The sequence below is a fragment of the Gemmatirosa kalamazoonensis genome, assembly GCF_000522985.1.
Lineage (GTDB): Bacteria > Gemmatimonadota > Gemmatimonadetes > Gemmatimonadales > Gemmatimonadaceae > Gemmatirosa > Gemmatirosa kalamazoonensis.
Genome location: NZ_CP007128.1, coordinates 1,143,557 through 1,200,623, shown reverse-complemented (window position 1 = coordinate 1,200,623; position 57,067 = coordinate 1,143,557). Strand labels below are relative to the sequence as shown.

49 protein-coding genes and 2 pseudogenes (2 of these 51 cut by a window edge) are annotated in these 57,067 nt (G+C 73.9%); 20 read left to right on the top strand and 31 right to left on the bottom strand.

Features of this window, described 5'->3' with window-relative positions; translation table 11 throughout:
* The 3 genes from upp to J421_RS05290 all read right to left on the bottom strand — a co-directional run.
* Positions 1-370: the 5' portion of a uracil phosphoribosyltransferase gene (gene upp / locus J421_RS05295; protein ID WP_025410128.1), read on the bottom strand. 290 nt of this gene lie to the left of the window's left edge; the window shows 370 of its 660 coding nt (coding positions 1-370); it begins with the start codon at positions 368-370; its stop codon lies beyond the left edge, outside the window.
* 9 nt (positions 371-379) lie between these two features.
* Positions 380-523 carry a hypothetical protein gene (locus J421_RS32600; RefSeq protein WP_158508660.1) on the bottom strand — a complete coding sequence of 48 codons (144 nt, stop codon included), beginning with the start codon at positions 521-523 and terminating at the stop codon, positions 380-382.
* 128 nt (positions 524-651) lie between these two features.
* Complete coding sequence (locus tag J421_RS05290; RefSeq protein WP_025410127.1) at positions 652-897, bottom strand: hypothetical protein; 246 nt, start codon at positions 895-897, stop codon at positions 652-654.
* A 172-nt stretch (positions 898-1,069) separates the two neighbouring features.
* Between J421_RS05290 and J421_RS05285 the strand changes: the two genes are divergently transcribed.
* Positions 1,070-1,435 (top strand): hypothetical protein, encoded by a 366-nt coding sequence (locus J421_RS05285; RefSeq protein ID WP_158508659.1) that lies wholly within the window; start codon positions 1,070-1,072, stop codon positions 1,433-1,435.
* 12 nt (positions 1,436-1,447) lie between these two features.
* Here the strand turns inward: J421_RS05285 and J421_RS05280 are convergent, their stop codons facing one another.
* Positions 1,448-1,633 (bottom strand): hypothetical protein, encoded by a 186-nt coding sequence (locus tag J421_RS05280; protein ID WP_025410125.1) that lies wholly within the window; start codon positions 1,631-1,633, stop codon positions 1,448-1,450.
* Between the two features lie 365 nt (positions 1,634-1,998).
* Here J421_RS05280 and J421_RS32595 point away from each other — a divergent pair, with 365 nt between their 5' ends.
* The 3 genes from J421_RS32595 to J421_RS33840 all read left to right on the top strand — a co-directional run bounded on the left by J421_RS32595 (position 1,999) and on the right by J421_RS33840 (position 4,793).
* Positions 1,999-2,175, top strand: coding sequence for a hypothetical protein (locus J421_RS32595; protein WP_158508658.1), 177 nt, complete (start codon positions 1,999-2,001; stop codon positions 2,173-2,175).
* A gap of 108 nt (positions 2,176-2,283) precedes the next feature.
* Positions 2,284-4,227 (top strand): hypothetical protein, encoded by a 1,944-nt coding sequence (locus J421_RS33845; RefSeq protein ID WP_025410124.1) that lies wholly within the window; start codon positions 2,284-2,286, stop codon positions 4,225-4,227.
* A 26-nt stretch (positions 4,228-4,253) separates the two neighbouring features.
* A complete protein-coding gene (locus J421_RS33840; protein ID WP_312845238.1) occupies positions 4,254-4,793 on the top strand; it encodes a lytic transglycosylase domain-containing protein in 540 nt (179 codons plus the stop codon).
* A 16-nt stretch (positions 4,794-4,809) separates the two neighbouring features.
* On the opposite strand, the gene J421_RS05270 is transcribed toward J421_RS33840, so the two are convergent.
* A complete protein-coding gene (locus J421_RS05270) occupies positions 4,810-5,202 on the bottom strand; it encodes a RidA family protein (RefSeq protein WP_025410122.1) in 393 nt (130 codons plus the stop codon).
* Positions 5,203-5,344: 142 nt separating this feature from the next.
* On the opposite strand from J421_RS05270, the gene J421_RS05265 reads away from it, so the two are divergent.
* The 6 genes and pseudogenes from J421_RS05265 (at position 5,345) to J421_RS05235 (ending at position 11,451) form a co-directional block, all read left to right on the top strand.
* The gene (locus tag J421_RS05265) at positions 5,345-5,668 is read left to right on the top strand and encodes a hypothetical protein (RefSeq protein WP_025410121.1); all 324 of its coding nucleotides are present in this window, start codon (positions 5,345-5,347) and stop codon (positions 5,666-5,668) included.
* Between the two features lie 56 nt (positions 5,669-5,724).
* Complete coding sequence (locus tag J421_RS05260) at positions 5,725-6,543, top strand: AAA family ATPase (protein ID WP_104022279.1); 819 nt, start codon at positions 5,725-5,727, stop codon at positions 6,541-6,543.
* 56 nt (positions 6,544-6,599) lie between these two features.
* Entirely contained in the window at positions 6,600-7,127 is a 528-nt protein-coding gene (locus J421_RS05255; RefSeq protein ID WP_025410119.1) for a YbhB/YbcL family Raf kinase inhibitor-like protein, read from the top strand.
* Positions 7,128-7,134: 7 nt separating this feature from the next.
* Complete coding sequence (locus J421_RS05250; protein ID WP_025410118.1) at positions 7,135-7,920, top strand: SDR family NAD(P)-dependent oxidoreductase; 786 nt, start codon at positions 7,135-7,137, stop codon at positions 7,918-7,920.
* 228 nt (positions 7,921-8,148) lie between these two features.
* A pseudogene (locus J421_RS05245) lies at positions 8,149-10,971 on the top strand (DUF5916 domain-containing protein).
* A 93-nt stretch (positions 10,972-11,064) separates the two neighbouring features.
* Entirely contained in the window at positions 11,065-11,451 is a 387-nt protein-coding gene (locus tag J421_RS05235) for a DUF6496 domain-containing protein (RefSeq protein ID WP_025410115.1), read from the top strand.
* A 225-nt stretch (positions 11,452-11,676) separates the two neighbouring features.
* On the opposite strand, the gene J421_RS05230 is transcribed toward J421_RS05235, so the two are convergent.
* From J421_RS05230 to J421_RS05205, 6 genes are all read right to left on the bottom strand, one after another.
* Positions 11,677-11,889 carry a hypothetical protein gene (locus J421_RS05230; protein WP_025410114.1) on the bottom strand — a complete coding sequence of 71 codons (213 nt, stop codon included), beginning with the start codon at positions 11,887-11,889 and terminating at the stop codon, positions 11,677-11,679.
* Between the two features lie 108 nt (positions 11,890-11,997).
* Positions 11,998-13,662 (bottom strand): PAS domain-containing protein, encoded by a 1,665-nt coding sequence (locus tag J421_RS05225; RefSeq protein ID WP_025410113.1) that lies wholly within the window; start codon positions 13,660-13,662, stop codon positions 11,998-12,000.
* Positions 13,659-15,182, bottom strand: coding sequence for an ATPase domain-containing protein (locus J421_RS05220; RefSeq protein ID WP_025410112.1), 1,524 nt, complete (start codon positions 15,180-15,182; stop codon positions 13,659-13,661). Before J421_RS05220 ends, J421_RS05225 begins: the two co-directional genes overlap by 4 nt.
* A gap of 81 nt (positions 15,183-15,263) precedes the next feature.
* Positions 15,264-16,301 (bottom strand): NAD-dependent epimerase/dehydratase family protein, encoded by a 1,038-nt coding sequence (locus tag J421_RS05215; protein WP_025410111.1) that lies wholly within the window; start codon positions 16,299-16,301, stop codon positions 15,264-15,266.
* Between the two features lie 94 nt (positions 16,302-16,395).
* A complete protein-coding gene (locus J421_RS05210) occupies positions 16,396-16,857 on the bottom strand; it encodes a GNAT family N-acetyltransferase (RefSeq protein WP_025410110.1) in 462 nt (153 codons plus the stop codon).
* Complete coding sequence (locus J421_RS05205; protein WP_025410109.1) at positions 16,854-18,473, bottom strand: M20/M25/M40 family metallo-hydrolase; 1,620 nt, start codon at positions 18,471-18,473, stop codon at positions 16,854-16,856. The genes J421_RS05210 and J421_RS05205 overlap by 4 nt, the downstream gene beginning before the upstream one ends.
* Positions 18,474-18,796: 323 nt before the next feature.
* Between J421_RS05205 and J421_RS05200 the strand changes: the two genes are divergently transcribed.
* On the top strand, positions 18,797-19,045 hold the full coding sequence (locus J421_RS05200; protein WP_025410108.1) for a hypothetical protein: 249 nt from the start codon (positions 18,797-18,799) through the stop codon (positions 19,043-19,045).
* 88 nt (positions 19,046-19,133) lie between these two features.
* Here J421_RS05200 and J421_RS05195 read toward each other — a convergent pair whose 3' ends face one another.
* The 5 genes from J421_RS05195 to J421_RS05175 all read right to left on the bottom strand — a co-directional run bounded on the left by J421_RS05195 (position 19,134) and on the right by J421_RS05175 (position 28,372).
* Complete coding sequence (locus J421_RS05195; RefSeq protein WP_025410107.1) at positions 19,134-20,318, bottom strand: amidohydrolase family protein; 1,185 nt, start codon at positions 20,316-20,318, stop codon at positions 19,134-19,136.
* Positions 20,319-20,444: 126 nt separating this feature from the next.
* A complete protein-coding gene (locus tag J421_RS05190) occupies positions 20,445-21,722 on the bottom strand; it encodes a hypothetical protein (protein ID WP_025410106.1) in 1,278 nt (425 codons plus the stop codon).
* On the bottom strand, positions 21,722-24,718 hold the full coding sequence (locus J421_RS05185) for a TonB-dependent receptor domain-containing protein (protein WP_025410105.1): 2,997 nt from the start codon (positions 24,716-24,718) through the stop codon (positions 21,722-21,724). Before J421_RS05185 ends, J421_RS05190 begins: the two co-directional genes overlap by 1 nt.
* A gap of 71 nt (positions 24,719-24,789) precedes the next feature.
* Positions 24,790-27,789, bottom strand: coding sequence for a protein kinase domain-containing protein (locus tag J421_RS05180; protein WP_104022276.1), 3,000 nt, complete (start codon positions 27,787-27,789; stop codon positions 24,790-24,792).
* Positions 27,776-28,372: an ECF-type sigma factor gene (locus J421_RS05175; protein WP_025410103.1), complete on the bottom strand. Its 597-nt coding sequence runs from the start codon at positions 28,370-28,372 to the stop codon at positions 27,776-27,778. Before J421_RS05175 ends, J421_RS05180 begins: the two co-directional genes overlap by 14 nt.
* Before the next feature lie 180 nt (positions 28,373-28,552).
* Here J421_RS05175 and J421_RS05170 point away from each other — a divergent pair, with 180 nt between their 5' ends.
* The 4 genes from J421_RS05170 to J421_RS05155 all read left to right on the top strand — a co-directional run bounded on the left by J421_RS05170 (position 28,553) and on the right by J421_RS05155 (position 32,602).
* On the top strand, positions 28,553-29,728 hold the full coding sequence (locus tag J421_RS05170) for a vanadium-dependent haloperoxidase (protein ID WP_025410102.1): 1,176 nt from the start codon (positions 28,553-28,555) through the stop codon (positions 29,726-29,728).
* A gap of 86 nt (positions 29,729-29,814) precedes the next feature.
* Positions 29,815-30,567 carry a DUF5602 domain-containing protein gene (locus J421_RS05165; protein WP_025410101.1) on the top strand — a complete coding sequence of 251 codons (753 nt, stop codon included), beginning with the start codon at positions 29,815-29,817 and terminating at the stop codon, positions 30,565-30,567.
* An 8-nt stretch (positions 30,568-30,575) separates the two neighbouring features.
* A complete protein-coding gene (locus J421_RS05160; RefSeq protein ID WP_025410100.1) occupies positions 30,576-31,883 on the top strand; it encodes a hypothetical protein in 1,308 nt (435 codons plus the stop codon).
* Between the two features lie 47 nt (positions 31,884-31,930).
* Entirely contained in the window at positions 31,931-32,602 is a 672-nt protein-coding gene (locus tag J421_RS05155) for an IPT/TIG domain-containing protein (protein ID WP_025410099.1), read from the top strand.
* Between the two features lie 30 nt (positions 32,603-32,632).
* On the opposite strand, the gene J421_RS05150 is transcribed toward J421_RS05155, so the two are convergent.
* From J421_RS05150 to J421_RS05125, 6 genes are all read right to left on the bottom strand, one after another.
* Positions 32,633-33,754: a DmpA family aminopeptidase gene (locus J421_RS05150; protein ID WP_025410098.1), complete on the bottom strand. Its 1,122-nt coding sequence runs from the start codon at positions 33,752-33,754 to the stop codon at positions 32,633-32,635.
* Between the two features lie 63 nt (positions 33,755-33,817).
* A complete protein-coding gene (gene aptA / locus J421_RS05145; protein ID WP_104022275.1) occupies positions 33,818-35,167 on the bottom strand; it encodes an omega-aminotransferase AptA in 1,350 nt (449 codons plus the stop codon).
* Positions 35,168-35,242: 75 nt separating this feature from the next.
* Positions 35,243-35,992: a glycoside hydrolase domain-containing protein gene (locus J421_RS05140; protein ID WP_025410096.1), complete on the bottom strand. Its 750-nt coding sequence runs from the start codon at positions 35,990-35,992 to the stop codon at positions 35,243-35,245.
* 55 nt (positions 35,993-36,047) lie between these two features.
* Positions 36,048-37,007 (bottom strand): MBL fold metallo-hydrolase, encoded by a 960-nt coding sequence (locus tag J421_RS05135; RefSeq protein ID WP_025410095.1) that lies wholly within the window; start codon positions 37,005-37,007, stop codon positions 36,048-36,050.
* 30 nt (positions 37,008-37,037) lie between these two features.
* Positions 37,038-37,634 (bottom strand): cupin domain-containing protein, encoded by a 597-nt coding sequence (locus J421_RS05130; RefSeq protein ID WP_025410094.1) that lies wholly within the window; start codon positions 37,632-37,634, stop codon positions 37,038-37,040.
* A 23-nt stretch (positions 37,635-37,657) separates the two neighbouring features.
* A complete protein-coding gene (locus J421_RS05125; protein ID WP_104022274.1) occupies positions 37,658-39,592 on the bottom strand; it encodes a multicopper oxidase domain-containing protein in 1,935 nt (644 codons plus the stop codon).
* Between J421_RS05125 and J421_RS33835 the strand changes: the two are divergent.
* Positions 39,591-40,480, top strand: a pseudogene (locus J421_RS33835) (TetR/AcrR family transcriptional regulator). The gene J421_RS05125 and the pseudogene J421_RS33835 overlap by 2 nt on opposite strands.
* A gap of 51 nt (positions 40,481-40,531) precedes the next feature.
* Here the strand turns inward: J421_RS33835 and J421_RS05110 are convergent.
* Complete coding sequence (locus J421_RS05110; RefSeq protein ID WP_025410090.1) at positions 40,532-41,263, bottom strand: PEP-CTERM sorting domain-containing protein; 732 nt, start codon at positions 41,261-41,263, stop codon at positions 40,532-40,534.
* Entirely contained in the window at positions 41,256-41,882 is a 627-nt protein-coding gene (locus J421_RS05105) for a PEP-CTERM sorting domain-containing protein (protein WP_025410089.1), read from the bottom strand. The genes J421_RS05110 and J421_RS05105 overlap by 8 nt, the downstream gene beginning before the upstream one ends.
* 142 nt (positions 41,883-42,024) lie before the next feature.
* On the opposite strand from J421_RS05105, the gene J421_RS05100 reads away from it, so the two are divergent.
* A complete protein-coding gene (locus tag J421_RS05100; RefSeq protein WP_148306159.1) occupies positions 42,025-44,988 on the top strand; it encodes a BTAD domain-containing putative transcriptional regulator in 2,964 nt (987 codons plus the stop codon).
* On the opposite strand, the gene J421_RS05095 is transcribed toward J421_RS05100, so the two are convergent.
* The 5 genes from J421_RS05095 to J421_RS05070 form a co-directional block, all read right to left on the bottom strand.
* Positions 44,979-45,743, bottom strand: coding sequence for a creatininase family protein (locus J421_RS05095; protein WP_025410087.1), 765 nt, complete (start codon positions 45,741-45,743; stop codon positions 44,979-44,981). The two genes, J421_RS05100 and J421_RS05095, sit on opposite strands and share 10 nt — an antisense overlap.
* Positions 45,744-45,756: 13 nt before the next feature.
* Positions 45,757-46,572, bottom strand: coding sequence for a D-hexose-6-phosphate mutarotase (locus J421_RS05090; protein ID WP_025410086.1), 816 nt, complete (start codon positions 46,570-46,572; stop codon positions 45,757-45,759).
* Positions 46,573-47,003: 431 nt separating this feature from the next.
* Complete coding sequence (locus tag J421_RS05080) at positions 47,004-49,667, bottom strand: ABC transporter permease (protein WP_025410085.1); 2,664 nt, start codon at positions 49,665-49,667, stop codon at positions 47,004-47,006.
* A 10-nt stretch (positions 49,668-49,677) separates the two neighbouring features.
* The gene (locus J421_RS05075; RefSeq protein WP_025410084.1) at positions 49,678-50,010 is read right to left on the bottom strand and encodes a PadR family transcriptional regulator; all 333 of its coding nucleotides are present in this window, start codon (positions 50,008-50,010) and stop codon (positions 49,678-49,680) included.
* Between the two features lie 63 nt (positions 50,011-50,073).
* Positions 50,074-51,330, bottom strand: a complete 1,257-nt coding sequence (locus J421_RS05070) for a hypothetical protein (RefSeq protein ID WP_025410083.1) — start codon at positions 51,328-51,330, stop codon at positions 50,074-50,076.
* Between the two features lie 323 nt (positions 51,331-51,653).
* Here J421_RS05070 and J421_RS05065 point away from each other — a divergent pair, with 323 nt between their 5' ends.
* Positions 51,654-53,066: a histidine kinase gene (locus J421_RS05065; protein ID WP_148306158.1), complete on the top strand. Its 1,413-nt coding sequence runs from the start codon at positions 51,654-51,656 to the stop codon at positions 53,064-53,066.
* Complete coding sequence (locus J421_RS05060) at positions 53,063-53,812, top strand: LytR/AlgR family response regulator transcription factor (protein WP_025410081.1); 750 nt, start codon at positions 53,063-53,065, stop codon at positions 53,810-53,812. The genes J421_RS05065 and J421_RS05060 overlap by 4 nt, the downstream gene beginning before the upstream one ends.
* A 6-nt stretch (positions 53,813-53,818) precedes the next feature.
* Here J421_RS05060 and J421_RS05055 read toward each other — a convergent pair whose 3' ends face one another.
* Positions 53,819-54,640, bottom strand: a complete 822-nt coding sequence (locus tag J421_RS05055; protein WP_025410080.1) for an arginase family protein — start codon at positions 54,638-54,640, stop codon at positions 53,819-53,821.
* 114 nt (positions 54,641-54,754) lie between these two features.
* Positions 54,755-56,821, bottom strand: coding sequence for a M13 family metallopeptidase (locus tag J421_RS05050; RefSeq protein WP_025410079.1), 2,067 nt, complete (start codon positions 56,819-56,821; stop codon positions 54,755-54,757).
* A gap of 144 nt (positions 56,822-56,965) precedes the next feature.
* Between J421_RS05050 and J421_RS05045 the strand changes: the two genes are divergently transcribed.
* On the top strand, positions 56,966-57,067 hold the 5' portion of the coding sequence (locus tag J421_RS05045; protein WP_025410078.1) for a hypothetical protein. The gene runs 513 nt beyond the window's last position; the window shows 102 of its 615 coding nt (coding positions 1-102); it begins with the start codon at positions 56,966-56,968; the stop codon falls past the right edge of the window.

Here is a 57,067-nt window from a genome sequence, read left to right as displayed (position 1 = left end):
AGTCCACCGGCTCGAGCGTGTCGTGGTCGCGGTACAGCCCGATGTGCCCCACGCGCGCCGACGGGACGAGGCGTAGGATCCCCTCCACCATGCCGAGCCCCGCACGCAGGATCGGCACGAGCGTGAGCTTCTTGCCGCTCACCTGCTTCCCCATCGTCTGCTCGAGCGGCGTGTCGACCGCGAGGTTGTCGAGCGGCAGATCCGCCGTCGCCTCGTACGCCATCAGCATCGCGATCTCGTCGACGAGCTCCTTGAAGATCTTCGTCTGCGTCCGGCGGTCGCGCAGGATCGTGAGCTTGTGCTGCACGAGCGGGTGACGGATGACGACGAGCGACGGAAAGCGCTCGGCCGCGTCGGGGGGCGTGGTCATGGCGACAATCTATCCGCTCCTGACGTAGGCGGCGTAGGCGTGGGCGATCTCCGCGGCGCACCACAGCGCGGCGAGGACGAGCGCGACGAGATCGCGGGCAGTGACGGACCGACGGTCGCGCGGCGTGCGCGGCATGCGCGGCATGCGCGGCATGATGGGACTCCAACGACTCGGGCGACGGCGCCGCCTAACGGATCTGCGGGGCGCCTCATCGACGTGGCGCCGTCGTCGGACAGCGATCAGCGGCTCACCGCGCGTTTCACCGCGCGTTCACCGCGCGTTCACCGCTGCCAGGAGAGCTTCCAGAGGTCGGCGGGAGAGAGCCGGCGCCAATCGGTGGGAAAGCTGCGCACGCGGCGGAAGCCCGCCGAGGAGACGAACAGCAGCGCACGGCCCCCTGGCGTCACCGGATCGTGGACCTCGTGCACGGTCCAGTGGGTGTAGTCCGGCGCCTGGAAGTACACCGGATCGTGCGACGGCAGCCCGCCCGAGGGCGAGCCGCCGGAGTCGTCGTGGGCGGCGAGCATGAAGTCCGGTGAAGGGTCAGAGCGGCTGGCCTAGCGAGAGTCGGGCCGCGGTGACCCCCATCACGGGGAAAGCCGACCACCCGAAAGAGCGTGATCCGCGTCACAACGCGGCCTGATGCTTGCGAGCTTCGGTCGTGCGCCGAGTTCCCGGCGCGCGATGGGGCGAACCGACGTGCTACGCAGCATCAGCGACGACTACGGCGTCGTCTGGCAGGTCTGGGCGGTGCTCCCGGTGTGGCTCGAGCGCCATCGCCTCGTGGATCCTGCCACGGGGCGCGAGCGGCTCCCGCTGCCCCCGGATTTCGCGAGCGGATGGCTCGCGTTCGAGTCGGCCACCGGCGAACGCCGACGCTGGGGGCCCGTCCCGGACGGCTGGGAGGAGCTGGAGGACTCGGCGATCGCCGCCATCCTGCAGCGCGCCGTCGCGACGGCACCCCGCGCCGCCGGACCCCGCGCCTCCGCACCCCGCGCCGCCGCGCCCCTGCCGCCGATCCCGCCTAACGACACGCCCGGCGACCGCGCCACCGCGGCCCTCTGAGCGCCGCGGCGGTCAGCGACGCTCGGAGCGTCGGGGCTCGGCGGGTACGGCCTTGTGGTCGGTGGGGCTGGGCCGCGCGGGCCGCGCCGACTGGCAGAGCGTATCGAGCTCCTGCGGCGTCATGACGTGCCAGCGCTCCGGGTACTGCGCGAGCCGCCGGCGCTCCGTCGCCGACTCGAAGCAGAGCCAGCGCGGCATCGGGGCCCCGGCGCGCGATCGACCGGCTGGGGACGCGCACCGACCTCCCACACCTCCCACTCTATTCCGCGTGCATCCGTGAACCGAAGCAGTGACGTCATCTACCGAGGGTGAAGCCCATTCCCGCTATGGTGAATCGAGAGGCGGGGCATCTCATGAGTGCATGTTGAATACCCGCGCGCGTGACGACGCTCACGTTCTCGTCACAGCACGCGCGATACGCGCGCGACACGCGCGCGTATCGCGCTCACCTGCGCGCGCGCGTGCGATCGTGACATTGGCGGCCCCTTGTGTTGGCATGCATGGTGCTCTAAGCTCTTGTCGGACATAGGTCTATTGCGTCCCAAATTTCCGTCGGCACTCGCGTGAAAGAATACCAGGCCGTCGTGATACGCCTCTCGCGCCATCTGCGCGACGACGAAGATGCCCTGACCGATCTGCTGAACGAGCGGAGCCGGGGCGGATGGGAACCCGCAATGATGGCGCAGGACGGCCAGCGACTCACCGTCGTGTTCTCGCGCGAAGTGCTTCCCGAAGGCTGACGGAATCGTCACCCTCGATCGACACGGCGAGCCCGACGTTGCGTGGTGGCTCGCCGTTTCGCGTAACGTGCGCGCGGCTGGTCCCGCCCTTGAAACGTCGGACGGGCGATGACACACCGCTCGACCGACGCCCGCCGCGCCACGACCACACGCGCGCGCGTGGCGCCGCTCGCCCTGCTCGCGCTCGTCGCGCTGCTCGCGTGCGACGCCACGAACACCCACGCCGACGACGGCGACGTCGCGGCCACGCCGAACGCGCACGACACGCCGCCGCGCAGCGACGCGGAGGCGATCATCGCGACGCTCCCGGCCGATATCGACGCCGCGGCGCGGAGCGCGCGCGACGCGCTCGCGATGGACGCCGGATGGCGCGCGACCGCTGCCCTCGCGCCGGCGCTCGCCGACCCCGCGCGCCGCACGCCGACGATCCTCCTGCTCGCCGCGGCCGCGGCGGCGGAGCGCGAGGAGTGGACGACGACGGCGAAGCTCGCCGCGGAAGTTCCCGATTCGGCGCTGCGCGGGTTCGGGCCGCTGCTCGTCGCGCGCGCGGCACTCGCGCGCGGCGTCGGCGCGCCGGCGGCGTCGCGCGAGTCGCTCGCCCGCGATGCGCTCGACGCGGCACGGCGCGCGGCGGCCCGCGCGGGCGACGCGACGGAGCGCGGCGTGCGCCTCGCGCTCGTCGCCCGCGCGCTCGACCGACTCGCCGGCGTCGCCGAGGACGAGCGAGCCGGCCCGAACGCACCGGCCGACCGTTCCCGCGCGCTCGCCGACAGCGCGCGCGCCGCGTACGCCGCCGCCGCGTCGCTGCTGCCGCAGATCGCCGACTGGCTCGCGCTGCGCGGCGCCGAGCTGACGCGCGACTCCGCCGAGCGTGCGCGCGCCTACGCGCGGCTGTCGCTCGCTGCCGCGCGCGACCGCGCCCCCGCGTCGGAGGCCACGGCGCGCGAGCGCGCCGCCGACACGTTAGGCGCCGCGGCGGCGTGGGCCGCCGCGGGACGGCCGGCGAAGGCGCTGTCGCTCCGCCTCGCGGCGCTCGCGCCTAACGACCCGCGCCGCGCGCCGCTGCGCGACTCGCTCGTGCGGCTCGTCGCCGCGCGGAGCGGCACGACCGAGGCGCGCGACGCGGTGGAGCTGCTCGACGCGGCGTTCGGCCGCCTCACGCCGGCGGAGGAGCTCGCGGTGGCGCGCAGCGCGGCGGCGTCGGGGCCCGCGGCGCGCGCGGTGACGGGTTACGCGCGCGCGCTCGCGGCGGGGCAGGGCACGACGCGCGACCGCTACACGTACGCGACGCTGCTCGCCCGCGCGGGCCGCACGGCCGACGCGATGGCCGAGCTCGCGCGCGTGCGCGCCGCGGGCGGCCCGCTCGCCGGCGACGCGGCGTACCAGCGCGCGCGGCTGTCGCTGCGGGCCCGCGGGACCGGCGCGCGTGCCGCGCTCGAGGAGGTGGCGCGCACGTTCTCCGGCGACACCGAGGCGGCGGCGAGCGCGCTCTACCTGCTCGCCGACCTCGCGGTGGACGAGGGCCGCGACGCGGATGCGCGTGCCGTGCTCCTGCGGCTCGCGCGCGAGCACCCGGGGAGCGTGCGCGCACCGCGCGCGCGATTCGACGCGGCGATCATCGCGCTCGCCGGCGGCGACGCCGCGACCGCGCTGCGCGAGCTCGACGCACTGCGCGCGACGCGTGTCACGCCGCGCGCCGGCGCCGACACGACGCCGAGCGAGGAGACGCTCGCGGCGACGTACTGGGCCGGGCGCGCCGCCGCGGCGTCGGGGACTCGGCGGGTGCGCGCGCGCGGTGGCGCGAGGCGGCGGCGCGCGTTCCCGCGTCGTACTACGCGATGCTCGCCGCCCGCCGACTCGGCCGCCCGCCGTGGGCACCCGAGGGCAGCGACGCGGCCGGCGCGCCGCCCGAGGAGGTGGGCGCGACCGTCAGGCGGCTGGCGCTGCTCCAGCGCATCGGCTTCGACCCGGAGCTGGGGTGGGAGCGCGACGGCCTCGCGCGGTGGGCGGACACGTCGGCAGCGCGACTGCTCGCCGCCGCGCGCGCGCTGAGCGACGCGGGCGCGACATCGAGCGGGATGCGGCTCACGCGCCGCGCGATGGAGCGGGGCGCCCCGGCGTCGGCATCGGCCTATCGCGCGCTGTACCCGTGGCCGTGGCAGCCGCTCGTGCGCGAGTCGGCGCGCGCGCGCGACATGGACCCGGCGCTCGTCGCGGCGGTGATCCGTCAGGAGTCGAGCTTCACGCCGGGCGCGACGTCGGCCGTGGGCGCGGTGGGGCTCATGCAGATCATGCCGCCCGTCGGGCGATCGCTGTGGGATGCGTTAGGCACGGCGCGCGCCGGCGTGCCGTGGGCGCCGGCGCTGCTGCGGCAGCCCGACGTGAGCGTGGCCCTCGGCACGCGGCATCTCGCGTCGTCGCTCGCCGCGTACCCCGACGTCGCGTACGCGCTCGCCGCGTACAACGCCGGCGGCACGCCCGTCGCGCGGTGGCGCCGCCGCGCGGGGACCGCGGACCCGGAGCTGTTCGTGGAGCGGATCCCGTACGACGAGACGCGCGACTACGTGCGCATCGTGAGCCGCAACCGCGCGTTCTACTCGGCGCTGTACGCTCGTTAGGCCGCGTCGGGCGGCGTCAGGCGTCGTCGAGCAGCGCGTCGGCCTCGATCTCGAACAGCATCTCGGGGTCGATGAGCCGCCTGACCTCCACCATCGCCGTCGCCGGACGCACGTCGCCGAACGCCTCGCCGTGCGCGCGCGCGTACTCCTGCCAGCGCGAGATGTCGGTGACGAACATGCGCGTGCGCACGACGTCGGCGAGCGACGCGCCGGCCTTCGCGAGCGCGCGCTCGAGGTTCGCGATGGCCTGGCGGGCCTGCGCGTAGGCGTCGCCGCGGCCGACGATCGCGCCGTCGTCGCCGGTGGCGGTCGTGCCGGAGACGAACACGTGCCGGCCCGCGCGCACCGCGCGCGAGTAGCCCACGACGGGCTCCCAAGGTGTGCCGGAGGAGACGAGTTGACGTGGCATGATGGACGGATATCGCACGCCGTCGCGTCGCGCCAGCACCGGACCAGTCGCGGAGCGGACGCTTAACGCCGCCATGCGGGCCGCGTCCTCCCGAGTACGACGCAGGACGACCGACGCACGAGACGCAGACCAGGAGGCACACATGACGCGCAGCAGAACGGCCGCATGGATCGCGGCGACGACGATCGGCCTCACCGCGGCGGCGAGCGCGGCACACGCGCAGCCCGTCTCGCGCCACGAGATCCGCACCGACGCGCGCGACCTGCGGCGCGACCGCCGCGATCTGGTCGACGACCGGCGCGAGATCCGCACCGACCGCCGCGATCTGCGCGCGGACCGTCGCGCGGGTGACGTCGCCGAGGTGCACGCCGACCGCCGCGAGCTGCGCGGCGACGCGCGGGAGGTCGTGCGCGACCGCCGCGAGGTGCGGCGCGACCGGCGCGAGCTGCGGAGCGACCGGCACTGATCGCTCTCGGGAGCGCGGGCCGCAGCGCGGGTCGGAGCGTGGGATAGCTTTCGGGCATGATCCACCTCGCCGAGCTGCGGCTCCGCGTGCCCGCCGGGGCCGAGCGCGCATACCCGTTCACCGTGCCGGCGGTGCACGCGATGACGACGCTCGCGCTCGACGCGCCGGTGACGTGCTTCGTCGGCGACAACGGATCCGGGAAATCGACGCTGCTCGAGGGGATCGCGGTGGCGGCGGGGCTGCCCGCGATCGGGACCGATGATCTCGCGCGCGACCCGTCGCTCGAGGCGGCGGGCGCGCTCGCCGCGGCGCTCACGCTGTCGTGGACGCACCGCACGCCGCGCGGCTTCTTCCTACGGGCGGAGGACTTCTTCGGCTTCGCGAAGCGGCTCGCGCGCGAGCGCGCCGACATGCTGCGGCAGCTCGACGAGACGGCGCGCGAGTACGCCGCAGCCCGACGGGCGCCGGACGCGTTAGGCAGGGCGCAGGGGCCGCTGCGCGCCTCGCTCGCCGACATGGAGCGGCGCTACGGCGTGGATCTCGACGCCAACTCGCACGGGCAAGCGTTCCTCCGCGTGTTCGGCGACCGGCTCGTGCCGGAGGGCCTCTACCTGCTCGACGAGCCGGAGGCCGCGCTGTCGCCGCAGAGCCAGCTCGCGCTGCTCGCGATGCTCATCGACATGGTGGGGCAGGGCGCGCAGTTCGTGATCGCGACACACTCGCCGATCCTGCTCGCGCTACCCGGCGCGCGACTCTACACGTTCGACACGGCGCCGCCGGAGCGCGTGGCGTACGAGACGCTGGAGCACGTGTGGCTCACGCGCGACTTCCTCGGCGATCCGGGGCGATACCTGCGGGCGCTCGGGATGGGGTGATGCGACCCGCTAAGTTTCCAGCGGACGCGATCCCCAAGACAACGAGGAGCTTCGACATGCGCAGACTCGTCTCGCTCGCCGCCGTCGTGTTGCTCGCCACGCCCGCGCACGCGCAGGGCCATCTCGCGCTCACCAGCCCGGACGTCAAGTCCGGCGCGACGATCCCGGCGCGCCACGTGCTGAACGCCATGGGGTGCGGCGGCCAGAACGTGTCGCCCGCGCTGCGATGGAGCGGCGCGCCGGCGGGGACGAAGAGTTTCGCCGTCACGGTGTACGACCCCGACGCGCCGACGGGCAGCGGATGGTGGCACTGGGTGCTCTACAACATCCCGGCGAACGTCACGTCGCTCGCCGCGGGCGCGACGAACGTCGGCACGCAGGGGAACACGGACTTCGGCACGAAGGGCTACGGCGGCCCGTGCCCGCCGCCGGGGGACCGGCCGCACCGCTACGTGTTCACGGTCTACGCGCTGAAGACCGACAAGATCGACGTGCCCGCGAACGCGACCGCGGCGATGGTGGGATTCAACCTGCACGCGAACCAGCTCGCGAAGGCGACGCTGACCGCACGCTACGGGCGTTGAGCGGCGCGTGACGCGCCCTCTCGCCGTCGTGACCGGCGCCACCGCCGGCATCGGCCGCGTCTTCTGCGACCGGCTCGCCGAGCGCGGACACGACCTGCTGCTCGTGGCGCGCGACGTGGCGCGGCTCGAGGCGACCGCCGGCGAGCTGCGCGCGCGGCACGGCGTGGCGGCACGGGTGCACGCGGCGGACCTGTCGGACGAGGCGGCGACCGGCGCGCTGGCCGAGTCGTTAGGCACCGAAGCGGTCGACGTGCTGGTGAACAACGCGGGGTTCGGGACGACGGGGACGCTCGCCCGCACCGACCCCGCGGCGCAGCAGCGGATGGTGCGCGTGCACTGTCTCGCGCCGCTGCGGCTGGTGCAGGCGGTGCTGCCGGGCATGGTCGCGCGGCGGCGCGGCGCGATCGTCAACGTCGCGTCGGTGGCGTCCTTCGTGACGGTGCCGGGCACGGTCACCTACTCGGCGGCGAAGGCGTTCCTCCGTGTGCTGTCCGAGGGGCTCGCGGCGGAGGTGGCGGGCACCGGGGTGCGGGTGCAGGCGCTCTGCCCGGGCTTCACGCGCACGGAGTTCCACCAGCGCATGGGCGCCGGCGGGACGGGCATCCCCGACTGGGCGTGGCTGTCGGCCGACGACGTCGTGGCCGCGTCGCTGCGCGCGCTCGACCGCGGCGGGCCGGTGGTGGTGGTGCCCGACCTCCGGTATCGCGCGATGGTGTCGCTGTTCCGGCACCTACCGATGCGCATGCTGACGTGGGTGGAGACGCGGGTGCCGATGCGGCGGGCGCGGACCTAGGTCCCAGGGGGGGCTCCCCCCCCTTCGCCCAGGATCGCTCGGCTGCGGCGCGCGGACGGTACCAAACCGACGCGCGCCGGATCCTTTTTCTCGGCCGGCGGGTCGACACGTCCGTACCGCGTGACGACCCGGTAAACCTCTCGTCAGAACCGGCGTACGACCCGGCGCGACGGCCAACGATTCGCAGGGCCGCGCTGTCGCAGTTCCGTCGACCACCCGGGTCTCGCCATGACGCACTCCCCCCGCTTCCGCCGCGGGCGCGCCCTCGCGCGCGTCCGCCCGCTCGTCGTCGCGCTCGCGGCGACCCCGTCGTTCCTCATCGCGCAGGCCGCGGCGCGGGGCCAGACCCGGGAGCCCGGGTCGGGCGGGACCCCGGGCGGGACGATGCCCTCGGCGAGCGATCCCCGGCCGGTGGCCGACGCCGCGGCGCGCACGGGGTCGGTCTCGATCGACGGGCGGCTCGACGACGCGGCGTGGGCGGCGGCGCGGCCGATCACCGGCTTCCTCCAGCAGCAGCCCGACGAGGGCAAGGCGCCGAGCGAGCGCACCGAGCTGCGATTCCTCTACGACGCATCGGCGCTCTACATCGGCGCGCGGATGTACGACGCGCGCGGCGCCGCGGGCGTGCGGTCGCTGCTCGCGCGGCGCGACCAGCTCATGGACGGCAACGCGCCGAGCGACAAGATCGCCGTCGTGCTCGACCCGTTCCGCGACAAGAACACGCGCGTCTGGTTCGAGCTGAATCCGTTAGGCGTGAAGGGCGACCACCTGAACGGCGACGAGTCGTTCGACCCCGTGTGGGAAGGGGCGGCGCACGTCGACTCGTTAGGCTGGACGGCGGAGTTCCGCATCCCGCTGTCGCAGCTCCGCTTCTCGCGCGACAGTGTGCAGGCGTGGGGGCTGCAGGTGTGGCGCACGATCTCGCGCCGCAACGAGCAGGACATGTGGGCGTTCTGGCGGCTGAACGAGGCCGGCGGTCCGCCCTACTTCGGCACGCTGCAGGGACTCGCCGTCGCGTCGCAGCCGCGGCAGATGGAGTTCCTGCCGTACGTCGTCACCGGCCAGCGGTTCGCACCCGTCGCCATCGGTGACCCGTTCCACCACCGCAGCACGAACACCACGCGCATCGGCGCCGACGCGAAGGTGAACCTGACGTCGAACCTCACGCTCGACGCGACGATCAACCCCGACTTCGGGCAGGTGGAGGTCGACCCCGCGGTCGTGAACCTGTCGGCGTTCGAGACGTTCTTCCGCGAGAAGCGGCCGTTCTTCGTCGCGAACGCGAGCGCGTTCAGCTTCGGCACGTTCAAGTGCTTCTTCTGCAGCAACGTGTCGAGCCTCGACGTGTTCTACTCGCGCCGCATCGGCCGCTCGCCGCAGCTCTCGGGCGTCGTCGGCAACGTCGCCGACTGGATGGACGCGCCCGACGCGACGACGATCCTCGGCGCGGCGAAGATCACCGGCCGCACGAAGACCGGGTGGACGGTGGGCGTGCTCGACGCGCTCACCGACCGGGAGACGGCGCGCTACGTGCCGGCGGCCGCGCCGGGCAACACGCTGCCGGTGGCGCTGACGACGCGCGACGCCGCCGTCGAGCCGCTCACGAACTACTTCATGGGGCGGCTGCGGAAGGACCTGCGCGGCGGCAACACGCGCATCGGCGGCATCGCGACGCTCACGAGCCGCGCGCTCGGCGCCGACACGGTGATGCGCTCGCGGCTGCGGAGCGACGCCGAGGCGGTCGGCGTCGACCTCGCGCACTACTGGCGCCAGCGCACGTACGCGCTCGACGTCGTCGGCGTCGTGTCGAACGTCGCGGGCGACACCGCGGCGATGCGCCGCACGCAGCAGTCGAGCGCGCACTACTTCCAGCGCCCCGGGCGCACGGCGACGGGCGACGGGCTGTTCGACGCGGCGTACGACCCGCGGCGCACGAGCCTGCAGGGCTACGGCCTCTACGCGCACCTCGCGAAGGAGAGCGGCGACTGGATGTGGGAGCTCGGCCAGAACTGGCGCAGCCCGGGGTTCGAGGTGAACGACATCGCGTTCCAGAGCCGCGCCGACTACGGGTGGATGAACGCGAACCTCGTGCGGCAGTGGACGAAGCCGACGGCGTGGTACCGCAACGCGTTCGCCGTGATCGGCGGTCAGCAGCAGTACAACTACGACGGCGACCGCACCGACCTGCAGGGGCAGATCTTCGGGCAGGTGACGCTGTCGAACTACTACAACGTCTCCGGGTTCGTCATTCATCACCCGCACGTGCTCGACGACCGGCTGATGCGCGGCGGCCCCACGGTGGTGCGCTCGGGGTACGACTTCTACACGCTGAACGCGAGCAGCGACTCGCGGAAGCCGGTCGCGGTGGACGCGAGCGGGAACGTCGGCCGCTCGACCGACAACGAGGGGCGCAGCTGGAGCGTGTCGTCGGGCGTGAGCGTGCGCCCGAGCCCGCGCATGCTGCTGCGGCTCTCGCCGAGCTACTCGTTCGACCGCACGGTGCAGCAGTACGTGACGGCGGTGAGCGACCCGACGGCGACGGCTTTCGCGGGGGCGCGCTACGTGTTCGGGCGCATCGAGCAGCGCACGGTGGCGCTCGAGACGCGACTCAACACGACGTTCACGCCGACGCTCACGCTGGAGCTCTACGCCCAGCCGTTCCTGTCGAGCGGCCGGTACGACAAGTTCCAGGAGTTCGTGCGTCCGCGGTCGATCGACATGGCGGCGTAGGGCAAGGGGCTCGGCACGATCGACGCGCAGCGCACGAGCGACGGGCAGGTGTCGAGCTACCGCGTGGATCCCGACGGCGCGGGTCCGGCGCAGCCGTTCGCGTTCGGGAACCCCGACTTCAATTTCCGGTCGCTGCGCGGCACCGCGGTGCTGCGGTGGGAGTATCGTCCCGGCGCGACGCTGTTCGCCGTGTGGACGCAGTCGCGCGAGGGATCCGCGGCGTTCGGCGACTTCGACTTCGGGCGCGAGCGCTCGGCGCTGTTCCGCGAGCGGCCGACGAACGTGTTCCAGGTGAAGGTGAATTACTGGATCGGGCGCTGACGCCCGAGAATTAATGTCGAGTTGGTATCAGACTTGCCGCCGCTTGGGAATTCGGCGCGACATGCGTCAATTCTCCCTTCACGAGGAGGCGACATGGCGGCGAAGAAGAGCGGGGGTCGCAAGTACGGCAAGTCGGCCGGCAAGTCGGTGAAGAGCGCGATGCACCGGCGCAAGAAAGGCACGCTGAAGCGCGGCAAGTCGGGGCACGGCGGCAAGGTCACGAGCCGCAAGCAGGCGATCGCGATCGGCCTCTCCGAGGCGCGCGAGAAGGGCGCGAAGGTGCCGCGCAAGCGGAGCACGAAGCGCGCGTCGAGCAAGAAGTCGACGTCGAAGCGCTCCACGTCGAAGCGCTCGACGGCGAAGAAGTCGTCGAGCAAGCGCTCCTCGTCGCGGAAGTCGACGGCGCGGAAGTCGACGGCGCGGAAGTCGACCGCACGCAAGTCGAGCGGCCGCAAGTCGACGCGCAAGCGCTCCAGCTGAGCCCGGCCACCGAACGGCATTCGGGGCGCGGCCGCGCGGCGCGGCACTCATCGTGCGGCACGCGCCGCCTTGCCTTCGTGCGCGCGGCGCGTGCAGCCATTGACGGAGAACCCGCACCCGGTGGTTCGACGAAGGCGGTGCCCTCTCCCCTCACCATCACGCCCCGGGACCCTCGCGGATCCCGGGGCGTGCCACATCGCGCTGTGCCGAGCCGGGTCTAACGGCTCACCCCGCCCAGAGCTCGAGCTGGTCCGGGTCGAGCCACCGGCGCCCGGCGTGCGGGCGCAGCAGCGCGGCCAGCGTCTCGTCGTGTCGGTCCGAGAACGGATCGACGAGGTCGTCCTCGGCCGGCTCGTGCGCCTGCACGAGCGTGTAGAACGCGCTACGGCGGCGCAGAATCGTCTGCTTCACCGTCTTGCGAAGGCGACGTGGGCGCATGCGGAGACTCCGGCGTCTCGGTCGTCGAGCAGGGCGGGCAGCGAGGACGATCGCCGGAGCGAGCGTCGAAATCAAGGGCTGCACGCGCGATGCCACGACACGAAATCGTTAGGCGTGCTCCAGCGGCCCCGCTGATGGCGGCGCCGACGGCGCCAACGGCAGCGTCAGCGTGAACACCGCCCCCTCGCCCAGCGTGCTGCGCGCGGTGAGCTCGCCGCCCATCCGCCGCGCGAGATCGCGGCTGATCGCCAGCCCGAGTCCGGTGCCCTCGTGCGCCGACGCGAAGTGCCGCTCGACCTGCACGAACGGCTCGAAGATCGCCGCCAGCTTGTCCGCCGGGATGCCGCTCCCCGTGTCCCTCACCGCCACGTGCGCGGCGTCGCCGTCGGCCGTGCACTCGATCGTGATCGCCCCGCCCGGCTCGGTGAACTTGATCGCGTTCGAGATGAGGTTCAGCAGGATCTGCTGCGTCTTCTCCGGATCCGCGCGCAGCACCAGCTCGCACCCCGCCACGCCGTCCACGAAGCGCAGCGACTTCGCGCGCAGCTGCGGCGCGACGAGCGGCTCGACGCCGCGCAGCACGTCGCGCACGGGCACGTCGCGCACCTCGAGCGCCACGTGCCCGGCCTCGATCTTCGCGAAGTTGAGGATGTCGTTGATGAGCGACAGCAGGTGCCGCTGGCTGCGGTCGATGCGCTCGAGATCCTGCCGCTGCGCCTCGGTCACCGGCCCGCGCACGCCGAGCGTGAGGAGCTGCGCGTAACCGGCGATCGCGTTCAGCGGCGTGCGCAGCTCGTGGCTCATCATCGCGAGGAACTCGCTCTTCGCGCGGTTCGCCGCCTCGGCCTGCTCGCGCGCGTCGCGCTCGCGCTCCACGAGCTCGCGGTACGCGGTGACGTCGGCGGCCGCGGTGAGGCGCAGCCGACGCCCGTCGGGGAGCGGCGCGAGCGCCACGGTGTGCACGTCCCACGTGCGCTCCACGCCGTCCGCGGTGCGCACCAGCCACTCGCCCGCGGCGCGCGCCGTCCCCGGTGCGTCGTCGCCGAACGCGGGCGCGTCGCCGACGTGGGCGCGCAGCCGCCACTCCTGCGTCGTGCGCAGCTCCTCCGCGGCGTAGCCGGTCGTCGCGGTCCACGCGCGACTGAGCTGCAGGATCTCGCCGTCCTCCGCGTGCAGCATGAGCGGGTACGGCGCCGACGACACGGCGTCGCGCAGCCGCGACTCGCTCTCGCGGAGCGTCTGCTCGGCGCGCCGCCGCTGCTCGAGATGGTCGCGCAGGTCGAGCTGCCGGCGGCGGGCGTGGAGCGCGGCGCGCAGCGTCGTGACGAGCGTCGCCACGCGTACCGGACGCTCGAGCAGCGTGACGTTGCCGCGCGCGACGAGGGGCGCGAGGCCGCGCGGGACGGCGCGCGCGAGCGCCTCCTCGCCGGTGAGCACGACGATCGGTACGTCGGACCACGACGGCTGCGCGTCGAGCGCCGCGAGCAGCTCCGCGCGCGGCGCGGCGTACAGCGCCTCCTCGGCGACGAGCAGCACGCCGAGCGGCTCGTCGAGCGCGGCGAGCGCGGCCCGCACCGCCGGCACGTCGGCGCAGACGAGCGGCTCCAACCCCACGCGCTCGAGCACGGACGCGGCCATGCGCGCGTCGCGCCCCGTCGGCGCGAGGATCGCCACCCGCCCCACGCGCTCGACGCGCTCCACGCGCTCCACGCGCTCCACGCGCTCCACGGATGCGGCGCCGGCCACCCCTGCGGCGCTCACCGCCGTCGTCACGGCTGTGGACGCGTCCGGCTTCCGTCGGCGTCGCGCAGCAGCGGCTCCATCGTGCCCGTGTAGTGCGGCACGCCGGTGAGCACGCCCTGGAACTCGCGCAGCGGCTCGCCCACGCGCAGCCCGTTACGCTCCACGCGACACTCTCGAATGGTCCGTTCGTGATCGCCGGTGCGCTTCTTCACCACCGAGACCGCCTGCTTCACCGCGCCGTGCACCTCGAAGTAGCGGAGGAGAATCACGGCGTCGGCGAGGTAGCTCACCTCGGCCGCCTCGTCGACCGGGCTGCCGAAGATGCCGTGCTGCACGAGCGTGAGCAGCGTGGTGACACCGGCGTTCGCGAGATAACTCAGCAGCTCGTGCACCTGGATCGGCAGCAGGCGCTCCTCGGGCATCGACTGCAGGTAGCCGTTGATCGAGTCGATGACGATCATGCGCACGCCGTCCTCCTCGACCGCCCGCACGACCTGGTTCGCGAACTCGCCGGGGGACAGCTCGGTCGGCTCGACCTGCTGGAGGCACAGCCGCCCGTCGTCGATCGGCTCGCGGAGGTTCATGCCGAGCCCCTCGCTGCGGAGGCGGAAGGTGCTGAGCCGCTCGTCGAACATGAAGAAGCGCACGTGCTCCCCGCGCTCCACGGCGGCGCACGCGTACTGCGTCACGAGCACCGACTTGCCGGTGCCCGCCGGCCCGGTGACGAGCAGGCTCGTGCCGCTCTGGATGCCGCCGCCGAGTAGCGTGTCGAGCTCCGGAGAGCCGCTGCCTAACAGGTCGCCGTTCAACCGGTCGCTCGGCGGCACCTGATGGATGCGCGGGTACACCGCGATGCCGCCGGTCCGGATGCGGAAGTCGTGATAGCCGCCGCGGAAGCGGAGCCCGCGCAGCTTCGTGACCTGCAGCCGTCGCCGCTCGGCGCCGTACTCCAGCGCGATGTGCTCGAGCACGATGACGCCGTGCGCGAGGCTGTGGAGCTGCAGGTCGCCCTCGGGCGCCGTCTTGTCGTCGAGCAGCAGCACGGTGCACCGCCGCCCGGCGAAGAACTGCTTCAGCGTGAGGATCTGACGGCGGAAGCGCAGCGGGTCGCGCGCGAGGAGCCGCATCTCCGACAGCGAGTCGAACACGACGAGCGACGGGTCGTGTCGCTCCACGGCGGCGAGCACCGCGTCGATGGTCTGCTGGAGCTCGACCTCGGCGGGGTGGAAGATGGTGTAGCTCTCCTCCATCCCGACGCCCGTCTCGCTCGCGAGCTCGAACACGTCGACGTGCTCCAGCGACCATCCGTGCGACGACGCGACCCCGAGGAGCTCGGCGCGGCTCTCCGAGAGCGTGACGTAGAGCCCACGCGCGCCGCGCGCGGCGCCGGCGAGGAGGAACTGGAGCGCGAGCGTCGTCTTGCCGGTGCCCGGCTCGCCGTCGAGCAGATAGAGGTGATCGACCGGAAGCCCACCGCCGAGGATCTCGTCGAGGCCCGCGACGCCCGTGCTGGCGCGCGTGTACGCGGTCGTGTCCGGACTGTTCGACATGGCGACGACGAAGCTGGTGGCGCGTGCGGCGTGCAGGAAGCTAGCACGGCGACGGCCCGGGCAGGAGCGGTCGCACGCTCGTCAGATCCACCCCTGCGAGCGGTACCAGCGCATCGTTCGCTTCGCGCCGTCGGCGAGCGACACGCGTGCGACCACGCCGAGCTCCTCGCGCGCGCGCGTGCCGTCGCACAGCCACCATCGCGGCTTGCCGAGCGTCACCTTCTGCGAGCTGACGAGCGTGGGCCGCCGCAACAGCCGCGACGCGACGTCGCCCGCGCGTCCGGCGACGCCGAGCACCCACGTCGGCACGTCGAGCTCGAAGCGCAGCGAGAAGTGCGCGGCCGACGCGGCGGCCTTGTACACGTCGCGCCACGACACCGCTTCCGACTCGACGAAGTAGACGTGTCCCGCCGCCGCCGGCATCGTGCCCGCGCGCAGCACCGCGTCGACGAGGTCGTCCACGTACACGATCGACAGCCGCGCCTCGCGCGAGCCGGGGTACACGCCGACCCCGTGCGCCGCCTGACGGAACAGCGCGAGGAAGTCGGTGTCGCCGGGCCCGTACACCGCGCTCGGCCTAACGATCGTCCACGGCACCGCGCGCTGCTCGCGCACGACGCGTTCCGCCTCGAGCTTGCTCTTGCCGTACGGCTCGAACGGCTGCGGCGGATCGTCCTCGGTGACGGGTCGCTCGGGGGTGAGCGCGGGGCCCGCCGCGGCCTGCGAGGAGACGAACAGGAAGCGGCGCGGCGGCGGCAGCCCGCGTGCCGCGCGCGCCGCGAGCGCGTCGAGCAGCGCGCGTGTGGGCGCGACGTTCGCGGCGCGGAACGCGTCGTCGCCGCGCGCCTTCGTCACCGCCGCGAGGTGGAACACGACGTCCGCGCCGTCGAACGCCGGCGACGTCTCGAGCGTCTCCGGCCGCGCGTAGTCCACGACGTGGGTCTCGCGCCTGCCTAACGGCGCCGGCTGTCCGGGCGGCGGCGGCGGCTCGGGGCCCGGCGCCGCGGCGAGCCGCGTGCCGGCGCGCGCGAGCCGCCGCACGGTCCATCCGCGCCACACGAGCGCATCGACGAGCCGCGAGCCGATGAAGCCCGACGAGCCGGTGACGACGGCGATCACGAGACCCCCGAGGGCACGAGAGCAGGAGCGCAGGAGGGCAGGAGAGGGGCGGCTCCTGCCCTCCTGCGCTCCTGCCCTCCTGCCCTGGTAGTCGTCACGGCCTCACCGCGAAGCAGAACTTCCGCCCGATGGCGAGCTCGGAGCGCGACACGAGGCGGTAGCGCGCCTGCTTCTCGGGGTAGCACACGATGCTCGTCTCCTCCCAGCCGAGCCCGAGGAACAGCCCGTCGGCGAGCGACACGGCGAACAGCTCGCCGTAGCCGCGCTGCCGCGCCACGCGTTCCGCCTCGGTGACGAGCCGTCGCCCGAGCCCGCGCCCCTGCGCTTCCGGCGCGACGGCGAGCGAGATGAGCTCACCGAGCGACGGCGAGTAGTCGTCGACCGCCACGCAGGCGACGATGCCGCTCTCGTCGCGCGCCACCCGATAGCCGTCGATCCGCTCCGCCACGAACGTGGGCGTGCGCGACAGCGTGAGGCCGTCGGGCGCGAAGAGGTTGTTCAGCGCGGCGATCGCCGGCGCGTCGTCCCATCGCGCGGGCTCGATCGGAATCGTCATCGGGAAGCGTTAGGCGCGTGCGGCGGCGGAAGCGGGAGGCGCGGCAGCTTCCCCGGCAGGTTCGCGGTCTGATACAGGACCGCGGCGGTCACGAGCGCGGCCTGCTGCAGGTCCGCGGGGAGCAGGTTCGCGGCGACGTCGGCGTTCGTGTGGTGCGTCAGCGCCTCGTAGTGCAGCGGGTCCTGCACGAACGTGAACGCGGGGACGCCGACCGCCGCGAACGGCATGTGGTCGGTGCTCCCCGCGTTCGCGAGCGTCACCGTCGTCGCGCCGAGGTCGGCGAGCGGCGCGAGCATGCGCTCGAGGAACGGGCGCGCGGCGGCGTTCCCCTGCAGCCGCACGCCGCGCACCCGTCCCGTGCCGTGGTCGAAGTTGAAGTACGCGGAGATGGATCCGTGCTCGGGGCGGAGCTGCATCGTCTCCGGGTCGCCGAAGTGGCGCCGCACGTAGCCGAGCGATCCGAAGTAGTCCTCGTGCTCCTCGCCGTCCCACAGCGCGACGCGGATCGTGCGTCGCGGCCGCGCGCCGGCGACGTGCAGCAGCCGCAGCGCCTCCATCGCGACCGCGGCACCGGCGGCGTTGTCGGTCGCGCCGGTGCCCGCGGTCCACGAGTCGAAGTGGGCGCCGACCATCACCACCTCGCCGCTCGTCGCCGGGTCGCTCCCCGGCAGCTCGGCGATGACGTCGTAGCCGGTGGAATCGGCGCGCGTGCGCGGCGCGACCGACGCCGTCGCGAGGTCGAGCGCGACCACCGGTGCCGGCTGGCCCGCGGCGGCGGCGAGGCGCAGCAGGTTGACGACGCGCGTGTAGTCGCCGCGCGCGACGCGGAACGACGGCGGCGCGCCGGAGACGTCGCTGTCGTATGCCTGGAACGAGCCGACGAGCACCGCATACGGGCTCGCGCTCGGCTCCAGCACGGCGGCGACGCCGGCGCGGCCTAACGCGATGGAGACGGCGTTCCGCCGCCGGACTCCCTCGGCGTACCCGCCCGCGTCCTCCCAGTAGTCGCGTGGCGAGCCGGGGTCGGAGAGCCGCGCGAGGGAGTCGAGCTCGCGCGCGTCCCACCGGTGGGCGAGCGGCCGGAGCGCGCTCGTGTCCGGGCCGGGCGGCGCGCCTAACAGCACAATCCTGCCGCGCAGCCGGTCGCCGTAGCGCGCCACGTCGGTGTCCGCGCGCACGTCGGTGACGAGCACCGGGGTGCCGCGCACGATGCCCGCGGTGGGCGGGCTCCACGCCTTGGGGTACGCGACGAGTCGCGCGTAGTACGGCGCGACCAGCTCCACCGAGTGATGCGTCGGCGCCCACGAGCGTCCCGCGCGCGTGCCCCACGCCTCGAGATGCGCGGCGAGGCCGTAGCTCGCGAGCTCCCTGCGCGCCCACTCGGCCGCCGCGCGGTAGTTCGGGGATCCGGCGAGCCGCGGGCCGAACACGTCGGAGAGGATCGTCGCCGTGCGCAGCACCTGCGACCCGGCCGCGCCGGCGTCGCGCAGCCGCGCGATCACCGCTGCGTCGTCCCCGCCCGGCGCCGCGGGCTGCGCAGCCGCGGGCTGCGCACGCGCCGCGCCCGCCGCGAGCAGCGCGGCCGACAGCGGTGCGACGAAGCGGCGGGAGGGCATCCGGAAGGCGGGCGGCGTGGGGGGGGACGAGAATCGTCGGCGGGACGGGCTCGGACAGATTTACTGCGTGGGAGCGTGGGGCGGCACCGGCCACACGGGCGGAGTGTCGCACCGCGTCCACGGCCCGTCCACGTGTGGCGCGCACGCCACGCCGCTGCGGCGCGGTCGCGGCACCGGAGCGTCTCGGTGCGGGGCGTGCGTCGCGCCGCGCCCTCTACGCGCCGTCTACGCGCTGCGGCTGGCGCGGCGCGCGGCATCGGGCGCGCTTCGTGCCACACCGCGGAGCACGCCGTCCCTCATGCTCCTCACCATCCGCCGCGCGCGTGCGACCGATCCAAGGCGGCACGACCCCGTACTCCCGTCCGCTCCCGTCGAGCCGACGCGACCCCGCGCCGGTCGGGTCGACGGCGCTGCGTCTGGTCCGCCGCGTCGACGAGCCCGCGTCGGCGGCCGACGTGGAGCTCTCGCTGCGCGTCTTCGCCGACGGCGGCAGCATCACCGTGAAGCGCCGCTCCGTGACCGCGCCGGACGGCAGCCGGCGCACGGTGGGGATCGAGGCGCTGATCCGATAGGGCAGGAGGGCAGGAGGGCGCGCGCGAAACGCGCGAGGGCAGGAGGGCCAAAAGGTCTCCTGCCCTCCTGCCCTCCTGCCCTCCTGCCCTATTCGTTCACGTAGATCTTCCCCGCGCGCATGACGAACCGCACGCGACGCAGCGCCTCGATGTCGTGCGACGGGTCGCCGTCGGTGGCGACGAGGTCGGCGGCGTAGCCCGCGGCGACGCGCCCCAGCAGCGTGCCGAGGCCGAGCGACTCGGCGGCGCGCGAGGTGGCGCTGGCAATCGCGTCCATCGGCGACTGACCGGCGCGACGCACGCGGCAGATCAGCTCCTCGGCGTTGCGGCCGTGCGCGCCGGCCACCGCGTCGGTGCCGAAGACGAGCTTGAGACCGGGCGTCGCGAGCGCGTTGCGGATCCCCTGCTCGGCGAGCGGGATCGCCTGCTCCATGGCCGCGAAGCCGGCCGCGTTGTAGTTGCCGATCCCCTCGAACTTCGCGCGGTTGTCGAGGTAGTTGTGGAAGACGAGCCCACACTGCGGGTCGAACCACACGCCGCGGTCGGCCATCATCTTCAGCGCCTCGGCGTCGACGAACACGCCGTGCTCGATCTGCGTGCAGCCGGCGCGCACCGCGCGCTTGATCGACTCGGCGGAGTGGGCGTGGACGAGCGTGCGGAGGCCCACCGCCTTCGCCTCGCCGCACGCGGCGGCGAGCTGCTCGTCGGTCATCGTCGCCTCGCCGCCGTCGCGGATGCTCTTGCTCGCGAAGACCTTGATGAGGTCCGCGCCCTGGTCCTTGAAGCGCCGCACCGCGGCGCGCAGCGAGTCGGGCGATCCGCCGCGCGTACGCTCGTTCAGCGAGCCTAACGACGTGAGGACGCGCGGCCCCGGGATGCGGCCGGCCGCGATGGCGTCGCGGAGCGGCTTGTTGTCCGGCTCCCCGACGCTCTGCACCGTGGTGAAGCCCGCGCGCAGCGTCGCCCACGCGTTGCCGGCGTGGGCGAGCGCCTGCTTCCCCGGCGGATCGCCGTCGTCGTCGGTGTGCAGGCGGTCCTTGTCGTTCAGATACCAGCCGAGGTGCACGTGCGTGTCGATCAGGCCGGGGAGCAGCGTGCGTCGGCTCAGATCGATGCCGTTAGGCGGCAGCGCGCCGGACGCGGGTCGGATGCTCGCGATCTTTCCGTCGCGCACGGTGACGTCGACGTTCGTCTGGGATCCGCCGCCGCCGTCGAGGAGGCGGCCGGCGCGGACGACGATCTCGGGGTTCTGCGCTCCGGCGGCGCTGGACATGAGCGCTACGGCGAGAGGAAGGAGAAGGCTGCGAAGCATGACGTGGTGTCTCATGACTCCTCGTTCTGCGAAGCTCCCGTGGTGAGCCGTGATGTACACGGAGCGCCGCGCCGGCGCGAGAGCCCATCAGTAGCTCGGATTGCCCGCTTTCTCCGTCCGCGGCACGACGAAGCAGTGCATGGCCCCGTAGCGATCGGGGGACGTCGGGAACTTGCCGGTGGGGAACAGATCCGTGCCCGCCCTCGCGTACCGCCGCAAGTCGCCGAGCCGCTGGCCCGTCAGGTAGAAGTCGAGCGCGCGCTGCACGCGGAACTCCGCGAGCAGCGCCGATCCATCGGAGTTCACCGGCAGCTTGCCGGCGACGGCGCGCCGGGCGTTGACGAATGCCAGCATCGCGGGGCCCGGGCCGTCCGCCTCCACGGCGATGTAGCGCGCCTCGAGGCCACTCGCGAATCGGATGTGCGTCGCGACGTCGATCGGTGCCGGCGCCGTCGCGCTCCAGCCGCTGTACATCGCGGGCTTGAGCGGCGGCAGGATCGGGTTCGACCGCAGGGACGGGCGCGGCGCCGTCGGCTGCGGGACGCGCACGTCGCCGAGGTTCTGGAACGCCGGCGACATGCCGATGTAGGGCTGCCCCGCCCGCACCCCCATCTGCACCGCGTTGTTCTCGCGCGCGGAGTTCGCGGAGTAGTAGGCCCAGCGCTCGTACGCGGCGTCGGTGACGAGCACGGCGTACGCGCGGGCCCTGGCGAGGTCGCCCCGCTTGAGCGACGCGCGCGCGGCGCCGACGCGAGCCAGGGAGATCAGATCGTGCGCGTCCGCGGCGTTAGGCGCCGTCGCGGCGGCCGTCGCGACCGCGATCCCCTCGTCGAAGCGCGCGACGGCCCGCGCGAGCAGCTCGTCGGACGGCAGTGGAGCGCTCAGGCGGACCGGGGCCTCGCAGAATCCCTCGCCCAGCAGCGTGAACGCGTAGCCGCCGTAGACGAGCGCGCGCGCGACGTCGAGGCTCGATGCGGCGCGCGGGCCGAGGAACGTGCGCAGCCGGTCGACGGCATCGTCGGCGGACTGGCGGGCCCGCTGCAGGCTCGCGTAGACGAGCGAGTCGGCGGCGTTGCCGTCGTCGAAGCTGTGCAGCGAGAGATCGCGGTAGCTCTGGTTGGGGTGGTCCGTGAACAGCTCGTCGGCGAGCACCCCCGACCAGAGCGCGTAGCTCCCGTACGCGAACTGGAACTCGCCGACCACGCCGTTGACGATGAACGGTACGAGCGCGGGGTCGGAGAGCTGCGGCTCGTGGACCGAACCCGGGTCGCTCACCTTGAGCACGTCGTCGCACGCGGTCAGACCTAACACCGTTAGGCCCAGCGCGATCGCGCCGCGCGCCGTCCGGGCGGATCGGGCGGCCATCAGAACGCGACCGCGACGGTCGCGGAGTACCGGCGCGTCTGCGGCACGACCCACGCGTCGTCGCGGTTGAACCGGGCCGCGCCGCTGTAGTTCACCTCGGGGTCGGCGCCGCCGTACCGGGTCCAGATCTTCAGGTTGTGGCCCGCGAGCGTGAGCGTCGCGCGCCGCGCCGCGCCGTGCACGCCGCCGAGCGGCACGTCGTAGCCGATCGACACGTCACGCAGCTTGACGAAGTCGGCCCGCTGGATGTGGAGGAACGTCTGGAACTGGAACTGGCGGGCGAGGACCTCGTCGGGGTCCGCCGCGGGGTTCACCGTCTCCCACGACACGCCGTCGCGGTCGCGCCGGCTGTCCTTCACGTTGAACTGATAGTGGCCGCCCTTGTAGTCGGCGAGCGCGCGCACGCGCAGCCTGCCTAACAACAGCGCCCCGCCGGTGAGCGACAGATCGCGCGTGGGCGCGGACGGTCCCATGTACACGCTCGCCGTGTCGAGCACCGGCCGGCCGCCGACCTTGAGCAGCGTGCCGTCCGCGTTGTACCGCACCCGCTGCGCCCACATCGCGCCGAGCGGGAAGCCCTCCTGGTAGCGCTGCGACGGCGCGTTGAAGCCGAAGACGACCGGCGCGCGGCCGTCGCCGAACGAGACCAGCCGGTTGCGGTTGGTCGCCAGCGAGAGCGCCGCGTCGACGGTCAGCGACTTCCGCCGCACGGGAACGGCGCGCACGAGCACCTCGACCCCGCGGTTCGAGATCTCGCCGAGGTTGGTGAGCAACTGGTCCGCGAATCCGGTGGACGGCGGAACGGGCACGCCGATGAGCGCGTCACGCGTGGTCTTGTCGTAGTAGCTCACGTCCACGTCCACGCGGTCGCCGAGGAGCGCACTCTCGAAGCCGACCTCGATCTCGGATCCCCGCTCCGGGCGGAGGTTCGGGTTACCGGTCGACGCGTAGTGCAGCGCGGACTGCGTGCCGTTCGCGAAGGTGACCACCGACGCGGTGTAGGAGCGCTCCGCGTCGAACGGACGTGGGGCGTTGCCGGCCTGGCCCCACGCCGCCCGCAGCCGCAGCGCGTCGACGCCGGGCACCGTGACGTGCCGCGCGTCGGAGACCACGTACGAGACGGACGCCTTCGGGTAGACCACCGCCTTCAGCCGGGAGCCGAACGCGGAGTTGTTGTCCACGCGCGCGGCGAGGGTGACGAAGAGTCGGTCGGCGAGCGAGAGCTGCTGCTGCGCGTACACGCCCAGCGACTTCTGCTCGGACGACGACGCGGTGCCGTGCGTGACCGCGGCCGCGGCGACCGACCGCAGCGCGCCGCTGCCGACGTCGGTGCCGATCGCGTCGGTCCGCCGGAACACGTCCGCCAGGTACTGCATGCCTAACGACGTGTGCGAGACGAGCGCGCGGGACCACCGTCGCGTCGCGGTCGCGTCGTAGCTCAGCGTGACGTCCTGGCTCTCGGGGCGGCCCTCGGCGATGAGCCCCTTCGTGTTGTCGAGGCCGAGGCTCCCGCGGGCCACGAAAGGGCGCCGGCCGAGCGGGTCGGGCGCGAAGTAGAGCTCCGCGCGCCCCACGTTGGCGTCGAGCCCCACCCGGATCACGTTCGCGAGCCAGGACGTCGGCGCGTAGTCCATCGTCGACGCGACCGTGAGCCGGTCGGCCCACGTCTGGTTGTCGTAGACGTCGGCCACCTCCGGCGTGATCGACGAGTAGTCGCGTCCGCCGGGGAACGTGTACGCCCGGCCCGGCGCCGCGAGGTAGCTGCTGAAGATCAGGCCTAACGGCCCGGCGTCGTCGTTGAGCGGCAGCCGGATGTGAGCCTTGGCGAGCGCGACGTCGGTCGTGAAGGTCATCGCGCGCGACGGCGCGAGCGTGACGTTGCTGCGGAGGGAGCGGCGCTCGGCGGCGTTGTTGTGGAACACGCCGTCCTCGCTCGACGTGCCGGCCGAGACGTAGAACGTGTACCGGTCCGCGCCGCCGCTCGCGGAGAGCAACACCTTGGAGAGCCCCCCGGTGCGCAGCGCGCGGCCGTCGCTGAGGGGGCGGAACGAGATGACGTCGCCGAGCGCCTTGCCCTCGAAGCCGGGCCAGGTCACCGTGTCGGCGAGGCGCTCGGCGGTCGCGATCGCGAAGTTCACCGGTCGCAGGCGCGTGTCCCAGTCGGACCGCCCGACGTCGACGCGCGCCTCCCACGCGACGCGGCCGGGGCGCCCGCGCTGCGTGAAGATCTGGATCACCCCGGCCGCCGCTTCGGCGCCGTAGAGCGTGGACGCCGCCGGTCCCTTGATCACCTCGACGGACGCGATGTCCGCGGGGTTGATGGCGTCGAGCGCCGTCGTGGCCTGCCCGAAGACGTCGTAGTTGCCCTGGTCGCGCGTGCTCACGCGCACACCGTCGACGTAGATCGTCGGGTTGTTGGAGGCGCTCAGGGAGCCGGCACCGCGCAGACGGAACGCGGCCGCGGTGCCCACCGTGCCGGAAGGCGGGAACACCGTGAGCCCGGGGGCCTTCGCCTGGAGCACCTCGGTGAGGTTGGCGACCGCGGACGCGCCCACGATCGCGCGCGCGTCGACCACGGCGACCGAGTGGCCCACCGCGCGCCGGCGCGTGTCGCCGAGCGAGCCGGTGACGACGACCGCGTCGAGCTCGACACCGCTCGCGGCCATCGACAGCGCGACCGTGTCGATACCGTTAGGCACCAGCGAGAACGCGGCCGACGCCGGCGTGTGGCCGAGGGCGCGTGCGCGCAGCTCGCCGGCACCGGCGGGGACGTTCGTCAGGCGGAAGCGTCCGTCGGCGTCCACCGACGTGACACGCTGCGTGCCGGTGAGGGTCACCTGGGCCGCGGCCACCGGCGCCCCTGTGGCCGCGTCGGTCACGCGCCCGACTACGGTGCCGGTCTGCGCGGCCGCCGCACGCGCGGCGAGCGCGAGCGCGGCGAGTGCCGCGCGCGCCGGAAGTGCCGGATGCCTAACGCGTGCCGATTGCGTCCACACGGTCGCCTCCTGGAGATCGGCCGTACCGTGCTGCCGCGGCGGGCGTCTGCGTCGACGTGCCTAACGCGGGCCTAACGTTCGCGGGCGAGCTGCTCCCGGAGTCGGCTCAGCCAGTTGACGACGAGCACCGCCTCCGAGCTTCCGCCGGTGATCATGAGGAAGCCCGAGCCGTCGGGCGCGACGTCGTAGTTGCGGTGCGGCATCGCGCCGTCGAAGGAATCCTTGAAGAGCCGGCGGCGCGACGTGACCGCGAGCGCCGGCGTCGTGATGTCCACCGCCATGAACGCGCCCTTGTTGCGGTAGTAGACCCGGTGCCCGTCGGGCGACCAGGCGGGCTCGCTGCCGCCGCCGTCGGAGATCCGCACGGCAGCTCCGGGGCCCGGGACCGGCCGCACGTACACTTCCTTCTCCCCCGTCGCGTCCGACACGTCGGCCAGCCAGTGTCCGTCGGGCGACAGCGCGGGCATGTACTCGATGAACCGATCCTCCCGCAGGCCGCGAGGCGGACCGGCGCCGTTCATGGACGCGAACCAGACGCTCACACCGTCGGGCGACGAGTGGTTCTTATGGTACACGACGGTCTTGCCGTCGGGTGCCACGCTCGGCCCGAACGCACCCTGCGTCCCCACGATCGGCGTTGCCGCGGCGCTGCCGTCGACCCGCTGCGACATGAGCCCACGCAATGGCACCATGAAGACGATGCGCCGTCCGTCCGGGGTCCAGGTCGGATGGAGCGCGCGCCCCGTGGTCGTGAGCTGTGCCGGGGTCTGCGTCGCGACGTCGTAGACCCACACGTCGTTGCCGCCGTCGCCGGTGACCGCCTGCACCGCGACGCGCTTGCCGTCGGGCGAGAAGCGCGGATACATGAACGAGCCGCGGGTGCCCGGGAGCAGCGCGTGCACGGCGCCGGCGGAGTCCACGAGCACGAGCGAGTTGGTCCGCGGCTTTCGCACGTAGAGCAGGGTGCCGTCATCGGCGAGCGCGCCCGTCTCCACGCTCCCCGCACTTTCCTCCAGCACGCGGACCGGCTGTCCGACGATCCGCTGATGCCTCACATCGAGCCGCACCGCCATGATGGCCAGGCCGTCGGCGCTCGAGTAGAGCAGCCACCCGTCGACGAACGCGATCGCGTGGCGGGCGGTCACCCCGAGCCACACGTGCGGCGAGACCGACGTCGCGCGCTCGGACGGGCCACGCGCGGACGGGCCGCGCGCGAGCGACGCGATGGCGAGCGGACCGACGATGCGCCCCCGGCCCCCGTGCAGGCCGATGGTGAAGACCACCGCATGCCCGACCGGAAGGACGAGCGGCGACTCGTGCCTCGACTCGCCGCGCGCGGAGTCCGGCCGCGTGAGCAGCGTGCCGACGGCGGCTCCGTTAGGCGCCTGCCGCGCCAGCCCGCGCGACGTCTGGTCTTCCGTGACGATGGCGCTGTCGCCGTCCCACCCGCCGTTGCCGTAGCGCCACGCGCGGCTCGCGCGCCTCGCGCGCCTCCCGTCGCCGGCGGCGGTCGTGATGGACACCATCCGGCGCGCGCGGGAGATCAGCATGAACGAGAGGCGCCGGCCGTCGGGGGCGACGAACGGGGCGCTCGCGCCGGCGGTGCCCGGGAGCGCGCGGGGCGCCGACTGGTCGAGCGGCTGCAGCATGAGCGGCCGGTCCGTCTCGACGGTGCCGGTGTACACCAGCGCGCGGCCGTTCGGCGTGATGGTGACGTCGCCGAAGATCGTCTGGTCGACGAGACCGGGGTACGAGCTGCGCATGACCTCCGCGGGCGCGGCGGGTGGGCGCAGCGCGGTCCACGCGGCCGTCGTGAGCGCGGCCGCGGCGACGGCGCCTAACGCGACGCGCGCGGTGCGCCACCGCGCCGCCGCTGGCGCGTGCGTGAGCGACTCGCGGCCGAGCGCGTCGGCGAACTCGTGCGCCGTCGCGTGACGGTCGGCGGGGAGCTTCGACAGCGCGCGGGCGAGCGCCGCATCGACGTGCGGCGGGACGCTCGGGCGCACCGTGCGCACATGGGGCGCGGGCTCCGCGAGCACTCTCGCGATCACCACCTGCGCGGTGCGGCCGGTGAACGGCGGGTCGCCCACCAGCAGCTCGTAGAGCACGCACGCCAGCGAGTAGACGTCGCTCCGTCCGTCGAGCGCGGCGGCGCCCGCGGCCTGCTCGGGGCTCATGTACGGCGGGGTGCCTAACGAGCTGCCGGGCCGCGTGATGCGCTCGGCGCCGGCGGCCTGCGCGACCTCGACGGCGAGCGCGATGCCGAAGTCGGCGACGAGCGGCCGCCCCTCGTGCAGCAGGATGTTCTCGGGTTTGACGTCGCGGTGGACGACGCCGCGGCGGTGCGCGTAGTCGAGCGCGAGCGCCACCTCGGTCACGATGCGCACCGCGTCGTCCACCGGGAGCTGCTGCTCGCGCTGGATCCGCGCGCGCAGCGTCTCCCCCTCGACGACCGGCATCACGTAGAAGAGTAGGCGGACCCCGTGTGGGTCCACCGCCTCTCCCGAGTCGAACAGCGGCAGGATGTTCGGGTGCTGCAGCGCCGCCGTCGTCCGGATCTCGGCGAGGAACCGCTCGGCGCCCAACACGGCGGAGAGCTCGGGGTGGAGCACCTTGATGGCAACGCGTCGCTCGTGCTTGACGTCGTGCGCGAGGTAGACGGTGGCCATGCCCCCCTCGGCCAGCTCCCGCTCGACGCGGTAGCGCTCGCCGATGGCGGGGCGCAGGCGGGCGAGCAGGTCGTTCGACTCGGCGCGCGCGCGCCGGAGCGGGAGACCCGCGCCTAACGCGTACCGGTCGTCGGACAGGTCGGCGTCGGCGAGCAGCGGGGCGGCGAGCTCGCCGGCCGGCCGCGCCAGGAACGCCCAGCTCGCGCCCGTGCGCTCGCCCGACACCGTTAGGCGCGCGACGAGATCGCGCAACGCGTCGTCGCCTCCGCACGACGCATCGAGAAACGCGGGCCGCGCGTCGGACGGCAGCGCGAGCGCCTCCTCGACGAGCGCGCGCACGCGCGCCCACCGCTCGGGCGACAGCGGCGCGGCGTCTCCGCGCGGTGCGTTAGGCGGTTTCACGGCGCAACGCCTCGTGCAGCCACGCGCGCGCCATCTGCCAGTCGCGAGATACGGTCCGCTGCGACACGCCGAGCGCCTCCGACGTCTCCACTTCCGTTAGGCCGGCGAAGAAGCGGCACTCCACGACGCGGGCCAGCCGCTCGTCCATCCGGCGAAGCCCCTCGAGCGCCTCGTCGAGCGCGAGCAGCGAGTCGGCGCGGTCGTCGATCGAGATCGCCGCCGAGTCGCCGTGCTCGAGCAGGTCGAGCGGCACCACGGTGCGGTCCGGTCCGCCGCGGCGCGCGGCCCGATGCTGCCTGGCGTAGTCGATCAGCACGCGGCGCATCGCGCGCGCCGCGAGCGCGAAGAACTGGCCGGGGCTCGCCCACTCGACGTGCGTCTGCTCGGCGAGTCGCAGGTAGGCCTCGTGCACCACGGCCGTCGTCGACAGCGTGTGGCCGCGCGATTCGGCGCCGAGCTGTCGATGCGCGATGCGCTTGAGCTCGCGGTAGACCAGGGGCATGAGGCGGTCCATCGCCTCCGGGGCGCCGCGGCTCAGCGCGGCCAGCGCCTCCGTGATCTCCTGCTCGTGTTGCTCGGGCATGCGCGCGGGGCGACCAGAGTCGCGAGCCACCACGCCGACATCGACATGGCGTCTTTCGCGCGGATCCCCCGCGTCAGCTCGTGCGGCGTCGAGACGCCGTGCGGCCCAAGGTACGGGCGATGTGTGCGGTAGGCAACACACGCGTGGCCGCGCTGCCTCACCCACGCCACTGGCGCACCGATGCGGACCACCGTGAAAGACAGCGCGCGCATGCCGTTGCTTCTCCCCTTCCTGGCGCTCGCGCTGACCGCGTGCGGCGACCCGACGTCGACGCCGACGCCCGACCCCGAGCTGTCCGCCGCGGCGGGGCCGAGTCTCTCGTGGAACGCGACGGCGCGCGACCTCATCACGTCGCGCGCCGTCGCCTCGCCGACGACGCAGATCCGCATTCTCACGTATCTCTCCGTCGCGCAGTACAACGCGATCGTCGCCGCCGAAGACGCGAAGCAGGGCAGTGGCCCCGCCGCCTCCGCGGCCGCCGCGGCGGCCGGCGCATCGCTCGTCGTGCTGAAGAGCTTCTTCCCGCTGGACTCGGCGCTGCTCGACGAAAAGCTGCGGGCGCAGAAGGCCTCGACGCCGTGGCCCGAAGGCACCCGGGACCTTTCCGCCGGCGAGGCGATCGGGCGCGCGACCGGCGCCGCCGTCCTCGCGGAGGCGGCGACCGACAAGACGGACCTCACGACGCGGCCGGCGAATCCGGGTGGTCCGGGCACGTGGACGGGCGTGAACTCGCTGCGCGGCTTCATCGGCGCGCGGACGTTCGCGCTCACGTCGGGCGATGAGTTCCGTCCGGCCGCGCCGCCGGCGTTCGGCTCCGCGACGTTCAACGCCGCGCTCGCGGAGATCCGCGCGTTGTCCGACAGCCTCACACCCGCGCAGCTCACGATCGCGCAGGACTGGGCGCCGAGGACCGGCGCTTACATGAACGGCGTGGCCGCCGGCATGATCGTCGACGACCACCGCTCCGATCGCGACGCTGCGCGCATCCTCGCGCTCGCGAACATGGCCGCGTTCGACGTCGCGAACGCGTGCTTCGACGCGAAGCTCGCGTACTACTTCATCCGGCCGTCGCAGGCCGATTCGCTGATCAAGCTCCCGATCGGGCTGCCCAACCATCCGTCGTACCCGAGCGGCCACTCGTGCTTCACCGCGTCATACGCGACGGTGCTCGCGAGCGAGTTCCCGACACAGAGCGCGCGCCTAACGGCGATGGTGGAGGAGGCAGGGCTGTCGCGGATGTACGCCGGGCTGCACTACCGCTTCGACTGTGCGGCGGGCCAGGCCCTCGGACGGCAGGTCGCGGAGAACGTGCTGCGCGTGATGGGCACGAGCCGCTCGGCGATCCGGCTGCGTTGAGGCGCGCTCCCATGCGAAACCGGAATCCTTGCGCGCGCGCCGACTGTACTCCCATGAGGCGCGCACCGCGCGCCCGCGCTCACTGCTTGACGGCCGCCTTTCTCTGCACCGCCGGCGCCGTCGCCTTCGCCTGCTCCGACTCGACGCCCTCGACGGCGCCCTACAAGGCCGGCACGTTCTTCGGTCCGGTCACGCAGATGGCCGGCGGCAGCGGCCGCGCCTACATCACGCTCGACCACGCCGGCGCGCCCACTGAGCTCGGCGTGGCGCTGGCCGAGGGGGCGCTCGCCGGCCTGCCTAACGCGTCGACGGAGTACGTCTTCGTGCTCCCGGCGCAGGCGTCCGCCACGCCGTACACGCACGCCGTGATCAACTGGGAGCCGTCGGGCCACATGCCGCCGGCGTACGCCGTGCCGCACTTCGACTTCCACTTCTACACGATCGCGCCGGCGGAGCGGGAGGCCATCGTCCTCACGGATCCGCAGGTCGCCGCGAAGATCGCGCGGCTCCCCGCGGCCGAGTTCATCCCGGCCGGGTACATCCTCGGCATGGCCAGCGCGCGCATGGGCCAGCACTGGCGCGATCCGTCGGGGCCCGAGTTCAACGGGCAGCCGTTCACGTCGACGCTCATCTACGGCTCGTACGACGGCGCCGTCTCGTTCGTCGAGCCGATGATCGCGAAGTCGTACCTCGAGACGAAGCCGACGGCGGTCGTGAAGCCCATCAAGCTCCCCGCGCAGTACTCGGTACGCGGCTATCAGGCGACGACGTACACGGTCGGCTGGGACGCCGCGACAAAGGAGTACCGCGTCGCGCTCTTCGGGCTCGTGCAGCGTTAGGCGGCGCCATGCGAACCCTCATCCGCTTCGCGCTCGTCATGTTCGTGCTCGGGTGCACCGACGCCGCCTCCGTCACGCTCCCGGCGGCGGCGACCCCGCCCGTGGTGCGGGGCGGCGCGAGTGACACGACGCTCACGGTCACCGTCGCGCGCGGCGTCACCGGCAACGTCGCCGTCGACTTCGCGACCTGCGCGGCCGACGACCGGCCGATCTGGTTCGCCCATCAGGACGGCGACGGCGCGTGGACGCCGATCCTCGACTCGGCCGGCGTCTATCGATTCGACGTCACGGCCGACCGAGGCGGCTACGCGTTCGTGGCGGCCAAGTCGGGCGGCGCCATCGTGCAGCTCGCGACACGCGCCGAGCTCACGCGCGCGGCGCACGTGCGGTGCGCACCGACGCCGACCGGGCTGAAGTCGATCTCCGGCACGCTCGCGCCTTCCCCTGTGGGCACCTCCGACGTCGTCTACGTCGGCCTCGGCGGACCGAACCCGGGCCGAGAAGGGTGGGGCCCGATCGAGACGAATCCCTTCACGCTGACCGGCATCGCGGCGGGCGGTCGCGATCTCATCGCGTACCGCTCCGACCCGTCGGGCTTCGGCCCCACCGAGCGCGCGCTGATCCGGCGCGATCAGGATCTCCCGGACCGCGGATCGTTAGGCACGATCGACTTCACCGGTGCGGACGCGTTCGCGCCCGCGACGGCCGCGCTGACGATCACCGGTGTGCGCCCGTTCGATCAGGTCGGCCACGGCATGTCGTACCGCACGGGCGCGGCGTGCGCGCTCTACGACCTGTACGACCAGCTCCAGAGCAGCGCGGCCGTCACGATGCGCGGCATTCCCGCCGCGCGGCAGCGGGAGACCGACTTCCATCAGGTCGGCGTCTCCGGGGTCGAGGGGACGTTCGCCCGCTACGCGTACGAGTCGTTTCACACGCTCACCGATCGCGTCGTCGCGCTTCCCGCCGCGCTTCCAACGATCACCGCCACGGCGCCGGCGGGCGGACACAAGCGCATCCAGGTGGCGTTCACGCTTCCGCCGGAGTACCGCAACGGCGTGGTGGAGCTGTGGATGGGCGGCGGCCGCGGGTACACCATCGTGACCGCGTCGTCGGCCTGGCTCGGCGGGCCGAGCGTGACGCTGGCGGTCCCCGACCTCGCGCGGGTGACGGGATGGCGCAGCGCCTTCCTGCCGCCGCCGGACAGCACGGTGTGGTGGGGGCTGCACGCGACCGGCGCGAACGAGGCGGCGTCAGGCGGCCCCTGCGCGGAGCACGCCCGGTCGGTCAGCGCGCTCGTGAACGGACGCCGGTGACCCGATCGCTTCCTGCCTAACGCCACGACGTCGAGAGGAGCCATGACATGCGACCACGCCTGACGCGATCGGCTCTGCCGGCACTCTTCCTGGCCGCGGCGGGCTGCGGAGAATCGTACCCGACCTCGTGGCCGTCGGCGCCGCGGGCGTACACGCCGCCCCCCAAGCTCACCTCGATCTCGCCGAACCTGGGCTCGACGGGCGGCGGGGCGTACGCAACGATTCGCGGCACCGAGATCCCGCCCGGCGCGAGCGTGACACTGGGGGGCGTCCGCGTGGTCGGCGTGCGGTACGATCTCGGGGTGCCGAGCGGCACCGCGGCGTACATCACGACCCCGGCCCACGCCGCCGGCGTGGTCGACCTGGTGGTGACGGAGCCGGGCGGCGGTGCCGACACGCTGGTCGCGGCGTACACGTACGTGCCGCCCACGTCGTTCGACTTCAACGGGACGTGGGGGGGCTTCGCCGACTGGCAGGAGGAGCTCGTGGTGACGTTCAGGATCGAGCACGACGCGCTCGTCAGCGTCTCCTGCGTCGACCGCGCGACGTTGAGGTTCGCGACGCCGCCGGCGGTGCGCGACGGCGCGTTCTCCTACCGCGGCGCGGACGGCGTCTCCGTCACGGGACGCATCGTCATGTCGGGCTACGCGGTCGGGACGCTGGATCTTCCCCCGTGCACCGGGATCACGTGGCAGGCCGGCAAGAGTCCGGAGCCGTGACGCGCCCGGGGTCCGCGCCGGCGCGAGAGCCTAACGCACTCGCCCGTACTTCCGCATCGCCGCCATCAATCGATCGTGGGGCAGCGCGTGCACCGTGACGTCGTCGGCGCCGGTCATCGTCCTCGCCGCGAGCAGCGCGTTCAGGATCGCCTCCTCGGTCGCCTGCACGGTGGCGCCGAAGATCGCGTTCATGCGCGCGTTCGGCAGCATCTCGACGCGCGCCACATCGGCATCGCCGGCCGAGTTGGGGTTCGCGGTGGAGAACGCGACGAAGATGTCGCCCGAGGAGTTCTCGCCGCGCCCGCCCGTGCGGCCGACGCCTAACGACACGCGCGTGGCGACGCGCTTGAGCTGGTGCGGGAGCAGCGGCGCATCGGTGGCGACGACGACGATGATGGAGCCGGCGCCGGCGTCGTCGGCATCGGTGCCGTTAGGCCGGCCGGGGAGCAGGTCGGGGATCTCCTCGCCCACCGGCACGCCGGCGATGCGCAGCTCGCGCCGCGCGCCGTAGTTGCACTGCACCAGGACGCCGACCGTGTAGCCGCCGGCGGCGGTGTCGAGCTTCCGCGACGCGGTGCCGATGCCGCCCTTGAAGCCGTGGCAGACCATCCCCGTGCCGCCACCGACGTTCCCCTCGGCGACGGGACCGCCGCGCGCCCCATCGAGCGCCGCGATCGTGTGCGCGGCGGTGACGTGGAAGCCGTTGATGTCGTTCAGCCGGCCGTCCCACGTCTCGGCCACCACGGGGAGGCCCCACGGCTGCATGCCCGGCTTCCCCACGCGCCAGCGCAGGATCGCGTCGCGCACGACGCCGACGCTGTGCGTGTTGGTGATCGCGATCGGACCCTCGAGGAAGCCGCTCTCCTGGAGCCACGTCGTGCCGGTCATCTCGCCGTTGCCGTTCAGCGTGAACCACGCGCCGAACACCGGATCCGCGCTCGCCCGGCCGCGCGGGTGGATGACGGTGACGCCGGTGCGCACGGGCCCCGTGCCGACGACGAGCTTTCCATCGCCGGCGATGAGCGTCGTGTGCCCGACCTCGACGCCGGCGACGTCGGTGATCGCGTCGAGCGCGCCCGGCGTGCCGCCGATCGCCGCGCTCAGCCCGAGCTCGCGCGCCCGCTCCTGCGCGCCCACCGCGCTCACGCTCATGGCGAGAAAGAGAGAGTGCCTAACGAAACGACGCACACGCCACCTCGGCCGTTGCAGAGGCGCTCAGGAGACCTTCTCGAGCGCGTCGGACAGCGTCGAGAAGATCTCGTCGATCTGCCCGCGCTCGACGATGAGCGGCGGCGACAGCGCGATGATGTCGCCCGTCACGCGGATCAGCAGGCCGCGGCGGAAGCACTCCATGAACACGTCGAACGCGCGCGCGCCCGGCTTGCCGTCGCGCGGGTCGAGCTCGATGCCGGCGACGAGGCCCATCGCGCGCAGGTCGATGACGTGCGGCAGCCCGCGCAGCGCGTGCACCGCGTCGGACCACGCGCCCTCGAGCGACGCGGCGCGCGCGAACAGATCCTCGCGCTCGTACAGCTCCAGCGTCGCCAGCCCCGCGGCGCAGGCGAGCGGATGACCGGAGTACGTGTAGCCGTGGAACAGCTCGATGCCGCCGCCCGCCTGCTGCGCGGCGTCCATGATCGCGTCGTGGATCTCGCGCTTCACGACGGCGGCGCCCATCGGCACCGCGCCGTTCGTGATCCCCTTCGCCACCGTGAGCACGTCGGGCGTGACGCCGAACCGCTGCGCGGCGAACGGCGCCCCGAGTCGACCGAAGCCCGTGATCACCTCGTCGAAGATGAGGAGGATGTCGTGCTGGTCGCAGATCGCGCGCAGCCGCTCGAGGTAGCCCGCCGGCGGGAGCAGCACGCCGGTGGACCCCGCCATCGGCTCGACGATCACCGCGGCGATCGTCTCCGCGCCGCGCTCGTGCACCACGCGCTCGAGCTCCTCCGCCAGCTCGGCGCCGTGGGTGGGCTGGCCGCGCGAGAACGCGTTGCGCGCGAGGTCGTGCGTGTGCGGCAGGTGGTCCACTTGCGGCAGGAGCTGCGCGGCGAACGCGCGGCGGTTCGTCTCGATGCCGCCGACGGAGATGCCGCCGAAGCCGACGCCGTGGTAGCCGCGCGCGCGCCCCACGAAGCGCGCGCGATCGGGCTCGCCGCGCGCGCGGTGGTAGGCGAGCGCGATCTTCAGCGCGGTGTCGACGGCCTCGGAGCCGGAGTTCGTGAAGAACACGCGGTCGAGCCCCGCCGGCGTGATCTCCGTTAGGCGCTCGGCCAGCCGGAACTGGAGCGGGTGCCCCATCTGGAACGCGGGGGCGTAGTCGAGCCGTCCGGCCTCGGCGGCGATCGCGTGCACGATCGGCTCGCGGCAGTGGCCCGCGTTCACGCACCACAGCCCCGCCGTGCCGTCGAGGATCCGGCGGCCGTCGTCGGTGGTGTAGTGCATGTCCTTCGCGGCGGCGAGCAGCCGCGGCGCCTGCTTGAACGCGCGGTTCGCCGTGAACGGCATCCACAGCGCGTCGAGCGCGACCTGTTCGGCCAGCGGCTCGGTGAGGATCTCGGTCATCGATGGCGTGGGACGGAGGGCGGATGGTGCGTGCTGCCGGTATATGCCATCCGTCCCACGCCGCTCGCTAGCCTGTCAGTCGGGCGCCCACATGTGGTCGAACGCGTAGCTGCTCGCGAGGTCGCGGTCGTAGCCCCAGGCCCGCGAGTCGAGCCCCTGCCCGACGACCCCGACGGCGTACTGCCAGATGTCGACGTCGCCGATCTCCTGCGCGGCCGCCGGGAGCAGGCCGGGGTCCCGCCCGTCGCCCATGGCGCGGGTGAGCCACACCGCCGGCGCGCGCCCGCCGAGCGTCTTCATCGCCTGCACGATCGGTCCGCCGGGGGCGATGTGGAGCTGGCCGCAGTACAGTCCCCCGAAGCCCTGGCGCGTCAGCGCGTCGTAGCCCTCGCACCAGCCCACCACCCAGTCGGGCGTGAGGACCCAGTGCGGCTCGATGTTGGCGTAGACGAACACGTCGTCGGGGATGTGCAGCCCGCGCGCGAGGCCGACGGCGTTCTTCGCGGCCTCGCGTCCCCACTTCTGGCCGTCCGGCCCCTTCATGCCCGTGTGTGCCTGCGTCGGGCAGTAGATCGGCAGCAGGCTGCAGCCCTGCCCGCGAATGAACTCGATCTCCTTGTCGGTCACCTGCGCGGCGCTCGCGGGGTTCTTGATGTAGCGGCCGACGAACGCCGGTGTGCCGCCCTCGCGCTCGGTGACGTACTCCAGCTTCCCGGTGACCTTCCCGCGGAGCGGTGCCGAGAGGTTCGACGGATTGTACATGTCGATGCCGCGATACAGCTTCGTCGGCGACTGCTTGCTGCGTACGGCGTCCAGCCCTGGCATGTCGGTCCTCCTCCGTTAGGCGCGGCCCGCGGGCCCGCGCGCGATGGTGCCGTGATCAGTCGGGCGGCAAAGCGATCGGCACGAAGTACGTCGGCACGATCACCCGCGTGCGCGGCGATGCGGCCCGCACCTCGGCGACGAACGACTGCACGCGCGCCACGGCGGACGCCTGACTCGCGTCGTACGGGACGTTGAACGCGTCCCAGTGCGTCGGCAGCACGAGCGGCGGGTGGCCGAGCGCGCGCAGCAGCCGCGGCGTGTAGTCGTGAATGGCGGCGCGCTCCGGCATCGCGCCGACGAGCGCGACGTCGGGGCGGAGGCCGTCGACCTCGCGCTCCACGTAGTTCATCGAGCCGAACGCGAGGATCTCGCGGCCGCCGAGCCGGATCAGAAACGCGAGCGTGCCGCCGTCGGCGCGGAAGTCGGCGACGCGGAGCGGCGCCCGGGCGTCGCTCCCGATCGGCGTGGGCGGCGGCCCGTCGAGGTTCGGTCGGACGTACGGCGCGTTGCGGAGCACGCCGTGCAGGCTCGGGATCACGCGCACGGACAGCGCGCCGAGCTGGTAGTCCTCGCCGCCGCGCACGGCGAGGATCTGGCGCCCCGGCACGCCGTACGCGCGCGCGATGCTGCGCGTGGTCTCCGTCCCGATGATCGTCGCGCCGGTCCGGCGCGCGATGTACGGCACGTCGAGCACGTGGTCGACGTGCGAGTGCGTGACGAGGATGAAATCGGCGCGCCGGACGTGCGCGTCGATGACGGCCGTGTCGGACCGTGCCGTGTCCTCACGCGCGAAGAACCGCCGCGAGTCGCCCGGCAGCGTGTCGTCGTTCGGCGCGACGCTGCGCAGCCGCGAGAGGTACGGGTCGACGAGGACGACGATCCGGCCGTCGCTGATCTCCCAGCCGGCGGTGCCGAGGTAGGTGAGCGTCACGCGCGCCTGCGCCGCGGCGCGCGCACCGGCCGCGCAGAGGGCAGCGAGAAGAGCGAGCCTCGCGGCCCATGTCCTGTGCGTCATGGGCGGTATCGTTGGACGTGTGCCACCGCGCTACGGCCGCTCGTACACGACGTGCGCATGGTGCCTGACGCGGATCGCCGCGAGCTCCGCCGGCGAGAGCGGCGACGCCGGCTGCCGCTCCGGCGTGGACGTGTCGCGCAGATACTCCTCGAACCCGGGGTGATCGAAGAAGAAGGCGATCGCGAGCGGCTCGCCGCCGGTGTTGCGCAGCGTGATGCGCGTGCGGCGCGGGATGTAGATCGTCGAGCCGGGCCCGATCGTGCCCGTGTGATCGCCGGCGTCGGCTGCGCCGGCGCCCTTGTGCACGAAGATGATCTCGTCCGCGTCCGGGTGGACGTGCGGCGAGATCGAGGCGCCCGGGCGGATCTCCTCGTAGCCCATCATGAAGTTCGGCGCGCCGCCGTTCCGCCGGTCGACCTTGATGATGAACGGCGCGCCGCCCGCCGTCGCGGCGCGCCGGACGCGGCGCTCGCCCTCGTCGACGGCGAGGACGAGCGGGGTGCCGAACGGGCCGCTCCGCGCCGGGCTCACGCTCGCCCCCTCGTTCGGCATGGCGCTCGGCGCGCGCCCGCAGGCGACGAGCGCGAGCGCGAGCAGCGCGCGGCGGTGTGCCGTCGGTGCGGACATCAATCCTCCGGGCATGAGGGTGCCTAACGCACGACGACCGGGATGCGCGTGACCTGGAGCGGGATCGTCGCGGCGGTCACGCCGCGCCGCACGGTCTCGAGCGGCACCGAGAGCGTGCGCGGCGCGGTGATCACGAGCGTGAGCGAGTCGGGGCGGTCGCGCCGCACCTCGAAGTCGTACGTCTCCCCCGGGCGGAAGCTGAGCACCGCGCGCCGGACGGCCGCCTGCTGCGGCGGGAGGTCGGCGCCGTCCTTCGCGACCGCGCGCCACGTCTGCACCGTGCTGTCGCGGAGGAGCTGCACGAGGCGGTACTCGATCGGCGAGATGTTGATGAACCGGAAGCGGTACGCCACACCGGCGCGCAGCTCCACGGGCGGCGGCGTCTCCAGACCATTCACCGTCGCCGGCGAATCGGCGTTCGGCCCGCCGTAGGTCATGAGGAAGACGCGGTCGGTCGTGTCCAGGCGCGCGCGCTCCGGCGTGACGAGCAGTGCGCCGGACTGGCCCGACGTGAGCTGTCCCGCCTCGCTCATGTGCGTGTGGTACATGAACGTGCCGGCCCGCGGCGGCGTGACGCGGACGACGAACGAGTCGTTCGGCGCGATCGCCGGCGCGACGCGCTGCTGCCACCCGCTCCAGCCGACGACGCCGTCGTAGTAGCTCTCGATCTCGAGCCCGTGCCAGTGGATGCCCGCCATCGCGTGCGAGCGGTTGACGACCGTGATCTCGGTCGGCTCGTGCCGACGGAGGACGAGCGTCGAGCTGACGGTGCGGATCGAATCGGGCGCCGGCGGTGTGGGGCCCTCCTGCAGCACGTAGCTGTAGCCGGGCTGATCGCCGTAGACGTGCGCGCGCTCGGTGACGTAGAGGCGCAGCTTGCGGCGCGGCGCGGGCTCCGGCGTGCGCGACACGACGCGCACGCGTCCGTCGGGCGGCGCGACGTGGATTCCCATGACCAGGCCGGCCATCTCGGACTCGGCGTGGCTGGCGTGCGTCGCGCCGTCGTCCGCCGCGTGGCCGAGCCGCAGCGCGCCGTCGAAGTGCTGCACGAGGTGACAGTGGAAGAGCCAGTTGCCGGGCCGCGTCGGCGTCCACGTCACCGTCATCGTCGTCTGGTGCTCGATCACCTCCGTGACCGCCTTCCGCCGCTCGCCGGGCGCGTAGATCGTGTCGCGCGGCCCGTCGCTCTTGCTGTCGACGTCGAAGTAGAACCCGTGCAGGTGCATCGGGTGCGGCGCCGGCGTGCCGTTGACGATGCGCCAGCGGACCGTGTCGCCCACCGCGTACGACAGTCGCTCGGTGTACGGCCACGACAGGCCGTTGACGGTGAACAGGATCCACCGCTCCGGCGGAGCCAGCTCGCGGCGGAGGACACGGTCGGCCGCCTCGGACTTGACGCCTAACGCGGCGACGGTGTCGGAGAAGAAGTTGATCACGAGCACGCGCTCGTGCTTCGGCGGCGTGGCCCCCGCGGGGTCGACGATGAACGCACCGACGAGCGGCGCGTGGCGCCCTCTCGGCAGGACCTCGGTCTTTCCGCCGTACAGGTACGTCCCCGGCGCGTCGACGCGGAAGCGGAACGCCTGCGTCGCGCCCGGCGCGATGTCGACCGAGTCGAGCGACTCGCTCTGGTGCTCCTGCAGCCCGGCGAGCCGGAGCCGCTTCGGCAGCGTGTTGCGCACGGTGACGTGCAGCTCCGTGCCGGCCGGCACGCGGATCAGCGGCCCCGGGATGCTCGGCGGCCTGCCCGCCTCGGCGAACGCGTACACCGGCAACCCCGGACCGGCGTCCGTCTCGGGATACCAGGTCGCCTCGCGCGCCTCGAGCTCGAGGGTGAGCACGCCGTGCGCGAGATGCCCGGCGGCGACGCGGTTGTCGTTAGGCACCACCTCGGGCGGGGCGGCGTGATGCGCCGCGGCGAGCGTGAGCATTGCGAGCGGCAGCAATGTCGGCCTCATGGAACCTCCTGGCCGCCGCCGGGATCCCGGCAGCCCGACAGCGGCGTTAGGCGTCAGCGGGACGAGGTCGTCGGACCGTGGCGTGGCCGTGCAGCGGAAATTACACTACGCTATCGTATCGAAAATAACAAGCGTCGCGTCGCTGCCGGTCCGGCTGGGCGACCTCGTCTTGTCGCCGCCGCGGCGACCCATTCAGTTCCGCCCCATGGCACCCCGACACCGGCGCGAAGACCAGGAGCCGCCAGAGGTACGGGGCCCAGCGGCCCGCCCACACGGCCGGCCGCGCGGCCGCCCCCGCAGCGCGACGGTCCACGAGGCCATCCTCGCCGCCGCGGTCGCGCTCATCCGGGAGTCCGGCTACGACATGCTGGCCATCGAAGCGATCGCCGAACGCGCCGGCGTCGCCAAGACCACCATCTACCGGCGGTGGCCCACGAAGGAGCTCCTCGCCGCCGAGGCGATCGAGCGGCTCGTGCTCGCCATCCCGCTCCCCGACACAGGGAGCGTCGAGGGGGACGTCCTCGCGCTCATGACCGTCACGCGCGGGATGTACGCGGCCCCCGGTACGGTGTCGCTGCTCCCGGCGCTCGTCGCGGCCATCGCGCGCAGCCCGCGCGTCGCCGAAGCCGTCCGCGGGGGCTGGCCGCGGCCTGGAGCGCCGCGATGGCCGCCGTCCTGCGCCGAGGCATCGCCCGCGGCGCGCTGCGCGCCGACGCCGACGTCACGCTCGCGCTCGAGCTGCTCGCCGGGCCGCTGTTCTACCGGTACCTGTGGCTCGGCACACCGATCGACGAGCCCTACGTGCGCGCCGTCGTCGCAGCGGTACTGGACCACCTCATGCCCCGGGCCCGCGGCGCGCCGGGCGGATCGAACGCGCCGGACCCGTGAGCAGCGCGACGTCGCCCAGCTCCGCTGCGCGCGAGAAGCCAAGTGCACGAGTTACCCGGCCGCGTCGGGAGCCGGACGCCTGGCCGCGGTGGCGCGCGCGGCGAGCGCCGCGAGCCCGATGCCTAACAGCGTTAGGCTCCCGGGCTCCGGCACGGCGGTCGGCGCCGCGCGCACGGCGAACACGGGCCCGTTCACCGCGAACCAGCCGGCCGGCGGCGCGCCCGTCTGGTCCAGCACGAGCGAGTCGAAGTCGGTGGCCGCGCCGAGCGAGAGCAGGCCGATGAACGGCGCGCTGCCGTCGCTCGACGCGTGCGAGAACCCCGGGGGCGACAGGAACGTGCTGCCGACGAACGTGCCGCCGCGGTACGCGTCGAGGAACGCGGCGAACGCGCCCAGCCCGTGCGTCGACAGGTTCAGCCCGAACGCGGCGATCGGCTGGCTGAACGTGAACGTCAGCGGCGCCAACCCGGTGAGCGGCACGAGGTTCGTCGACAGCAGGTGCTCGCACGGAAAGAAGTCGAGCATGTCCTGCCCGCACGGCGCCTGGTCCTCGCGCGACATCGGTCCCCCGCCGGACGTCGTCATCGTGACCTGCACGCCGCCGACGCCGAGCGTCGTGCCGCTCGGGACCACGGTGCCATCCGGGCCGAGGGTGGCCCAATCGATGGTGGTGCCGGTGATCCCGCTCCGCGTCGGGACGCCGACGATCTGCGCCGCCGCCGGAGGGGCGGCGACGACCAGGCCGCACAGCAGCGCGAGCCGGCTCCGCCGCGGGCTACGCATGGACCCGACTCCGGCGGCCCCACGCGCCGAGCGCGGCGAGCCCGGTGCCTAACAGCGCGACGCTCGCCGGCTCCGGCGCGGTGGTGCCCGGTCCGGGCGGCGGGCCGCCGACCCGTCCGATCACGACGTCGTCCGCCACGTACCAGCCCGCGCCGTGTTGGTCGAACGTCACGCGGTCGATGCCGGTCCAGTTGAACACCGTCGTCGCGTAGCTGGCGCCGAGCGGCACGTCCATCTGGAAGAGCTGCGCGGCGCCGTTGTAGCCGGTGACCGTCGTGCTCCCCGCGGGTGGGACGCCCGGGAACGGCGCCCACGCGATGAAGGCGATGGAGCCGAGGGTGAACGTGCCCGGCGACGCGAGGGCGAAGCCGCTCGGCGCACCGTTGCCGGGGAAGCCGACGTTCGGCATCGACGCCGCCGCCACCGCGCCGAACGGGTCGTTCGTCGTGTCAAGCACGTACACGTTCAGCCAGTCGAAGCCGTGATATCCGTTCGGTATCGCCGCGAACTGGGTGGGAACCAGGTCGTCGAACCCGATGGTCTGCGCGCTCGCCGCGTTCGGCGGCAGGGCGCCGAGCAGCAGGGCGCCGACGGCCAGCAGCAGTTGCTTCTTCGTCATCCGTGTCTCCCCCGAGTGATGGACCGCGGCCGCAGGGCAGGCTGCCGCCCTGGCGGTTCTCGTCGCCGCGGTGCGTATTGGTCCGGTGCTGCGGCCCCATGGTGGTCCGCGCCCGTCACGCCGCCCGACACGCCGCCGTCATTTGCGAGTTGACACCTCGAGCGCGCCGTCGCGGGGCCCGAGCCCGCCGTCGTTCGTCGTCCGCTGCCGCCTGTTGGGCGCCATCGACGTGCGCGACGCCGCCGGCGACGAGGCGCGCGTGCTGCTCGTGCAGCCGAAGCGGCTCGCCCTGTTCGCGTATCTCGTCCTCAAGGGGCCCGACCGGCTGACGCGCCGCGACTCGCTGCTCGCGCTGTTCTGGCCGGAGTCGGCGGACGACGCGGCGCGCCACTCGCTGCGCCAGGCGGTGCACGGGATCCGGCAGGCGCTGGGGTCCGACGTGATCGCGCGGCGCGGCAACGACGCGATCGGCGTGGGCGCGGGGCAGGTGTGGTGCGACGCGGCGGAGTTCGAGCGCGCGGTGTCCGAGCGGCGGTACGAGGACGCGCTCGGCCTCTACGGCGGTGCGCTGCTCGACGGCTTCCACGTCGCGGGCGTCGCCCCGGAGCTCGAGCGGTGGGTGGACGGTGAGCGCGCGCGGCTGCACGGCATGGCGCTCGGCTGCGCCCACGCGCTCACCGACGACGCGGAGCGCGTCGGCAACCTGCCGCTGGCGCTGCACTCGGCGCGCGACACCGTGCGACTGGCGCCGCTCGACGAGCGCGCGTTCCGTCGGCTCATGATGCTGCTCCACGCGACGGGCGACCGCGCGGGCGCGCTCCGGGCGTACGAGTCGTTCGCGGCGCGGATGGCGGCGGAGCTGGAGGCGGAGCCATCGGCGGAGACGCAGGCGCTGGCCGACCGGGTGCGACGCGAGGTCGCGGTCGGGGGCGCGACCGCGGTGCGTTCGGAGGAGCCGGCGCGCGTCGGCTCGGTACCGCCGGTGACGTCCGGCGACGTGATCCTGGGCGAAGGGGGGGGAGCCCCCCCAGGACCTAGGTACCGGAGCCGGTCGCGGCGCGCCGCGGCCGTCGCCGCGACGGCGCTCGTGGCCGTCGGCGCCCTCGTCGCGGCCGGCGCGGCGCTCGTGACGCGCGCGCACGCCCGCACGCCCGCGGTGCTCGCGGTCGGCACCCTTCGCATCCAGGCGCGCGACACGTCGCTGTCGCCGCGCCTCGTGCGCGAGCTGCTGTCGACCGATCTCGCGCGGCTGCAGGGGATCGGGGTGGTGAGCGCCGAGCGCGTCGACGAGCTGACGGCGCGCGACGCCCGCGGCGACACGGTGCGCGTCTCCGACGTCGCGCGGCGCGCCGGCGCGACCGACGTCGTCGAGGGGATCCTCTCCGGCGGGTCGGGCCACCCTCTACGTCTCGACGTCCGGCTCGTCGACCCCGCGGGCGGCATCATCCGCGGCGCGCGGGTGCTGGCGGCGGCGGACGTCTTCGCGCTCGCCGACTCGACGACGGGATGGGTGGCGGCGCTCGTCGGACAGACCGCGCCGCAGCGGCCGCTCGCCGAGGTGACGAGTACGTCGCTCGTCGCGCGGCGCTTCTACGACGAGGGGCTCCGCGCGCTGAACCAGGGCGACACCCCGGCGGCGCTGCGGCTGTTCCGCGCCGCGCTCGCCGACGACTCCACGTTCGCGATGGCGGCGTACTACGCGGGCGTGACGGCGCAGGGGCTCGTCGGCGACGCGGTGGCGCTGCCGCTCATGGCGCAGGCGCTCCGACTGTCGCGCCGCGGTCCCGAGCGCGAGCGGCTGTTCGCGGCGACGACGTGGGCCGCCGCGACGAACGACCCGCGCGCGGTGGCGACCGCCGAGTCGCTCGCCACGCGCTACCCGCTCGAGCCCGACGGCGAGCTGTGGCTCGGGCAGGCGCTCGTGTGGGCGGGGGATCGCGGGCGCGCCATCCCACACCTGCGCAACGTCATGGCCCGCGACGCGTCGACGCTCGACGCGGCGCCTAACGACACCGCGCGGCAGCGGCTGCCGTGCCGCGCCTGCGCCGCGCTCGGCACGCTCGTCGGCGCGTACGTCGAGGGCGATTCGCTCGACCTCGCCGAGCGCGAGGCGCGCGACTGGACGCGGCGCCAGCCGGCGAACGCGGAGGCGTGGCGCACGCTGTCGGACGTGTACGAGCTCGAGGACCGGATCGCCGACGCGCTCGCGGCGCGGCGCGAGGCGTCGCGTCGTGCGGGGCGCGACCTCGCCGACGCGACGTACCGCGCGCGGCTCGCCATCCGCACCGGCGACTTCGCGACGGCCGATCGCCTGCTCACCGACCGCGCTGCGGACGGCGAGCTCGCCGCGCGCGTCGAGGCGCTCTGGTGGCTCGCGATCAGCCTGCGGCACCAGGGACGCGCCGCGGCCGCGTTAGGCGCCGCCGATCGCGTCGTCGCCCTCGACGACTCGGCGCGGCGCTCGGGCGGTCACGCGGTCGACGGCGCGTCGCCGGCGCGCCTGCTGCGCGCGGCGATCCTGCTCCAGCTGGGACGCGCGCGCGACGCGGCGTCGGCGTTCGAGGCGGTCGCCGCAGCGCCCCTCGGGTTCCCGGCCGATCCGCCGCTCGCCCTCCCGGGCGTGATCGCGCGGCGCCGCGCGTGGGGGCTCGCGCTCGCGGCGACCGCGTACGCCGCGGCCGGCGACACCACGCCGTTCGGCGGCCTCGCCGACCGCGTGGCGGCCGCGGGCCGCGCGAGCGCGTTCGGCCGCGACCGCCGGCTCGCGTCGTACGTGCGCGGGCTGTCCTACGCGGCGCGGCACGACTACACCGCCGCCGAGGGAGCGCTGCGCGCCGCGATCCACTCGCCGAACAACGGGTTCACGCGCGTGAACCTCGAGCTGGCGCGCGTGCTGGTGGCCGAGCACCGCGCGCGCGACGCCGTGCCGGTGCTCCGCGCCGCGCTGCGCGGCGGCATGGAGGGCTCCAACCTCTACGTCACGCGCACCGAGCTGCAGGACGCGCTCGCCCGCGCGTACGCCGCCGCGGGCGAGGCCGATTCGGCGCGCGTGTATCGTGCGCGCGTGGATGCGGCGTTAGGCCGCGCCCGCCCCGGTCACTCGTAGAGGTCGTCCGGGTTCGCCGCTGCGAGGTCGACGAGGAAGCCGCCGATCCGCTCGGTGACGTCGCGGAAGAAGCGCGCGCCCTTCTCCGGCGTCGCCGCCTTCGGGTCGCCGATGCCGGTGTCCGCGGTCACCTGCGTCCACCGACGCGGCGTCCACGCCCACCGCTCGCGCAGCCCGGCGATCTTCGGCTTGCGCTCGCGCCCCGATCCCGCGTCGCCTAACGGAAGCACGAGGTCCGGGACGAGGTGCTGCATGACGCTCGTCTCGAGCTCGCCCGCGTGGTCGCCGAGGTCCTCGAAGTACTGCTTCTGGTCGAGCACCGTCCACCAGTTGATCTGCACGAGCATGACGCGCGTCGTCGGCTGCAGCTCGCGGATGATCTGCTTGAAGTCGTTGCCCCCGTGGCTGTTCAGCAGCACGAGCCGCCGCACGCCCTGTCCCTCGAGCGCCGACACGACGTCGCGCAGCAGCGCGGCCTGCGTCGACGGGTTCATGTTGATGCAGAACGGGATGTCGAGCTGCGTCGTGTTGACGCCGAACGGCACGGTCGGGAGCACGACGACCTTCGCGCCACGCTCCCACGCGACGCGCGCCGACTCGGCGGCGATGTAATCGGACTCGATGACGTCGGTGCCGTACGGGAGGTGGAAGTTGTGCGCCTCCGTGGCGCCCCACGGCAGCACGGCGACGTCGTACGCGGCGCCGGAGACGAACTTCCACGGCGCTTCGGCGAGGATGTAGGGGCGGAATGGCATGGGCGGGAACCTGTCAGCGCGCCGGCGCGACGGCAATGCGCTGCGTGCCGGTCCAGCGCGCGCCGGCGTCGAGCGTCACGGGCTGCACGACGGCGCCCGCCTCGACGCACACGAAACGGCGCCACCCGTCGGGCTCGAGGTCGGCGATCCCGCGCGCCCGCTCGGCGCCGGGGTTCCACACGACGACGTCGCGGAACCCCTCGGCCCGCACGACGCGCGCACGCCCCGGCTCGCGCACCGTCACCTCGTTAGGCACGTCGAGGTAGACGCGGTCCACCTCGCCGTCGAACCGCACCGCGTCCGCGTCGTCCAGCCGCTCCGCGCCGCGCGCGGTGTTGTCCTGGTAGCGCACGCCGCGGAGCCCCTCCACCGCGACGTCGGCGACGTCGGCGACACGGAGGTACGTGTGGAGCGCCGCGGTGAACGCGATCGCGTCGGCGCCGGGGTTCTCGACGGCGAGCGTGACGGCGAGCGTGTCGTCCGAGAGCACCACGCGCAGCTCGGCCCGGAACGGGTGCGGCCACAGCGCCCGCGTCGCAGCGTCGTCGCGCAGGGCGAGCGTCACGGCGTCCGCCGCGTGCGCGAGGACGTCCCACGCGCGGGTGCGCGCGAAGCCGTGCTTCGGCAGCGGGCCGCGATCGGAGAACTGCGGGAAGACCACGGGCACGCCGCCGCGGATCGCGCTTCCCTCCTCGTACGCGGTACGCGGGCTCAGGTAGAGCTGCTCGCCGTCGGCCGTGGACCACGCGGTGACGTGGGCGCCGTATGGGAGGACGGCGGCGCGGGCGCCGGCGCGCTCGAGGGGGAGCGGGGTGAAGGGGCTGGGCATGCGCGGAAGGTACTGCGGGACGTCTACGGCGGGGCGGGTCTTCGGCGCGCGGGCGGCTGGCTCCTCGAGGGGCGACCGTCCCAGAGTTTGGGTCGCGGATCGAACGATTCGCGAATCCGTCGATCGGTTACCGAACACGAAGGGCTTCTCTGGGCCGGAGCCGTGAGACGGCGCTGCGATGGTGGGATCCGGTCCGCGTTCGATTGGTACCGCCGCGCGTTGCGCGCATAGCACCTTGGGCGAAGGGGGGGGAGCCCCCCTGGGACCTAGGTACCGCGCCCGCCGTCGACCGTCCCGCGGTCGATCGTCCCGCCGTATCCATCCCGCCGTTCAGCGTCCCGCCGTTCAGCGTCCCGCCGTTCAGCGTCCCGCTGTTCAGCGTCCCGCCGTTCAGCGTCCCGCCGTCGATCGTCCCGCCGTGCAACCGCCTCTCACTCCGCCCGCACGCTCTCGATCGGATCCACCCGCATCGCCCGCACCGCCGGCACCGCGCACGACACCAGCACCACGACCACCAGCCCCGCCCCCGCCGCCGCGAACGTCGCGAGATCCCCGTGCCCCACGCCGTACAATACGCCGTCGAGCAGCCGCCCGCCTAACGCGGCGCCGAACGCGCCGAGCGCGAGGCCGAGCAGCGACCACCCCAGCCCCTGCCGCACGACGAGCAGCATCACGCTCCGCCGCCGCGCGCCGAGCGTCAGCCGCACGCCGAACTCGCGCGTGCGGCTCGTGACCGAGAACGCGAGCACGCCGTAGATCCCCACCGCCGCGAGCGTCAGCGCGACGGCTGCGAACGATGCCACGAGGCCGAGCGCGAGGCGCCGCGCGGCGAGGCTCGCGCCGAGCACGTCCTCCATCGGGCGCACGTCGCGCACGGCGAGCTGCGGGTCCGCGTCGCGCACCGCGCGGCGCACGAGGCGCTCGGACGCGCGCGGGTCGCCGGCCGTGCGCACGGTGAGCGCGAGCGATCGCATCCACGTGTTCTGCGCGTGGCTCATGTACACCGCCGGCCCGGGCGGCACGTCGACACGCTGGTCGCGCACGTCGCCGACCACGCCGACCACCGTCGCCCACGGCGTGTGCGGGTCGGGGCCGAGCCGGACGTGCCGCCCGACGGCGTCGCCGCCGGGGAAGAACGCGCGCGCGGCCGCCGCGTTCACGACCACGATGGCCGGCGCGCCCACGCCGTCGCGCGCGTCGATGCCGCGGCCGGCGAGCAGTGGGATGCCTAACGCGCGGAAGTAGTCGCCGCGCACGAGCGTGAAGCCCACGTCTCCCGGGCGCTCCGTCGGCGCGCCCTCGACGACGAGCGAGCTGAAGATCTTCCCCTCGGTCGGCAGCGTGCTCGCCGCGCCCGCGGCGACGACGCCGGGCGCGCGCCGGACCTCGTCGAGCACCGCGTCGTAGAAGCGGTTCACGCGCGACGAATCGTCGTACCGCTCGCCGCTCACGCGTACCTCCGCCGTGAGCACGTGCGCCGGGTCGAACCCGAGTCGCACGCGCGTCAGCTCGGCGAAGCTGCGGAGCAGCAGCCCGGCGCCGACGAGCAGCACGACGGCGAGCGCCACCTGCGCCACGACCAGCCCCCGGCGCGCCCGCTCGCCGCCGCGCCCGACGCCGGCGCGGCCGCCGTCCTTCAGCGCCGCGTGCGGTCCGGCGCGCGCCGCGCCGAGCGCGGGGAGGAGGCCGAACAGGATCCCGGTGAGCGCGGAGAGCACGAGGCCGAACAGCAGCACCCGCGCGTCGACGCGCACGTCGAACAGCGCGGGAAGGGCGTCGGGGTTGAGCGCGAGCAGGGCGCGCGTCGCGACGACCGCGGTGCCGCTGCCCAACGCGCCGCCCGCGAGCGCCAGCAGCACGCTCTCCGTGAGGAGCTGTCGCACGATGCGCCCTCGGCCCGCGCCTAACGCGGCGCGCAGGGCCAGCTCCCGCCGCCGCGCGACGGCGCGCGACAGCGTCACGTTCGCCAGGTTCACGCAGGCGATGAGCAGCACCAGCGCCGCGGCGCCCTGGAGCAGCAGCACCGCGGGGCGGAGGTCGCCGGAAAGGTCGTCGTGCAGCGGTACGAGCCGCGCGAGGCGGCCGCCGTTCGCGTCGGGGTACTGCGCGCCGAGGCGGCGCGACTCGGCGCGCAGATCCGCCTCGGCGGCGGCGCGCGTGACCCCGGGCGCGAGCCGCGCGATCGTGCGCAGATAGTGCTGCTTGCGCGTCACCGCGGCGTTCGCGGCGTCGCGCGCGAGGTCGAGCGGCGTCCACACCGACTCGTAGCCGCCTAACGTGAAGCCGCGCGGCATCACGCCGACGATGGTGTAGGGCAGGTCGTTCAGCGTGATCGTCGAGCCGACGACCGCGGCGTCGGCGCCGAACGCCCGTCGCCAGAGCGCGTAGGACAGCACGACGCGCGGCGGCGCGCCCGCCGCGTCGTCGCCCGGCGCGAACACGCGACCGAGCAGCGGCCGCGCGCCGAGTATCGCGAACGTGTTCGCCGTCACCGAGAGCGCATCGAACAGCTCGGGATCGCCGCTCCGCGGACGCCACGTCACCGTCCGGCCGGTGTACGCGGCGAGGCCGGCGAGCGTACGCTGCGCGGCCCGGTAGTCGAGCAGATCCGGCACCGACAGCGGCATGCGTCCCGCCGGCTCGTCGGGCGCGCGCTCGTACACCGCCACGAGCGACGCCGGCGCGCGGTACGGCAGCGGCGCGAGCAGCACGGCGCGCGTGACGCCGAAGATCGCCGTGTTCGCGCCGAGCGCGAGCAGCAGCGTGACGAGCGACACGGCGGCGAACGCGGGACTGCGGCGCACGCCGCGCCACGCGTAGCGCGCGTCCTGCCGCCACTCCGCCACGCGGTCGGTCCATCGGGCGACGCGCTCGCCTCGCTCGTCGAGATCGCGGCAGTAGTCGCGTGTGAACGCGAGGTCGCCGAACTCCGCGCAGGCCTGGCGCCGCGCCTCGTCGGGCGCGAGGCCGGCCGCGACGAGGTCGCGCGCCCGCATGTCGAGATGGAACGCGAGCTCCGCGTCGACGTCGCGCGCGATCTCGCCGCGCGAGCGCCACGGGAAGCGAAAACGGAACCGCCGACCGCGCACCGGCATGTGGCCTCCGTCAGCCCGGGCTGAGCACCTTGAAGACGGCCTCCGCGTACCGCGCCCACGTCGCGGACTCGCTGCGCAGGCGCGCGCGGCCGCCGGGGGTGAGCGCGTAGAACTTCGCTCGGCGGTTGTTCTCCGAGAGCCCCCACGACGCCGCGACCCACTTGCGGTGCTCGAGGCGATGGAGCGCCTGATAGAGCGCGGCGCCGTCGACGCCGAGGACGCCGTCGCTGCGCGCGTCGAGCCAGCGGGCGATGGCGTAGCCGTGCATCGGCTCCCACGCGAGCGCGCGGAGGATGAGGACGTCGACGGTGCCCTGCAGCATCTCCGGCGGTGCGCGCTTCACGGCCGCTCCAGTCATCTGGTGAGTGGAAGCATACCGCCGGCGGCCGCGGAGGGCAATACGCGCTTACGCCGGCTCGCTCACCCGCTCGGCCAGCCGCTCGATCGCCGCCGGCCCGCCGCCGAACCGCGCGATCGCGTCCGCCGACGCGACGAGCGACTCCGCCGAGAAGAAGCCGCACCGCCGGCCGAGGCCTAACGCCTGCAGCGACGGCCGCGCCAGCTCGCGCCGCACCTTCGGCAGCCGGTCGCGCGGCGCCACGACGTACATCGGGAAGCTCAGGTTCGGCGCGAGCGCCGCGAGGTCCGCCATGCGCAGGATCCCCGAGTGCACCGACGTCGTGCGCTCCACCTCGAACGCCGCCGCCACGCGGTGCCGGCCGCTGATCCACACCACGTCGATCAGCCGCACCAGCCGCTCGCTCTCGTCGTCGAGCCCGAGCCGCGGCAGCCGCGGCAGCGACAGGGTGCCTAACGCTTCGCCTTCCCACGTCCGCGCGTGGTCGTTCGCCGCGATCCACACGCGACAGCCGAGCGCGCGGCCGAGTCGCGCGAGCAGCCACTGCACCTGCGTGTGTCCCGGCACCGCCGGTCGGTCCGCCGGCCCCGCGACCGTCGCCGGCTCCGCCGCCGGCGCGTACGCCGGCGGGCGCTCGGCCACGCGCGCCGCGCGCGTCACCCGTGGCACGCGCGTCACACGCGGCGCGCGGCGACGCACGGACGTGGGCTCGTCGAGCGTCTCGTCGAAGTCGGGATCGTCGGCCACGCGCCCGGCGTGCGCGCGACACAGCCGCTCGAGCTGCGCGTCGCCGATGCCGACCGCCGCGGCGAGCGCGAGGAACGCGTGCCGGAATGCCAGATAGTCCGACGGGGCGTCGCCGGTCGGCGCGAACAGTCCTTCCTCGGCGGCGAGCGCCGCGCGCGCCGACGGGTGGTACGCGGGCCACCGCTCCGGCGCCTGCACGTGCCAGCACGCGGCCGCGAACGCGACGAGCCGGCCGGGCGCCGCGTTAGGCGCGTCGGACACGAGCGCCGTCGCGGCGCGCACCCACGCGCGCAGCCGCTCCAACGCCGTCGGCGCGTCGGGCGGGGCGGGGAGCACGGCGCGCAGCGCGGCGGCGAGCGAGTCGGCGTCGGCGTGCTTCGCGAGCTGGTTCAGCACCATCGCGCCCGCCGGCCCGCGCAGCGCGAGCGCGCGCCACTCCGACTTCGCGCGCCGGTCGAGCTCCTGGCGGAACGTCGCGAGGTCGATCGCGCCGGCCACGAACCGCTCCACGAGCGCCCGCGCCTCGGGCAGCGCGTGATCGCGCGCGCGCGCTCCCACGCGCCGAGCGCCGCCTGCGCGTCGGGGTCGGCGGCGTGCTCCTCCCACAGCAGGCGCCAGCTCTCGACCTGAAGCCCGTTGGGCACGACGCCCCGCGGCGGCTCGGCGCGCGGGGCGGGATGGACGGCGCCGTACGCGCCGCGGGACAACTGCATGACGACCTGCTCGGACCTACGGGTGCGGCTCACGGCGCGGCCGCTAATTCTCGGCTCGCTACCAACTCGCAACCTAGCCCGGCACCGCTCGTTGCACCACCGGCGCCGGCCGTTGCACGGACGCGCCCGGTCGTCGCGCCGAGTGCCGTGGACACGCACATTGCCGCCGTGCCCACCACGCGTCGCCTGCCGCTCCTTCCGCTCGCCCTCGCCCTCGGCGGTGGGCTCGCCGCCGGCGTGCTCGACCTCGGCGCCGACGAGGTCCAGGGACCGGCGCTCGTCGTCATGCTCGGCGCGTTCGCGGGCGCGTTCGCCGGCGCACCGGGGTGGGCGGCGGCGATCGCCGCGGTGGCGGGGCTGTTCGCGGCGCACTTCGGCGCGCTCGCCGTCATGCACGCCGACGCGCCATCGGCGGGGATGCTCGTCGCGCTCGTGCCGGCGCTCGTCGCGGCGTACGCGGGGCGCGCCACCGCGGCGGTCGTCGGGCGCGTCGGCGACGCGTTGCCGCGCGCGGGCACGCCGGGGAGCCGCGTGCTGTTAGGCGCCGCGCTCACCGCGTGCGCCGCGGCCGGGCTCGCACCGGTGTGGGCCACGCTCGCGGCGCGCGCGCAGCCGGTGGCGTGGTGGGTCGCGCTCTGGTGGCAGCTCGCCACTCTCGTCGCATGGGCCGGTGCGGCGCCGTGGGTGGTGCGCCGCGCACGCGCCGGCGACGCGGAACGGCCGCTGTCGGCGGCGGCGGTCGCGCGCGACGCCGCGCTCGTCGTCGGCGTCGCGGGCGTGCACGGGCTCGCACTCGTCGCCCTTACCCGCGCGCTGTTCGTGCCGTTAGGCCCGGCGTCGTTCGTGGCCGCCGCGGTGTGGGCATTCGCCGCGTACCTGCCGCTCGACGCGCTCGCCGGCGTGCTCGTCGCCGCGATCGCCCGCGCGTCCGACGCCGAGCGGCTCGCCACCGAGAGCGCACGGCGCACGGCGGCGCTCACCGCCGCCGCGACGGAGGGGCGGCTCGCCGCGCTCACCGCGCAGCTCCGGCCGCACTTCCTGTTCAACGCCCTGAACACGGCGCTCGTGCTCGCGCGACGCGGCGACGCGCCGGCCACCGCGCGCGTGCTCGGCGACCTCGCGGAGCTGCTGCGCTACGTGCTCGCGGCCGGCGACGCGGTCCGCCTCGACGACGAGCTCGCGTTCGTGGCGCGCTACCTCGACGTCGAGCGCGTGCGCTTCCCCGACCGGCTCCAGCCGACGATCGACGCATCGCCCGAGGCGCGCGACGCGCTCGTGCCGCGGCTCGTCCTGCAGCCACTCGTCGAGAACGCCTTGAAGCACGGCGTCGCCGGCCGCATCGGCGCCGGCGTGGTGCGGCTGCGCGCGTGGTGCGAGTCCGGGAGCCTGCGCGTCACCGTCACCGACGACGGCCCCGGCCCGCGCGCCGCTCCGGCCGACGGCGGCGTCGGCCTCGCGAACACGCGCGCGCGGCTCGCCGCGCTGTACGGCACGGCTGCGTCGCTCGACCTCCGTGCAGGGCCCGACGGCGGCGCGGTCGCCGAGCTGCGGCTTCCACTGCGGCGCGCCGAGGCCGCGTGAGCGATCTCCGCGCCCTCGTGGTCGACGACGAGCCGCTCGCGCGCGAGGGGCTGCGCGCCGAGCTCGCGGCGTTGGGCGGCGTGACGGTCGTGGCCGAGTGCGGCGACGCGCTCGCCGCGCACGACGCGATCCGCCGTGTACGTCCCGACCTGCTGTTCGTCGACGTCGAGATGCCGGAGATCGACGGGTTCGCGCTGCTCGAGCGACTCGCGCCGGAGGAGACGCCGCCGGCCGTGGTCTTCGTCACCGCGTACGACGCGCACGCGCTCCGTGCGTTCGAGGCGCACGCGCTCGACTACGTTCTGAAGCCGCTCGACCGCGGTCGGCTGCGGCTCGCCGTGGAGCGTGCCGCGCAGCGCGTGCGCGAGGCCGAGGCGCTGCGCGCGACGCTCCCGCACCCGGAGGCGCTTCTCGTGCGCGACCGCAACCGCACCACGCTCGTGCCGCTCGACGACGTGGAGTGGATCGAGGCGGAGACCTACTACGTGCGCCTGCACGGCACGACCGACGGCGGCCGCGGGCGGCTGCTGCGCGAGCGCATGCACGTGCTCGAGGCGCGCCTCGATGGCCGCTTCTTCCGCACGCACCGCTCGGCCATCGTGCGGCTCGACCGCGTGCGCGCGGTCCACTCGGTGTCGAAGTACGAGCACAGCGTGGAGCTCGCGTCGGGCGCGCGCGTGCCGCTCAGCCGCGAGCGCCGCGCACGGCTCGAGGCGCTGCTCGCCGAGCGGTCCGCCGCGCGTTGAGCCGCGTCAGGCGGATCCGGCGAGCAGCGGCGCGAGCGCGCGGGCCGCGTCGACCACCAGCCCGCGCGGATCGCACGACGGATCGTACGCCGTCATCGCCGCGGCGGCGATCTCGAGCCGCGCGCCGACGCGGCGCACCACGTCGCGCACCTCCGCCGCGGAGAGTCCGCCGGGAGCGGGGTACGAGTTCACCGGCAGCGCGGCCGGATCGTGCACGTCGAGGTCCACGTGCAGGTAGACGCGTCGTGCGCCGTCGGCGACGACCGCGTCGAGCGCCGGGTCGAGCGCGCCCAACGCATCCGCCCGCACCCACCTCACGCCCGCATCGGCGATGAGCGCGCGCTCGGCGTCGCTGAGGTCGCGTGCGCCGACGAGCACCACGCGCGACCCGGGCACCCGCCGGAAGCCCTGCACCGATGCCGTCATCGACCGCCAGCAGCGGCCGAGCAGCGCGGCGAGCGCCATGCCGTCGACGAAGCCGCTCGTCGTCGTCTCCGGCGTCTCGAGGTCGCCGTGCGCGTCGAGCCACACCACGGCGAGGTCGTCACCACCCACGCCGCTCGCCGTGCCTAACGACGACAGGCAGTTGCCGGCGAGCACGATCGGGCGCCGCCCCGCGTCGCGCGCGTCGCGCACCCGCGTCGAGAGCGCGCGCGCGAGCGCGAACCCCGCCGTCGCCTCGGTGCGGAAACCCTCCGGCAGTGTGATCGTCTCGTCGGAAGCGCCTAACGACGCGGCGAGCGCAGGACCGAGCACGTCCGGCCCCGCGCCCATGCGCGCACCGCGATGTCCCGAGTCGTACGGGACGCGGATCAGGTGAGCGGTCATCGGGAAAGAGAAGAGCATGAACCGCGGAGGACGCAGAGGACGCAGAGGAGACCAACAAGAATTGGTTCTCCTCTGCGTCCTCTGCGTCCTCTGCGGTTAGAAAGATGAGCGCCCTTACCAGATCTTCACCCGCTCCGCCGGATCGCGCCACATCTGGTCCCCCGGCTTCACGTCGAACGCCTTCAGGAACGCGTCGTTGTTCACGAGCGGCACGAACGCGCGCTGCATCCCCGGCGAGTGCGGGTCGGAGAGCAGCCGCTGGCGCAGTGCCTCCTCGCGGAACTTCGTGCGCCAGATCTGCGCGAAGCCGAGGAAGAAGCGCTGCTCGCCCGTGAAGCCGCCGATCACCGGGGGCTCCTTGCCGCCGAGCGAGATCCGGTACGCGCGGTAGGCCTGCGCGAGCCCCGACAGGTCGCCGATGTTCTCGCCCATCGTGAGGCGGCCGTTGATGTGCAGCCCCTCGAGCGGGTAGATCGCCTCGTACTGCGCGCCGAGCTTCGACGCGCGCGCCTCGAACGCCTGCGCATCGGCCGACGTCCACCAGTCGCGGAGGTTGCCGTCGCCGTCGGACTTGCGACCCTGGTCGTCGAAGCCGTGGCCGATCTCGTGGCCGATCACGGCGCCGATCGCGCCGTAGTTCACCGCGTCGTCGGCGTTCACGTCGAAGAACGGCGGCTGCAGGATCGCGGCCGGGAAGACGATCTCGTTGTTCGTCGCGTTGTAGTACGCGTTCACCGTCTGCGGCGTCATCCCCCAGCGCGTCTTGTCGACCGGCTTGCCGAGGCGCGACGTCATCTCGTCGTACTCGAACGCCTGCGCGCGCATCACGTTGCCGAACGCGTCGTCGCGCCGCACGTCGAGCCCCGAGTAGTCGCGCCAGTGGTCGGGGTACGCGATCTTCACCGTGAACTTCGCGAGCTTCGCCTTCGCCGCCGCCTTCGTCTCGGGGCTCATCCACTCGAGCGAGTCGATGCCGATCTCGTACGCCTTGCGGAGGTTGCGCACCATCTCGTCCATGCGCGCCTTCGCCGCGGGCTGGAAGTACGACTCGACGTAGAGCTTCCCCGCGGCCTCGCCGAGGATCCCCTGCGTGCCGTCGACGGCGCGCTTCCACCGCGCGGGCGGCTCCTGCTGGCCGTTCAGCGTGCGGCCGCGGAAGTCGAACCGCGCCTGCTGGAACGCGTCAGGCAGCACCGACGCGTAGTTGTCGACGAGGTGGAACGCGAGATACTCGCGCCACGTCGACGCCGGCGTGCCGGCGACGATCGCGTCGAGCGACTTCACGTAGTCGGGCTGCCGCACGATCACGTCGGTGGCCTTCGCGAGCCCCGCCGCCTTCAGGTACGCGGCGACGTCGAGGTGCGGCGCGAGCGCGGCCAGCTCGGCGACGGTCATGCGGTTGTACGTCGCGTTGCGGTCGCGGTTCTTCGCGCGGTCCCAGTGCTTCTCGGCGATCGCCGTCTCGAGCGCGAGCACGCGCGCCGCGGCGCCGGCGGGGTCGGGCTGGCCGGCGAGGGAGAGCAGCCGCGCGACGTACGCCTCGTACGCCTTGCGCGTCGCGGCGAGCTTCGCGTCGCTCGACAGGTAGTAGTCGCGGTCGGGGAGGCCGAGGCCGGACTGACTCACCTGCAGCACGTTCTCGCGCGAGTTCTTCTGGTCCGTGCCGACGCCGACGCTCAGCGGGCCGCCGACGCCGACGCGCGCGAGATGCGCGAGCGTGCCCGGCAGCTGGCCGGCGGTCTGCAGCGCGGCGATCCGGCGGAGCTCGGGGGCGAGCGGCGCGATGCCCCGCGCCTCGATGCGGGCGGTGTCGAGGAAGCTCGCGTACAGATCGCCGACCTTCTTGCGCTCGCCCGGCGTGGCGCGCGCGGCGCTCGGCGTGTTGGAGACGACCGTCGCGGCGGGGCGGTCGGAGGCCGCCTCGTCGAGGATGCGGTGGAGCGCGTTGCGGCTCGCCTCGGACAGCTCGTTGAACGCGCCCCAGCTCGAGGCGTCGGCCGGGATCTCCGTGCGCGCGAGCCAGCGGCCGTTCACGAAGCGGAAGAAGTCGTCCTGCGGGCGGACCGCGCGGTCGAAGTTCGTGGTGTCGATGCCGAGGGCGCGCTGGGCCTCGGCCGGGCGGGCGGCGGCGGCGGCGAGGAGGGCGAGCGCGGCGAGCGCCCGGCGAGCGGGGTGTGACATGGTGCTCCGGGAGGTGATGCCGGTACGGGGAACGGCGGTCCGATCCAGGATACGCCCCGCCGATCGCGGTCGCTGCGGCCGAGCCGTTCACTTTGCAACGTAAAGTGCTTGACGCGTCCTGGCCCTTCCACTATCGTCTCTCCCATGTCCCCCCGTCCCGAGCCCGCGCGCCGTCCGGAGCCGCCCGTCGTGCTGCACGACCGGGCCGCCGAGCAGATCCGGTACATCCGCGACGTCATGGCGCGC

Bases quoted from the DNA above. Each gene is read 5' to 3' on its own strand.
- J421_RS32600 (WP_158508660.1), bottom strand. From the start codon at position 523: ATGCCGCGCATGCCGCGCATGCCGCGCACGCCGCGCGACCGTCGGTCC.
- J421_RS05290 (WP_025410127.1), bottom strand. From the start codon at position 897: ATGCTCGCCGCCCACGACGACTCCGGCGGCTCGCCCTCGGGCGGGCTG.
- J421_RS05280 (WP_025410125.1), bottom strand. From the start codon at position 1,633: ATGCCGCGCTGGCTCTGCTTCGAGTCGGCGACGGAGCGCCGGCGGCTC.
- J421_RS33845 (WP_025410124.1), top strand. From the start codon at position 2,284: ATGACACACCGCTCGACCGACGCCCGCCGCGCCACGACCACACGCGCG.
- J421_RS33840 (WP_312845238.1), top strand. From the start codon at position 4,254: ATGCGGCTCACGCGCCGCGCGATGGAGCGGGGCGCCCCGGCGTCGGCA.
- J421_RS05270 (WP_025410122.1), bottom strand. From the start codon at position 5,202: ATGCCACGTCAACTCGTCTCCTCCGGCACACCTTGGGAGCCCGTCGTG.
- J421_RS05265 (WP_025410121.1), top strand. From the start codon at position 5,345: ATGACGCGCAGCAGAACGGCCGCATGGATCGCGGCGACGACGATCGGC.
- J421_RS05260 (WP_104022279.1), top strand. From the start codon at position 5,725: ATGATCCACCTCGCCGAGCTGCGGCTCCGCGTGCCCGCCGGGGCCGAG.
- J421_RS05255 (WP_025410119.1), top strand. From the start codon at position 6,600: ATGCGCAGACTCGTCTCGCTCGCCGCCGTCGTGTTGCTCGCCACGCCC.
- J421_RS05235 (WP_025410115.1), top strand. From the start codon at position 11,065: ATGGCGGCGAAGAAGAGCGGGGGTCGCAAGTACGGCAAGTCGGCCGGC.
- J421_RS05230 (WP_025410114.1), bottom strand. From the start codon at position 11,889: ATGCGCCCACGTCGCCTTCGCAAGACGGTGAAGCAGACGATTCTGCGC.
- J421_RS05220 (WP_025410112.1), bottom strand. From the start codon at position 15,182: ATGTCGAACAGTCCGGACACGACCGCGTACACGCGCGCCAGCACGGGC.
- J421_RS05210 (WP_025410110.1), bottom strand. From the start codon at position 16,857: ATGACGATTCCGATCGAGCCCGCGCGATGGGACGACGCGCCGGCGATC.
- J421_RS05205 (WP_025410109.1), bottom strand. From the start codon at position 18,473: ATGCCCTCCCGCCGCTTCGTCGCACCGCTGTCGGCCGCGCTGCTCGCG.
- J421_RS05195 (WP_025410107.1), bottom strand. From the start codon at position 20,318: ATGTCCAGCGCCGCCGGAGCGCAGAACCCCGAGATCGTCGTCCGCGCC.
- J421_RS05190 (WP_025410106.1), bottom strand. From the start codon at position 21,722: ATGGCCGCCCGATCCGCCCGGACGGCGCGCGGCGCGATCGCGCTGGGC.
- J421_RS05175 (WP_025410103.1), bottom strand. From the start codon at position 28,372: ATGCCCGAGCAACACGAGCAGGAGATCACGGAGGCGCTGGCCGCGCTG.
- J421_RS05170 (WP_025410102.1), top strand. From the start codon at position 28,553: ATGCGGACCACCGTGAAAGACAGCGCGCGCATGCCGTTGCTTCTCCCC.
- J421_RS05160 (WP_025410100.1), top strand. From the start codon at position 30,576: ATGCGAACCCTCATCCGCTTCGCGCTCGTCATGTTCGTGCTCGGGTGC.
- J421_RS05155 (WP_025410099.1), top strand. From the start codon at position 31,931: ATGCGACCACGCCTGACGCGATCGGCTCTGCCGGCACTCTTCCTGGCC.
- J421_RS05150 (WP_025410098.1), bottom strand. From the start codon at position 33,754: ATGAGCGTGAGCGCGGTGGGCGCGCAGGAGCGGGCGCGCGAGCTCGGG.
- aptA (WP_104022275.1), bottom strand. From the start codon at position 35,167: ATGACCGAGATCCTCACCGAGCCGCTGGCCGAACAGGTCGCGCTCGAC.
- J421_RS05140 (WP_025410096.1), bottom strand. From the start codon at position 35,992: ATGCCAGGGCTGGACGCCGTACGCAGCAAGCAGTCGCCGACGAAGCTG.
- J421_RS05135 (WP_025410095.1), bottom strand. From the start codon at position 37,007: ATGACGCACAGGACATGGGCCGCGAGGCTCGCTCTTCTCGCTGCCCTC.
- J421_RS05130 (WP_025410094.1), bottom strand. From the start codon at position 37,634: ATGTCCGCACCGACGGCACACCGCCGCGCGCTGCTCGCGCTCGCGCTC.
- J421_RS05125 (WP_104022274.1), bottom strand. From the start codon at position 39,592: ATGAGGCCGACATTGCTGCCGCTCGCAATGCTCACGCTCGCCGCGGCG.
- J421_RS05110 (WP_025410090.1), bottom strand. From the start codon at position 41,263: ATGCGTAGCCCGCGGCGGAGCCGGCTCGCGCTGCTGTGCGGCCTGGTC.
- J421_RS05105 (WP_025410089.1), bottom strand. From the start codon at position 41,882: ATGACGAAGAAGCAACTGCTGCTGGCCGTCGGCGCCCTGCTGCTCGGC.
- J421_RS05095 (WP_025410087.1), bottom strand. From the start codon at position 45,743: ATGCCATTCCGCCCCTACATCCTCGCCGAAGCGCCGTGGAAGTTCGTC.
- J421_RS05090 (WP_025410086.1), bottom strand. From the start codon at position 46,572: ATGCCCAGCCCCTTCACCCCGCTCCCCCTCGAGCGCGCCGGCGCCCGC.
- J421_RS05080 (WP_025410085.1), bottom strand. From the start codon at position 49,667: ATGCCGGTGCGCGGTCGGCGGTTCCGTTTTCGCTTCCCGTGGCGCTCG.
- J421_RS05055 (WP_025410080.1), bottom strand. From the start codon at position 54,640: ATGACCGCTCACCTGATCCGCGTCCCGTACGACTCGGGACATCGCGGT.
- J421_RS05050 (WP_025410079.1), bottom strand. From the start codon at position 56,821: ATGTCACACCCCGCTCGCCGGGCGCTCGCCGCGCTCGCCCTCCTCGCC.